Below are 57,671 nucleotides of genomic sequence, written 5' to 3'. Positions count from 1 at the left end.
ACTCAGGAAACGCTTTTTAATGACGCAATCCATTAAAAGACCAATCCAAGTAAATTGGAAGAGCATAACGACTGCGAGTGAAGCGGGTAAATAATTTAAAGATTCCCCGTAAACAATTCCGGTAAGGGCAGTGAAGAAGCCTGCACATATAAGTAAGACTACGCCAGATTTTGTAAGTTTCGGTAATGTTCGCTGTGTCGCGATAAATAATATGAGGGCAAGTAAAAAACCAAAAACATATTGGCTTGTAATGGCCTCAGAAGAAGTGTATCCATGTTGCATTGCTACTTTTACGATCGTCGATAAAATACCGTAACTACTAGAGGCAATGACAATCATTAGAGGGTAAATCCAAGTTGCTTTCATCTAATTCCGTCCTATTCTAATGAAGCGATTTCACCATATGATGAAACGGTTCGTCTATAATTGTCCAAGGTTCTGTGACATTAAAGCCCATACGTTCATATAAACGACGCGCATCTGCTTTTTCGAGCTCTACATTTAATGCTAATTTTTGATAACCTAGCATGCGCCCATGTTCTTCCGCGAACTGAAGAAGCTTTGTCCCAATTCCAAGACCGCGAGCTTCTTTTGACACGCAAATCGTATCAATATAATATTCATCGTCATGAGCTTCCCCATCAATCGTAAGGTGGAACCCTTTTTGCGCAAGTTGTGCTTCGAGCTGCTGATCAAGTATTGTGCCTTGTATTCCATCATATAAAACAACAATCCCTTTTACGGCATCGTTAGCGACTGCAACAAATGTATTCAAAAAGGAATGCCGGTTTGAAGTTTCTTTTACAAGCTGTTCTAAGGCAGCAATAATTTTTGGTGATTCTTGTTCACCCGTTAAGTTGTTGGCAATATCACCAATCGCATCATAAATTAAAGGAGCAACTGCTTTTGCATCCGTAATTTCAGCCTGTCTAATAAAAATGGTCATTTAAAATCCTCTCCTTGATTTAATAAATTATAACAGAAATCCGAGCTGCAAGGGAAAATGGAATAGTTCTGAATAGTATAAAGCTTTATCGAAATCATAGTTTTATGTTAAATTAAAAGGAATACAATGTCGGAGGTAGGACAACCCATGAATCAGTCAAACAAAGATTTCATTTTAGTTTATGGAGATGCTTTTGTTGATTATATAGCAAATGACCAAACGAATACGTCGTTTACAAAATATCTAGGCGGTGCAACGATTAATGTCGCGGCAGGCATTAGCCGAATTGGTGCGCCATCTGCACTAATTACCATTTCAGGGGATGATGAAACATCTCAATTTTGTCGCGAGGAAATTTTAAAAGAAGGCGTAAATTTAGATTATGCCATTTACGATCCAAGTAAACGTGTAAGTGGCGTTTATGTGCATTTAAATGAAAATGGTGAGCGTGAATTCAAAGATTATGTAGATGAAACACCAGCGCTTCAAGTAGCACAGGAGCAATTACAAGAGGCCGCTTTTAAACGCGCTTCTATTTTTAATGTGTGCTCAGGAACAATGTTCGAGCCGACTGCACTTGCTACGACGCGTGCCGCAGTTGACATGGCGAAGGACAAGGGTGCCATTTTAGCGATTGATGCGAATATCCGTCCATTACGTTGGGATTCAGAGCAGCAATGCCGCGAAACAATCGCTTCCTTTTTTGAAGATGCGGATATTTTAAAGCTTACGGATGAGGAATTATTTTTCTTAACAGAAACAGACACAATCGAGGATGGCTTAGCGAAATTAGACGAGTTATTAGTACCGATTGTGCTTATAACAGTTGGGGCAGACGGTGCTTATGCTGTGTTAAATGGGGAAGTAATGCATGTAACAGTAGATCCAGTCGTGGCAGTAGATACAACAGGTGCTGGAGATGCCTTTATGGCAGGCGTTTTACGTTACGTTCATTTTAACGGTCTGCCAACGGTTGCAGAAGATTTAATTAAGTGTGTGTCTTTCGGAAATAAGCTCGGTGCAATGGCAGCAACTAAAGCAGGTGCTTTAACGGCACTCCCAAGCTATGAAGATATTAAGCATCTAATAGAAGTATAATGGAGGAATCGCAATGAATCGTCATTATAATGAACTAGTAGCAGGTCGAATTTTCATTGGCAGTGCGGATGATACGGAACAAGCGGTGTCATCTGAGCAAATTGATACGGTATTTGATGTGCGTGTCAATGGACGTGAAGGGGAACAAGCATACAACTATATTCACGCACCGATTACAGAAGAGGCAACAGCTGAAACGATCAAAGCAGGTGCGGTAAAATTAGCACAAGCGTATGAAGCGGGCGAGAAAATTTATATTCATTGCGGTAGTGGCACGGGTCGCGCGGGGGTTATGGCTGTGGCGACACTGTTAGAAATTGGAGCCACATCGGATTTGGATGAAGCAATTTCACAGGTAAAAGGTGCACGCCCAGCAGTTAAAGTACGAGAAAATATGCAGGTAGCGTTAGAAACGCTTTATAAAAAATAAGACTATGACGAAATCGCCAATTGTGCGCGGTTTCGTTTTTTTGTTCAAAAAGAAAGTATAATGCAACCATTGGTTGACAAAAGTGCAAAAAATTAACGTACATTCGCTATTTTTTTCCATTAAATTTCTTTATAGTAAGTAATAAGAGGAGGCATGCGCATGGAGAATTTTCAATTTGCACAACTATTTACGGAGCGACGAAAGGAATTACAGGTGACGCAAGAACAAATTGCGCACTATGTCGGTGTTTCTCGTGCGGCGGTATCGAAGTGGGAGAAGGGGCTAAGTTATCCTGATATTACACTTTTGCCGAAGCTCGCGACGTATTTTAATGTATCGATAGATCTTCTATTAGGTTATGAACCGCAAATGACGAAGGAACGAATTATGTCGATCTATTCGACGTTAGCTAAAAGGTTCGGGAATGAGCCGTTCGAACAAGTGGATGAACAAATCGACGAAATGATAGCAGAATACTATTCATGCTTTCCATTCTTATTGAAAATCGCGCAGTTGTATATGAATTATTATCTGAAAGCTGCCAATCCAGATGAAATATTAGAAAAATGTTTTACGTTATGTGAGCGTATCAAAACGCAAAGCCATCATCGTCAGCTATCATACGAAGCGACCGTTTTAGAAGCATTTATTTCCATTATGCAGGGGAAACCAAAGCAAGTTCTTGAACTATTAGGAGAGGAAGCAGCCGTGCAATATGGGACTGAGCATTTGATTGCAACGGCGCATACGATGCTCGGTAATCAAGAAAAGGCGAAGGAAGTTTTACAAGTAAGCATATACCAGCAAACGGTTGCGTTAATCTCAAATGCAACGGAAACATTATTGCTTGAAGTTGATCATACCGCTCATTTTGACGAAACGATAAAACGCATTCAGCTATTGCTTGAAACTTTCCAAATTACGAATTTAAATCCTAACGTAGCGCTTGTTTTTTATATTAAAGCAGCAAGTGGTTATATGATGCGAAATCAAACGGAGCAGGCACTTCAAATGATTGAGCAGTACACACAAATTTGTAGCGCATTAAAGTTTCCATTGGAGCTGAGTGGTGATGGTTATTTTTATAAGCTTGGTCAATGGATTGATCAGCAGGAGCGGGTCGACAAACAAGCGCCAAGAGATAATTTATCGATTAAAAAGGATCTTGTAGCAAGCGTTGCAAATAATCCAATATTTAGCGCACTACAAGATAATACGCAATTTAAAATGATGATGACGAATTTACAACATCATTTACAACTAGAGGGGGAGTTATAGTGGAAGAGTTAGCGAATATAAACTGGGCGCTTATTGCCCCATTAATTATTTTGCATTTTATTTTAGCGCTCGTTGTGATTGTGGATATAAGTCGTAACGGCGCAACAAATGGACCGAAATGGCTATGGATTATCGTAGCATTATTTGTATCAACAATTGGACCGATTTTATACTTTATTTTCGGACGTAAAAGCCAATGACATGTATACAAGTAGCGCAATTAACAAAACAATTCGGTGAACAAAAAGTTGTCGATCACGTGTCGTTTACATTGGAAGAACATACAGCTACTGCGCTCATTGGTCCAAATGGTGCGGGGAAAACAACGACATTATCGATGCTAACAGGCTTATTACAACCAACAAATGGCCAAATTATTATGCCAGGTGTTAAAGATATTCGAAGTGCAATCGGTTTTTTACCGCAGTATCCACAATATTTTTCATGGTTAACAGCATTCGAATATTTGGAGATGACCGCGAATTTAAGTGGTATGGAAAAACGCAAAGTCAAAAAAGAAGCACAAAAAATATTAGAATTCGTTGGTCTTGGTGTAGCGATGCATAAAAAAGTATCAACGTTTTCAGGTGGGATGAAGCAGCGTTTAGGTATCGCACAAGCTATTATTCATCAACCGAAATTATTATTGCTAGATGAGCCAGTATCAGCGCTGGACCCTGTTGGACGTAGAGAAATTATGAACTTGCTGAAAGAAATCCAACAGCAAACAACTATTTTGTATTCAACACATATTTTAAATGATGCAGAGGAAATGACCGATCAAGTGCTCTTTTTACGAAAAGGTCAACTTGTCGAGCAAGGGTCTCTTCATCAAGTGCGTACAAAGTTTGATGAGCCGCGCTATAAAATTCAATTTGCATCAAGTGAAGAAGCGAGGCAATTTGCGAGTCAATCAGAGCTTGTAGCAAAAGCTGAACAAAATATCGTTTATGTGGATATTCGAGAAGAAAAGCCATCGATGCAACAGCTACTTCAGCTTTTAGCGAGCGCACCTTATCATGTTGTGAAAGTGGAACGAGAAACAGCAAGTTTGGAAGAAATCTTCATGAAGGTGGCGGGATCTGATGGGACAATTTAACACATTGCTACTAAAAGAATGGCGTGAAAGCTGGCGTAGTTTTAAATTTATTTGGATTCCGATTGTCTTTATATTGCTTGGTATTACGGATCCAATCCTCAATTATTTCATGGAGGATATTTTAAATGCAGTTGGTAATATGCCAGAAGGATTTGCGACGATGATGCCGGAACTCCATGCAATCGATTTACTTGCCGCTTCAACGGGGCAGTTTCAATCTATTGGATTAATTGTATTAATTGCATCTTATACTGGTACGTTTAGTAAGGAACGTCAAAATGGCAAAGCCACACTTTTATATGTACGTCCGATTTCTTTTACTGCGATGTTTTTAAGCAAATGGATTGTGGCGAGCAGTGTGGCGATTGTTAGTGCAATAGCTGGCTATGCGGGAAGTATGTATTATACGGTGCTATTATATGGAAAAGTAGACCCTGCTCGCTTTATGGCGATGCTTGGTACGTATTGCATATGGCTGCTTTTTGTCATGGCTGTTACAGTGGCGATGAGTGCCGCATTTAAAACACCGATTGCGACGACGATAACGATTGTTTTAATCTTAATTGGCTCAGTTGTAGATTCCATAATTGGAGGTTTTTGGACGGTTACTCCATATAAACTGTCGACATATGGATTGCGTCTTGTCGATGAATCCGTCACGATGTCAATATTTTGGAGTACGTTTATACTGACGCTTTCATTGATATTTGTCTTTGTTATTGTAGGAATTTACTTTAGTAAAAAAAGAGCGAGCACGGTGAAGGTTTAGCGTTTATATAAAACCGAGGCCGCGAAGCCAATTATAAAATAGTTGTAATATTTCATTTATATGGTATTGTAAAGTCATAATTTAATAAACTATTAAATAAGTGCTTATATTTTGAGATTAATAGGGAAATTAGTGAAAATCTAATGCAGCCCCCGCTACTGTAATAACTGATGAAATCACGAATATCACTGTCTGAGGATGGGAAGATGTGAGAGTAAAGTGAAGTTTAAGCCAGGAAACCTGCTTATTTAATTCGATTACTTACTTTTCGGTGGGAGAAGTGTAGATGAGAACTCAAATATGGCAGGTCGTAGTAGATTCTATTTTTTTAAAATGCGATTTTTTGTATAAATTTTCAGATACCCAAACTTCTTTTGTAAAAGAAGTTTGGGTATCTTTTTTTTACTTGCTTCAGCAAAAGTCCTCTACTTATTAGAGTATGACGATGAATGACAACTATGTACTTAAATCAGGTGTGGTTTAAACCCAAGCTGAAAAAGGTAAAAGCCCCGGCGGATGTCACAGATTTTTTATGAGGAGTTTTTCGAGCAAGCTCGAAAAAAATCTGGACGCAATTACGCCGAGGCGAAATTGATTAGGAGGGAATGTCTTGAGTAAAGGAAAGATTTTTGTAGTTGGGTTTGGTCCTGGAGATCGAGAACATATTACAAAAAGAGCCGTAGATGCATTACAGCAAAGTAATCATATTATGGGTTATAAAACTTATGTAGATTTAATTCGCCATTTAGTAACAGCGCAAACAATTGTTAGTACGGGTATGACCGAAGAAGTATCACGAGCGCAAGATGCTGTTAAACAGGCAGAGGCAGGAAATATCGTTGCGGTCATTTCAAGTGGTGATGCGGGCGTATATGGCATGGCAGGTTTAGTGTATGAGGTTTTAATTGAAAAAGGTTGGACTGAAGCAACAGGTATTGAGGTAGAAGTTGTGCCAGGAATTTCAGCGATTAACTCTTGTGCGAGCTTACTTGGTGCGCCGGTTATGCATGACTCTTGTACGATTAGTTTAAGTGACCACTTAACACCGTGGACAGTCATTGAAAAGCGTATTGAAGCGGCAGCAATGGCGGACTTTGTCATCGCATTTTACAATCCGAAATCAGGACGAAGAACACGTCAAATCGCAGAAGCACAGCGTATTTTGCTGAAGTATCGTTCACCTGATACACCTGTAGGATTAGTGAAAAGTGCATACCGAGAAAGTCAGAACATCGTTTTAACAAATTTAGCGGAAATGTTAGATCACGATATTGGTATGTTAACGACCGTTGTAGTTGGGAATTCATCTACATTCTTTTACGATAATAAAATTATTACACCACGTGGCTATCAAAGAAAATATACGCTTGGTGATGAAAAACAAGTTTGGAAACCGCATCAACGTTTGAAAAAAGAAGCAGAACCGTGGGCGCTTGATCAAGAAACAGGAGAAGCGCAATCCGGCTATGAAAAAATTGAGGCAATTAAAGCAGGACCAAACCCTAAAATAGAGCCTTTGAAAGAAGTGAGCGTAACTACTGTAGAACCAGTGCCAGTAGTGCCAACAAAACTTCAAAAACTTCCGGAGAAAAAGTCAGCACTTGAGATGGCTAGAATGGCATTAGCTTGTATATCAAACGAACCTGTGAAAACAGATTTTTTAGTACAGCAAGCAATCGAATCGATTTTTGAATTTGCCGTTTCGCCAGGTGTCGCAAATAAAATAATTACACCACAGCAAATGAAGGTACTTGCGGATGTGGTAGGGGAAAATGGAACGTTAGAATATACACCAGATCATCGTTTTCATGTAAAAATTCCTACTGAAGCGCCAGAAAAAATTGTTGAAATATTGCGTGAAACAGGATTGTACGTATTGCCTATGGGGGATGTTTTAAATATAAAGGCATGTGATTTTTGTTATGGAGAGAAAGCAGAATCGATTCCATATGCTGAGGAAATTATGGATACGCTTGGCGGTTTGAAGCTACCAAAGGAACTTCATGTTGGCTTTAATGGTTGTGGAATGGCTTGCTATCGCGCGGTTTTTGATGATATTGGCATTGTATATCGTAAAAAGAAATTTGATCTATTTATTGGAGCCAAGCCAGTTGGTCGAACAGCACATGCAGCCCAACCCGTTGCAGAAGGATTAGAGCCAGATGAACTGATCCCATTATTAACGAAAATTGTTGAAGAATATAAAGAACATGCACATCCAAATGAGCGCTTCTTTAAATACTTTAAGCGCGTGAAGAAAATTGCTCATTTCACATATCAAGACATGAGCTGCAAAATTAAAGTAGAAGAAGCACCATGTGGCGATTAGGAGGAGTGGCATGATTTTATTTTTAGCAGGGACGAGCGATGCACGTGAACTTGCCATTGAGCTACAAAAAAAAGGGCATTCATTATTAGCAACAGTCGTGACAGATTCCGCAGCAAATAGCTTGGAAGAGGCGGGTATTGCCCATCATGTAGGGCGTCTTTCAACCGAGGAAATGGCTACGATTATTAATGAAAAGGGTGTCACTACGGTCATTGATGCAAGCCATCCTTATGCAGAAGAAGCATCAAAAACTGCAATGGCCGCAGCAGAGCAATGTAAGTTAACTTATATTCGTTACGAACGCCCGCAACAACAGTATGTGAATCCGTTAATAGCTGAAGTAGAAACATATGAAGAGGCGGCACTTATTGCACGTGAGCATAAAGGAACCGTGATGTTGACGACAGGTAGTAAAACACTTGCGACATTTACGAAGTACTTGCTAAATGACTCCATCCGTTTAGTTTGTCGCATGCTACCAAACAAAGAAAATATGGAGAAGTGCGATTTATTAGGCGTGAAGCAACGCGACATTATCGCGATTCAAGGTCCATTTTCAAAAGAGTTAAATACAGCGCTGTATCTTCAATATGAGACAACGCTTGTTATTACAAAGGAAAGTGGAAAAGTCGGTTCTGTTGATGAAAAGATGGATGCCGCATTGGAATTAAATATTCCTGTAATTTTAATTAAACGACCAAAAATCACTTATATCAATCAATGTTCAACATTTGAGGAAGTTATTCAGAAACTAGGGGGAATTTAAAATGGCAAATATGAACTTTAATATGGATTTCGTACCTTTAACGGTAGATCCAGATAAAATTTACGATTACAGCTTTGCAATTATTAAAGAAGAGATGGGCGAGCACAATTTTACAGATGAACAGTGGCTAGTAGTAAGACGTGTCATTCACGCATCAGCAGACTTTGAATTAGGGCGCAGCATGATTTTTACAGAGGGTGCGATCGAGGCAGGGATTCAATCGATTTTAGCAGGTCGTCATGTAGTTGCAGATGTACAAATGATTGAAAGTGGCTCTGGGCGTAAACGATTCCAAAAACATGGTGGAGATTTACACTGTTACATCGCCGATGAGGATGTTTCAAAAGAAGCGAAATCAATTGGAACGACGCGCGCGATTATTTCCATGCAAAAAGCAACGAAATTACAAGAAGGTGGTATTTATGCCATTGGTAACGCACCGACTGCACTTCTAGAGTTAATTCGTTTAATTAAAGAAGGATTAGCGAAACCGGATTTAATTATCGGTATGCCAGTAGGTTTTGTATCGGCAGCGGAATCAAAAGCAGAGTTAGCGATATTAGAAGGTATTCCATTTATTACAAATGTAGGACGTAAAGGTGGCAGTACAGTGACTGTAGCAGCACTAAACGCTATCTCAATTATGGCTGATGAACGAGCAAACGAAGCGAAATAAAAAAGACCCGTCACAAATGCGGTATGGTTACACAACAGGTTCGTGTGCTACAGCAATGACCAAAGCAGCCTTACAAGCAGTTGTGACTGGTCAAGTTCCTAATGAGGTCACGATTTTTTTACCGGTGGGGCAATTTGCGACATTTAAAGTAGAGACAAGTGAAATTCAAGGCGATGCCATCATGTGTGAAACGATTAAAGATGCTGGGGATGATCCAGATGCAACACATAAAGCGCGTATACAAAGTACTGTGCGTTTAACGGACGTCCCAGGGATCCATTTAGATGGTGGTATAGGTGTCGGGCGTGTAACAAAAGCTGGTTTACCAGTACCAGTAGGGCTGGCGGCGATCAATCCTGTACCACGTAAAATGATTACAGGTGTCGTTCAAGAAGCAATTGACACATACGCGCTTGAACGGGGTGTTGAAGTAATTATTTCAGTACCAGACGGAGAAGAAATTGCTAAAAAAACATTGAATGGACGCTTAGGTATACTTGGTGGTATTTCAATATTAGGTACACGTGGTACGGTCGTTCCGTTTTCCAACTCAGCGTATATGGCGAGTATTGTTCAGGCACTGAATGTTGCGAAAGAAGCAGGGTGCGACCATGTTGTTATAACGACAGGCGGACGTAGTGAAAAATACGCGATGAAACAATATCCTGATTTACCAGAGGAATCCTTCATTGAGATGGGGGATTTCGTTGGGTTTACATTGAAGCATATTGCACGTAAGAAGTTCTCGAAAGTATCGCTCGTTGGTATGATGGGGAAATTTTCGAAAGTGGCACAAGGCGTTATGATGGTCCATTCAAAAAGTGCGCCTATTAGTTTCGAGTTTCTAGCAAATATTGCACAAAACAGTGGTGTTGAAGAACCGCTATTAAATGAGATTTTAACAGCAAATACAGCTTCTCAAGTAGGCGAAATTTTACAAGGGAATGAAGCTTTTTTTGAAGCCTTATGTAAAAATTGCTGCTACTATGCATTGGCACATATGAATACACAAATTAGTGTATCAACAAGTCTGTATGCCATGAACGGAGATTGTTTAGGAAAGGCTGAGAATATTGAAAAATTGCATGAAGATGATTGGTATAGGGGATAACGGCGTAAATGGTTTATTGCCACAATATATTGACTGGATTAATAACTGTGATGTTTTAGTGGGAGGGGAGCGCCATTTAGCGTTTTTCCCACACTTCAATAAAGAAAAGAAAATCATTAAAGGTGGTTTGTCAAAGCTTGTTGATGAATTACAGCAGGAAACGCGCAATGTTGTTATTTTAGTGTCGGGTGATCCATTATTTTTTGGACTAGGTGGTGTGTTAGCAAAAAAACTACCATTAGAAATTTACCCGTATACGAGCTCTGTGCAGCTAGCCTTTTCAAAAATGCAGGAAAGCTGGCAAGATGCCTATATCGTTAGCTTACATGGACGTTCGATAAAAGGTTTTACTCAAAAAATCGATGGACGAAAAAAGGTTGCGATTTTAACGGATGCCAACAATACGCCGCAAGCAATTGCAACGTATTTGAAACATTACGGTATGACGGAATACGAAGCGTTTGTCGCTGAAAATTTAGAGGGGGAAAATGAGTGCTGTCGTTTTATGACGTTAGATGAGATGGAACAGGCTGATTTTTCTCCTTTAAATGTTGTGGTTTTAAAACAAAGCGGGTTGGTTAAGCGTAGTGCAATTGGTATTGCTGATGAAGCATTCCATCAACGGAAGCCAGAAAAAGGCTTGATTACGAAAAAGGAGATTCGCGTACTTTGTTTGCAAGAGCTACAGCTGCAAGAAGATAGCATTATGTGGGATATCGGTACATGTACAGGTTCGGTTGCGATAGAAGCTGCAAAAATTGCCCGTGAAGGCGCGGTATTTGCCATTGAAAAAAATGAGGGCGACTTAGAAAACTGTTTACTCAATCAAGCGAAGCATCGAACAGATTTCACAGCAATTCTTGGTAAAGCACCAGAACGCTTGGATGAATTTCCAAATCCAAATGCGATTTTTATCGGTGGTAATGGCGGTAATATGGAGCATTTATTAGAAACTTGTATTACGCGTTTATTACCAGATGGTCGATTAGTAATGAACATCGCCACGATTGAAAATTTAGCAGATGCGATGAAGTATTTGAAAAACTTAGGGTGCACTGTAACGGTTTTACAAGCTCAAATTTCGAGGAGTAAACCGATTTTAAATTTAACTCGTTTTGAACCATTAAACCCAATATTTATTGTGACGGCACAGAAAGGAACGGACAAATGACATTAGGTATTTTATATGGATTAGGCGTTGGCCCTGGAGATCCAGAATTAATTACAGTAAAAGCTTTCCGAAAATTACAGGAGTGTCCTGTTATTGCCTACCCGAAAAAATTAAAAGGGAGCAAATCGTATGCACATCGTATTGTCGAAGAATACATTAATCCAGCAGAAAAAAATATGCTTGGTCTTGTATTTCCAATGACAAAAGACGAAGAAACATTAAACACTGAGTGGGCAAAGTCAGTAGAGGCGATCTATACATATTTAGAACAAGGGCAGGATGTTGCATTCGTTACAGAGGGTGACCCGATGTTGTTCAGTACATTTATTCATTTAATGAAGCTGATGAAGGAAAAATATCCAGCTGTTCAAATGGAAACAGTAGCAGGTATTTCATCATTCAACGGCTCAGCAAATCGTCTAGGTATCCCACTTGCAGATGGTAACGACCGTGTGGCAATGATTCCAGCAACAGAGGACATGGATGAAATGCGTAGCGTATTAGAAACACATGATGCAGTCGTGTTTATTAAAGTGGCGAAAGTCTTAGAGGATATGCTCGATCTATTAGAGGATATGAATTTACTATATGGCACGCACGTCGTTACAAAAGTAACATCTGATGAAGAAATTATTTGGGATGTAGAAGAGTTACGTGGTGCAGAGCTCAATTATTTATCTTGTATGGTGGTGCGAAAATAATGAAAAAAATATGGATTATTGGTGCAGGTCCTGGTGACCCAGATTTAATTACGGTAAAAGGATTGAAATTGTTACAAACAGCAGATGTCGTTATGTATACAGATTCATTAGTAAGTGAAAAGTTAGTAGCTGAGGCGCATCCAGATGCTGAGGTTATTCGTACGGCGGGCATGCATTTAGAAGAAATGGTGAACTGCATTGTTGAACGCGTTAATGCTGGTAAAGAAGTAGTTCGTTTACATACGGGAGATCCAGCGATGTACGGTGCAACGATGGAACAAGTGGCATTATTAAAACAACAAGGTATTGGCTATGAAGTTGTGCCAGGTGTCAGTTCAGTATTTGCAGCAGCAGCAGCGGTTGGCGCGGAGCTAACGGTACCAGACTTAACACAAACATTAATTTTAACACGTGCAGAAGGACGAACACCTGTACCTGAACGTGAAAAATTACAAGCACTTGCAAGTCATCATAGTACAATTGCGATGTTTTTAAGTGCAACGTTAACGAAAAAAATAATGAAAGAATTTCAAGCTGCGGGTTGGGCGGATGATACACCAATTGCGGTTGTACAACGTGCTTCTTGGCCGGACCAAAAAATTGTTCGTACAACATTATCTCAACTGGATGAAGCTATGCGTACAAACGGCATTCGCAAACATGCGATGATTTTAGCTGGTTGGGCACTTGATCCTAATATTCATGAAAAAGATTATCGTTCGAAATTATACGATAAAACATTTACACATGGTTTCCGTAAAGGTGTGAAGGAAGATGATTAGTTTACAAGAAGGCGTCATCCCGATAGTGGATAAACGCAAGCCATATGCCCTTGTATCCATTACAAAACATGGCGTGGAAAATGCGCGTAGCTATGCTGAAAAATTCCCTTATGTAGACGTTTATTATATGAAAAAGTTTGAGCGTGGGGACGAATCGATGCGTCATATTCAATTGTTTGATGGGACGGTTCGTTTATTATTACCAGCACTCTTTCAACAGTATAAAGCGGTTATTTGTATTATTTCACTTGGTGCGGTCGTACGAATGATCGCCCCCCTTCTCGTAGATAAAAAGCAAGATCCAGCTGTGCTAACGGTGGATGATAAAGGAGAGTATGTCGTGAGCGTACTTTCTGGACATATCGGCGGCGCAAATGCATTAACGCATGAATTTGCTAAAGCAATTGGTGCGCAACCTGTTATTACAACTGCTTCAGACGTTCAAAAAACAATTCCTGTTGATTTATTTGGTGCAAAATTTGGTTGGATTTGGGATGCAGAAGATAAGCTCACTCCAGTAAGTGCTTCCGTTGTCAATGAAGAGCATGTGGCAATCGTGCAGGAAACAGGGGAAAAAAACTGGTGGATGCACGATACACCGATGCCCGAAACGTTAAAGTTATATCCTTCAACGGAAGAAGCGCTCGCAGTAAATCCACATGCGACATTACTCATTACCGATCGCCTTATTGAATCACATGAAGAAGCGCTACTACAAAACGGTGTCATTTACCGACCTAAGTCACTTGTATTAGGGATGGGCTGTAATAGAGGTACATCAGCAGAGGAAATTGAGGCACTCATTGAGGAAACGTTAGTCGAGCTAAAGCTAAGTAAAAAAAGCGTGAAAGCTATTGCAACAATCGACCTTAAAAAGGATGAAGAAGGCTTTTTACAAGTGGCAGCTAAAAACAATTGGGCGTTTATTACGTATACGCCGGAACAATTAAATGAAATGCCCTTAAAAAATCCATCTGAAAAAGTGTTTAAGTATACAGGTGCTTACGGTGTATGTGAGCCTGCAGCGCTGCGGTATGCGAAGGCGAACGAGTGGTTGCTAGAGAAAAAGAAAGGTAGCAATGCAACAATTTCAGTTGCGCGTATTTCTTTTGATGAGGAGGATATACAATGAATCGATTTGTTCTAGCGGGTACAGGTAGTGGCGTGGGTAAAACAACATTCACAATCGGTATTATGCGTGCGCTCATGAAAAGAGGGCTATCTGTGCAAGGGTTTAAATGCGGACCAGATTATATTGACCCGACTTATCATACAGCGGTAACAAAAAGACCTTCTCGAAATATCGATAGTTTTATGATGGCACATGATGTTGTTCGCGATATTGTTGCCCGCGCTAGCTGTGATACGGATGTCAGTATTATTGAAGGCGTTATGGGCTTTTATGATGGAAAATCGCCACTATCTAATGAAGGCTCAGCGGCGCATATTAGCGAGTTAACAGATAGCCCAGTTATTTTAATTGTGAACGCTGCAAGTATGGCACGTAGTGTAGCAGCGATTGTAAAAGGATTTCAAATGCTCGATGAAAACGCCAATATTGTTGGAGTCATCGTCAATCAACTAGGCAGCAAAAATCATTATGATATCGTCAAAACTGCGATTGAAGCGGAGTGTCATATACCGGTAATTGGCTATTTACTAAAAGGGGCAGTTCCAACGATGCCAAGTCGTCATTTAGGGCTTGTACCCGCCATTGAACGTGGTGATTTAGATGACTATTTCGAAGAGTTAGCGAATGCGATAGAAGCAACAGTTGATCTTGATTTATTGCTTAAAATAACGAAGGCTCCAGTCATTACGGTGGAAACTACTATTTTTGAACAGCAGCCGAATCGACAGCTTGTACATATTGCCGTAGCAAAAGATGCGGCTTTTAATTTTTATTACGAGGAAAATTTAGCACTTTTACGAGCGTATGGTGCTGAGTTACATTTCTTTTCACCACTAAATAATGAGCGAGTGCCATCGCAAGCACAAGGTGTATATATTGGTGGGGGTTTCCCAGAGGAATTTGCAGAAAAGCTAAGTGAAAACACAACTTCAAAAAAATCGATTCGTGCAGCAATTAATCAAGGATTGCCGACTTTAGCGGAATGTGGTGGCTACATGTATTTAACAGAAAGCATTACAAATCGTGCAGGTGAAACGTATGAAATGCTCGGTGTTATTGAAGGGCACGTTAAAATGCAAGAGAAGTTAGCTGCACTAGGTTACCGTGAAATTACAGGTGTTAAAGGCAACTTCTTAATTCATGAAGATGAGCAAGCAAAAGGGCATGAGTTCCATTATTCGACGTATGAAGGTGAGCATGAAACACCTGCATATTTTAGTAAAGGGCGTTTTAGAGCACAGCAAGAAGGCTATTTAAGCGGGAATTTAGTTGCAGGTTATACACACTTCCATTTTGCATCAAACCCAAAGCTTGTACAAAATTGGTTGGATAAATGTTTGGAGGTCAATGGATGAGTTATTTTCCTTTATTGTTAAATATTGAATATAAAACAGTTGTTGTCGTCGGTGGTGGGCATGTTGCGCGTCAAAAAGTAGAAGCATTATTTCCTGCAAAAGCGAACATTATTGTAGTGAGTCCTACGATGACGGAAGAACTTTTAGCTTATGTCGAGCGCAAAGAGATTACATGGAAGCAAAAAGAGTTTGAACCAGCAGATTTGGATGATGCGGCTTTAGTTTTTGCAGTGACGAATAATCAAGAAGTGAATGATGCAGTTGAAGAAGCGACGCAGCACTGGCAATTACTTAGTCGTGCTGATGCAAAAGGACGTGTGGATTTTATTAATCCAGCAGTCGTACGACGTGGTGATTTTATCGTAACCGTATCGACTTCTGGTGCAAGTCCACGTTTAACGCGTCAAGTTAAGGCGCAATTAGCTGATCAATACGGTGATTTTTACGAACAGTACGTCGCATTTTTAGGACAAGCTCGTCAGCGCATTTTAACAACTTTTGATGGCGATGAAAAAGCACAATTATTAACACAATTATTAGAGCCACAGTTATTAGAATGGGTAAAGGAAGGCCGCCTAGATAAATGTGAGGAGTGGCTACAACAACGATTAGGAGATTCACAATGAGCGCAAAAGTATTTATTGTTGGAGCTGGACCAGGAGACCCAAAACTATTAACAATTCGAGGCCTAGAATGTATACAGCAGGCCGATGTCATTTTATATGACCGTTTAGTAAATCCTGTATTACTTGAACATGCAAAAGAAACAGTAGAATTAATTTATTGCGGTAAAGAACCAGGAAAGCACGGCTTAATCCAAGATGAGATTCATCGTGTATTAGTTGAAAAAGCATTGGCAGGGCATACGGTTTTACGTCTAAAAGGTGGAGATCCATTTGTCTTTGGGCGCGGTGCAGAGGAAGCAGCTGTATTACGCGAGGCAAATATTGATTATGAAGTTGTACCTGGTATTACAGCAGGTATCGCAGCACCGGCCTATGCAGGAATTCCCGTAACGCACCGCGACTATGCGACAAGTTTTGCTATTGTAACAGGTCATGGACGAGCAGAAAAAGGGAATGATTTTTTAAATTGGGGCGCACTTAGCCATATTGATACGGTCGCTTTTTATATGAGCGTTGGCAATATTGAACATATTACAGCACGTTTAATCGAACATGGGAAACGAAGCGAAACACCAGTTGCAGTGATTGAATGGGGCACTACAGATAAACAAAGAACAATTATCGGCACTTTAGCAACCATTTCCAAACAAATTGAGCAGGAAGTGATTCAAAATCCGGCGATGATTTTAGTTGGGGATGTTGTCAATGTGCGTGAAGATATAAAGTGGTTCATTGAAAAGGAGCATCAAACATGTTAAATGCACTAAAAAAACGTCGAGCAATTCGTCAATTTGAAGCACGCGAAGTTGAAAGAGAAAAAATTGAGCAACTATTGGAAGCTGCTACATATGCACCGAATGACCGCATGCGTGAGCCGTGGCATTTTTATGTTATGCAAGGCGCTAGTTTAAAAGGTTATGAGCAAGTCGCACTTAATTTTCTAGAAAAACGTTTCCCAACAAAGCCTCATTTAGTTGAAAGTTCGATGGAAGCCATTACAAAAACGCCATTAATTATAGCGGTTACTTCAGCCATTGTAGAAGGGGATGAAGGGGCCACGAAAGATAATATATTTGCGGTAAGTAGTGCAATTATGTCGATGTGGCTAATGGCAGAACAATTAGGGCTAGGTATGGTTTGGCGTACGAGAGGTGTTGGTCTAGTACATGATACTGCGCTTCATGCTTATATCGGTGCAAGTGAGCAAGAACAGCTAGTAGGTACATTGTGTATCGGTTATCCAGCTGAATCGATAACGTCAGAGAAAAAGCGTACAGCATTTGCTGAAAAAACAACTTGGTTATAAAAGGATAAGGGGGGATTGACGATGGCGAGACAAGGGATGTTACTCGTTTATACAGGCGATGGCAAAGGAAAAACAACAGCCTCACTTGGTGTAACGTTGCGTGCAATTGGACGTGGCATGAAGGTAAAGTATTTCCAGTTTATTAAATCTCCTGAACGCACGTACGGTGAACAAATTGCTTTACGCAAATTAGGCGTAGAAACGGTTCAACTTGGGATTGGTTTTACTTGGACAAAAACACCTGAAGAGCACCGAGAAGCTTTAAAGTTAGCATGGGCACAAGTAAAAGAAGTGCTACAAGATGATTCGATTGATTTATTAGTACTTGATGAACTGAATAATGCATTGGCAATTACACGTTTTCCAGTTGAGGATGTTTTACCACTTGAAGAGGTATTAGCAGCGATTCAAAACCGTCCTAAGACGATGCATTTAGTTGTGACAGGTCGTTCCGCTCACCCATCACTTATTGCAATGGCAGATTTAGTTTCGACAATTGATGCGACAAAACATTATTACGAGGAGCAAGACGTCAAAGCAATGAAAGGTCTTGAATTTTAATGAAAGCAATTATGATTCAAGGGACGTCCTCAGATGTTGGGAAAAGTGTCATTTGTACAGCACTTTGTCGGATTTTTGCGAACGATGGGTTTAAAGTGGCACCATTTAAATCACAAAATATGGCGTTGAATTCATACATTACGAAAAGTGGCGGTGAAATTGGTCGTGCCCAAGGTGTACAAGCAGAAGCTGCTAAAATCGACGCGACAACAGATATGAATCCAATCCTCCTAAAACCAAAAGGGGATATGATATCTGAAGTGATTTTACATGGGAAGCATTTAGCGAATATGGATGCTATTTCATACCGAGAATCATTTGTAGAGAATGTTATGCCAGAAATACGTAAATCACTCGGGCGTCTAAGTGAACAGTATGAAATTTTAGTTTTAGAAGGTGCAGGGAGTCCAGCGGAGATTAATTTGAAAGCACGTGATATTGCCAATATGCGTATGGCACATGAAACCGATGCGAGCGTAATTTTAGTTGCAGATATCGAACGTGGCGGTGTGTTTGCCTCAATCGTTGGCACGTTAGCACTTTTAGATGATGAGGAACGTGCTCGAGTTAAAGGTGTGATTATTAATAAATTCCGAGGGATGAAGGAATTGCTTGATAGTGGTGTTGAATGGCTTGAAAACTATACAGGAATTCCTGTTTTAGGTGTTATTCCATATGTGGATGTACAAATTGAAGCGGAGGATTCGATGGCGCTATCGAGCTTACGATTAAAAAAACCACAGCAGCAAGAGTTTGCAATAGATGTTGCGATTATTCGTTTACCTTGTATTTCAAATTTTACAGATGTTGATCCATTATTTGAGGAGCCAGGAGTAGGACCGCGCTTTGTGTCTTCGTTAAAAGATTTAAAGCATCCGGATGTCATTATTTTGCCAGGTACTAAAAATACGGTGGAAGACTTTTTATGGCTACAAGAAAATGGTTTAGCACAAGGTATTTTACAGCATGCACAAAAAGGTGGGAAAGTCGTAGGAATTTGTGGCGGCTATCAAATGCTTGGCGAAGTCATTCGCGATGAGTCTGCGATTGAAGGAAGTGGTGGCACGTATTTATCACTTGGACTTTTACCAATTGAGACGCATTTCGTTACAGATAAGCAAACCGTTCAAGTGCAGGGGAAAACCGTAACAGGTCATGATGTGAAAGGCTATGAAATTCATTTAGGTCGCAGTGTAGCAACGAAAGAAATTACGCCGTTTATTGCTTTTGATGATGGTCGCCAAGACGGTGTTTATACGGAACAAATTATTGGTACATATGTACATGGTATTTTCCAAAATCGTCATTTTACACGCGATTATTTCAATCGGATACGCAATGAAAAAGATCTGGAATTAGTTGCAGAGGATGTTGTATCAGATGAGGATCGTCGTGAGCAGGCTTATGAACTGTTAGATGAACATGTGCGTCAGCATTTAAATATGAAGAAAGTATACAACTTAATACATTTATCAGTGTAGCAATACGTAAAGGGAAGAGTGATGAAAAGTCACCACGGTACCCGCCACTGTGAAGCGGAGAGTTGTAGCGATACCACTGCAAAGTGTTTGCGGGAAGGGCTATAAACTTTAGGATGTGAAGTCAGGATACCTGCTGATAAAAGGATTATTGTTCTTACGGGAGTATAAGAGCCACTATGCAATACATAATGGCTTTTTGACGTATAAATGATTTGATTTATACGTTTTTTCATTTTATAAGAAAGGAGATTCTTGAAATGAAAGGGTCACCCTTACACATTGATTTTGAGAAGTTATGGAAAGAAGGCATGCATAATTGGCACGGTGAAATGCCTGAACGAATGATTGATGATGCATTAGAAGAAGCATTTTGGTCGCAATCTATGCAAAAAAAATCTTATCGTCAAACGGATGCCCATACGAAGCCGATTTATGAAAAAATGCGGAAACATATACCTGATAATGCGACGTGTTTAGAAATTGGTCCAGGGTGGGGAAATTACACCTTTCCACTACGAGAAGATGTTGAAAAGCTCACATTGGTAGATGGTTCAGAAAGTGTTCTCCAATATTTACAACAATATTTTGTAGGGGATGAAGGGGTACAGTACATCCGTGCAAAATGGGAAGATGCTGAAGTAGAACAGCATGATGTTGTTATGGGCGTCAATTGTTATTACCGAATCTACGAAATGAATGAAGCTTTATTGAAGATGAATGACTTAGCGAAAAAGCGTGTCATTATCGGTTTAACAACAGGACCAATTCAACCTCATTATGTAGTACTCGATCAACACTACGGTTATCAAATTAAATATCCAAGGCGTGATTATATTGGAATTGTCAATATGCTTTATCAGCTGGGCATTTATGCAGACTGCGAAATGCTCCCACTAGAACGTACATATCGCTATGACACATATGAAGCATTATATACCGCGCAAAGTAAGAAGATTTTAAATGACACATTTCAGATAGAGGATGTAAAGGCAGCACTTGCAAACTTTATAACAGAAGAAAACGGGGAAATTGTCTATCGTCATAAGTTTTACGCGGCGATTATTAGTTGGGAGCCTGTAAAGTTATGAAAAACAGGAATTTTTACGTTTGGCTAGTGATGCTTTTTATTATTTTACTATGTTCGGCAGTCGGTGGAATCATGGTTGGTTCTGTAGGGATTACACCAGCACTCATTATAGAGGTGCTCTTGTATAAGCTTGGGATTATATCGTCTACAGACGCATCGAATGCCCAGCAAATCATTATTATGGAGTTGCGTGTACCGCGTGTACTCCTCGCGATGATTGTAGGTGCATCACTTGCAATTTGTGGTGCAGCTATTCAAGCGTTAGTGAAAAACTCCATTGCAGACCCATATATTTTAGGTGTTTCATCTGGTGCTTCTGTTGGTGCCACATCGGTTATTTTACTCGGTGCATTTAGCTTTCTTGGTGTCTATGCGCTATCATTTGCAGCCTTTTTAGGAGCAATTGTTGCTGTTAGTATTGTCTTTTTACTTGCCCACATTGGTGGACGAACATCGATGATTCGCTTACTTCTTTCAGGTGTCGCTATTTCAATGGTGCTAAGTGCGCTAACGAACTTTATGTTGATGATGTCAAAGGAGCAAGGGGGCATTCAAGCTGTCATGCATTGGATGCTAGGTAGTCTAGGCGGAGCAAAATGGAATAATATCGGAATTCCCGCAGTTGTATTCGTCATCGTATTTACATTACTAACATTAAGCTATCGCCAACTGAATGCATTATTACTCGGTACGGAAACGGCCGCAACACTAGGGATAAATATCGAGCGTTTTCGAATATTTATCATTATTATCGTGTCGTTATTAACAGGAGTTGTCGTAGCGGTTAGTGGGAGTATTGGCTTTGTTGGATTAATCGTACCTCATATCGCCAGAATGCTAGTTGGCTCAAATTATAAAGTTGTCCTACCGTTAAGTGCATTATTAGGTGCGATTTTTATCGTGTGGGCGGATATGGGCGCACGTATTGCGATTGCACCAGAAGAAATGCCAATTGGAATTATTACAGCACTTTGTGGTAGTCCATTCTTTATTTGGATGCTACGTCGTCAGCGCTACGCATTTGGAGAAGGGGAATAAAATGATACAACTTCAAGAACTAGAATTTTCTATAGCAGAAAAAGCGATTTTGCGTAATTTGTCTATCACCATTGAAGAAGGGAAATTCATCGGCATCATTGGACCAAATGGCAGTGGTAAAACGACGATGTTAAAAATGATTTACCGTCATTTAAAGCAAACATCAGGCAGTGTGACACTGCATGAAAAGGAGATTTGGGACATCTCTCCAAAAAAGCTGGCACAACAAATGGCTGTTGTCAGTCAAGAATCCCCGGTGCTTTTTGATTTTACGGTAAAGGATTTAGTCATGATGGGACGTACACCATATAAAAAATGGTTGAGCTCAGACAATGTAGAAGACTTTAAAATTGTCGAGGAATGTATGGCACTTTCCAATGTCGAGCATTTAGCAAATCGTACATTCGTCCATTTATCTGGTGGTGAGAAGAAGCGTGTCATGCTAGCTCGTGCATTAGCGCAAAAGGCGAAAATTTTAGTATTAGATGAACCGACCAATCATTTAGATATTGAGCATCAACTACATTTAATGGATTTAGTGAAGGATCTACCTATCACGATTATTACGGCGTTACATGATTTAAATTTAGCTGCAGCTTATTGCGATGAAGTGGTTGTGATGAAAGATGGCACTTTATATGAACAAGGTACACCAACGCAGGTTTTTACAGAACAAATCATGTGGGATGTTTTCCGCGTCCATGTTGGTGTTTCAAAGAATCCATTTACAAACAAGCTCCACTTATTTTTTTATACACAACAATCAAATAGCTAGTCGAAGGAGAATATCATGAAAAAACAAAAATTTTGGTGGGCATCTTTAGCCTTAACTGCATTGCTAATTTTAACAGCGTGTAACAATACAGAGCCCGAAACGAAAAAAGAACCGGCAAGTGTTGGGGCAACAGCTGAGGCACTTACAATTGAAAACGAAGGCATGACGCTAGAGTATACAGAAGTACCAAAACGCGCGATTACAATTAATCAGCATGTAACAGAAATTATGCTTGCGTTAGGCTTAGAAGATTCAATGATTGGAACATCTTATTTGGATGATGAAATTTATGAACCATTACAGGAGGCGTATGCAGAAGTACCTGTACTAGCTGAGCGCAATCCGTCAAAGGAGCAAATTATTGCAAGTGAGGCTGATTTTATTTACGGCGGTTGGGCAAGTGCCTTTAACCCTAAAAATGTAATGTCACGTGAAGAGTTAAAAGAACTTGGTATTAATAGTTATTTACAATCTTCATCCATCAAAGTGGGTCCGACAGTAGAGGATATTTATACCGATATTCGAAATATCTCTTCTATTTTCCGAGTGGAAGAACGTGGTGAAGCTTTAATTGAAGAAATGAATAAGGAAATTGAAGCCATTACTGAAAAACTACCTGCAAATGAAGAGCCGATTGATGTACTTGTTTTCGATAGTGGAGATACAGAAGTGTTTACAGCAACGCAAAACTTTATGAATACATTAGTGACAATGGCTGGTGGGAAAAATGTATTTGGTGATATCGAAAAAAACTGGGCAACTGTATCGAAAGAGGATGCTGTTGAACGTGCACCAGAAGCGATTGTCGTAATTGACTACGGTTCAACAACGGCTGAAGAAAAAATAGCGTTCTTAAAAGCAGATCCTGCATTAAGCCAAACACCAGCTGTTCAAAATGAGCATTTTGTGGTTCTCCCACTATCTGCAGCTTCTGAAGGTGTACGTGTAGCGGAGGCGTTAGGAATTTTAGCAGAAGGATTATATCCGGATTCATATTAAAGATTTAAAAATTAGTAATAGTGAAGGTGGTACAAACATGGAGCAATACGTACGTCAAAATTTTAAGCGGGCAATGCAATTACCGATGCCTACTAAAACATTTGCAACGTTAAAAGCAGCAGAGCCCTTTATCGCATTAACGGTTAGACCGGGTATTATTAATAAACATTTAACGGGTGCTCAACTGAATGTATTAGCAAAACTAGCGGATGAAGGTGCTGTGAAATATTCAGCTGGTCATAGCTTTATCGTATCGGTACATGAAGAAATGCTTGATAAAGTAATGCAACTATTAACCGATGTAGAGCTCTATGTAGTGCCACCTACTCCAAGTGCCATTATGAAATGTTGTGACTTTTGTGATGGAGATGAATTAGCGGCGTTACCAATTGCAAAAGAGTTATTGCGAGAAATTGAACAAATGCCACTAAAAAAGCGAGTAAGGATTGGATTTAATGCATGTACACTCGCCTGCTATAATGCTGTCCAGGATGATTTAGCGATAATTTATCATAAGGGGAAATTTGATATTTACGGCGGTGCGATACCAATGGGAAGACTTGCAAGCTCTGGGGAACTATTAGCTAAAAATATACCAGAGCAATACATAATTGAATGTGTGAAAAAGCTATTAGTTCATTACAATACATCCAAGGTGGAGAAGTTTTTCCGTTTCATTAAGAAGGAAAAGGAAAGCATTCAACAACAATTAAAGGGGGATTGGTCATGACAACTTGGAATTTAACGCCGATGCAACGTCACATTTTAATTTGTAATGGGGCGACTTGTATGGGGGCTGGTGCAGAAGAAGTAACGCAGCAAATCCGCGATGAAATTAAGGGAAATAAGCTAGATGACGTAATTCATACTTCTCGCACACGTTGTAACGGGCGCTGTAAAGATAAATGCGTAGTCATAGATTATCCGAAAGGCACATGGTATTCCGTTCAAGAGGAAAAAACTGCTCGTGCAATCGTGCATGAAAATGTATCACAAGAAAATATTATTTACTCATTGCAAGATGGAGAGCGTCTTCGTGGCGAATCGCGTATTAAAGGTCTTGATAAATACCGAAAACGTAAAGGGATGAAACATAAGGCTGTTTTATTTGTGGGACATGGTAGTCGTTTAGAAGAAGGAAATGAGGAAGTTCGTCAATTTGTTAGCCGAATGGAACCGAAAATTGACCCACAATATATCGTGCAATCATGCTTTTTAGAATTTGCCTCTCCAAACATTGATGATGGGATTCAAGCATGTATTGAGGCGGGTGCAGATGAAATTCATGTGATTCCAATCATCTTATTACATGCAGGACACTCAAAGCTTCATATTCCAGCGGAAATTGAGGAAGCAAGAGTACAATTCCCAGACATTCGTTTTACATATGGACAAACAATTGGCATTCATGATGAAATTTTTGAGATTTTAAAATCACGCCTGCAAGAAGTTGGATTCGACACAGCTGCTAAACATGAAGATACAGCTATTTTATTAATTGCGCGCGGTAGTAGCGATCTTGAGGCAAAAGAGGAATTCTATAAAATTTCACATAGATTAGCCGGGCAAATTGATGTACCGATTTTCGAAACGGCATTTATGGGCGTCACAACACCAACTGTAGAACAAGGTATTGAGACGTGCATGGAGCGCGGTGCTAAAAGGATCATTATGTTACCTTACTTTTTATTCACAGGTATTTTAATGAAACGCATGTCACATATGGCAACGGAATTTTCTAAACAATACCCGGACATTGACATTACGATTGCGAATTATTTTGGTTATCATCCAAAATTGCAAAACGTCCTATTAGAAAGATTACAACAAACGATTGATGGCACATCTACAGGTATGCAAGACTTAGAAAACTTCCGCAAATATGTTGAAGAAAATGGGTATGAACACCATCATTAATAAAATGTACCGAAGCGAATATTCAAAGTTGCTTCGGTATTTATAATTTGCGAGCAAATTAAAGGGGGGAATCCATTATTTTATATTTTATTTGCATAATAGCGGTGCTAATGGATTTGATTTTAGGGGAGCCGAAAAAAATTACCCATCCCGTAATTTATATAGGACGCTTCATTTCTTTTTTAGAGAAGGTATTGAACAATGGGAGCTACTTACGGTTTAAAGGTTTGATGACAGTTTTATTAACGGTAGGCATGACAACTTTTATAACTTTCTTCATCATTTTTATCGCTTTTAAAATTCATTTTCTTCTGTGGGTAGTTGTAGAAATAGCGTTAATTAGTTTAGCGCTCGCTCAAAAATCATTAAAGGAAGCGGCAATGATTGTTTACGATGCACTGAACAATAACGATATCGTTCAAGCTCGTGAAAAATTAGGATGGATTGTGGGACGTGATACTGCCCATTTAGATGAACCCGAAATTGTTCGAGGGGTTGTTGAAACTGTTTCTGAAAATACGAGTGATGGTGTAACCGCACCACTTTTATATGCGCTTTGTTTTGGTGCTACGGGTGCATGGTGTTACAAGGCAATTAATACGTTAGATTCAATGATAGGCTATAAAAATGAACGATATGGACAATTTGGATATGTAGCAGCAAAGTTAGACGATCTCGCAAATCTTATTCCAAGTCGTATGACGGGCTTTATTTTACTAATAACTACGAAAAAATATATGAATAAATCATTAATATTCCGATTGAAAAATTGGTTAAAAGATGCGAAGAAACACCCCAGTCCGAACAGTGGCTACTTAGAAGCAGCAACTGCCTGGCAATTAGGCATTCGTTTAGGTGGGTACAATCGCTATGGTGGGGTCGAAGCATTTCGTGCGTATATGGGTGAATCTCATTTTACGATGCAAAAACAGCATATTAACTTAGTAATTAAACACATGTATGTTTGTACGTGGTGGCTGTTATTAATAGGGGGGATACTATATGTTATTGCCTTCACATGGGGCGAATGCATCGGCGTTGTATAAAGCAACGGGTATTACAATGCCGCAAGAAGTAATCGATGTAAGTGAAAACGTTAATGTGGATGGGTTTCCTGAGAAGATTAAAGAACATTGGCCCAGTTTACTCACTAAATTAGCAACTTATCCTAATGAACAAGCAGAACCTTTTTATACGGATATCGCGGATTTTCACGAAGTTCAAAAATCACATGTTGTTGTAACAAATGGCGCGGCAGAAGGGTTAGTGACATTAGCGCAATTTTTTAGAGGGAAAGATATTGCGTTATTAGAACCTTCTTTCTCAGAGTACAAAAGAACATTGCAACAGCAAAGTTGTACGATTCATTCAATCATTTCGAATGATATTAGCCATTACCGTTTTAATGAACAGGTACTAAATGAATTATTATTGCGTGTGTCAGCTATTTACATATGCAATCCCAATAATCCAACGGGTGTTTTATTAAAAAAGGAATGGATTGAGGATTTAATACAAAAGTATCCGCATTGTGACTTTGTTATAGATGAAGCTTTTATCGATTGGACAGATGAAGCGGAAAGTGTTGTTGCATTAACAAATACATATACGAACTTATTTGTGTTGCGGTCGATGACAAAAATGTTTGGGCTTGCAGGAGTTCGACTAGGTTATGTGATTGGGAAGCAAGCAGACAAATTACGATGTTTCTTACCGCATTGGAATGTGAGTAATATTGCGATTGAACTCGGCTCGATTTGTTTACAAGAGCAACAATTTGTAAAGAAATCTAGGGAGAAAAGTGGGCGTTTAAGAGAGGGCATGAGTGTAGTATTAAAAGGTTTAGGGTGTACGATTTCGGATAGCTCGGCAAACTTCTTCTTATTTAAATTACCAAATAGGCTTAATCCCGATGCGTTTTTTTCACATTTGTTGAATCGTGGCATTGTGTTACGTCACACGAAAAATTATGTTGGGTTAGATGGAGAGTGGTTCCGAATTGCCGTAAAAAGTGAAGAGATATGGGCAAAGTGTAAGGAAGAGATAATCAATTATGTCGAAAATCATTAAGTATTACCGTCACGCTGAAACAAAATGGAATAAAGAAGGACGATTACAAGGGTGGTTGGATTCAGAGCTAACGGAGCAAGGGATTCAACAGGCAAAACAAGTGCAATGGGAACCGGAAATTGTATTTTGTAGTGATTTGAATCGAGCGTTTCAAACCGCTCGATATATGTTCCCGAACAGCGCCATTCATACAAGTGAGCACTTGCGTGAAATTAATCTAGGACATTGGCAAGGTTGTCTAATAAGTAATCTGCAAAATGATGGCCAATATAATTGTTATACGAATTCACCGCAGTTGTTTCAACAAACTACGCAAGAATCGTTTCAACAAGTGACGTCTCGCATGCTTGCGTTTCATGAAAGTTTAGATTATTTACCATATAGGAAAATTGCCGTCGTTTCGCATGGAGTAGCGCTTGCCTGTTTTTTTATAGCGCTTAAAAACCAAGGTTACGAAAATTTGTGGAAATATTTATTGACTGGTGCTACTTGTGAGACGGTTACATTTTAAAGGGTAAATTTTTGCTAAACAATAGGAAAAGGCACATCTCACAATTACGTGGAATGTGTCCTTTTTAGCTGAACGACATCATTGGAATCTATTCAAATATTCAGAAAATCATATATAATTAAAGTTAGTCGAAAGTTGTTGAAAAATGTGAGGAGGAGATCACGTGAAAAATTCAGATCGGTTTTTAACGGCATTCAATCGCATTGATCATTCAATGAGGGAGATTGCTGAAGCAAAGGATTTTATCGCATTTTATCGTTTAATTGACTTGGCAAAAAAGAAAAGCCCTCTTGTTCGAAAATACGAAGACGATTTACGTTCCTATGCGGATTTACGAAATGCGATTGTACATAATCGAACGTCGATGGAATATGTTATTGCCGAACCACATATAGAAGTTGTTGAGAAAATCGAACATATTGATGAAGTGTTAACGAAACCTAAGCTTGTCGGTCAATTATTTAAAAAGCGCGTGTTCACATTTCAAACGACCCATTCGCTGCAGCATATTTTAAAGGCGATTCGGAAACAAAAATATACGCAATTTCCGGTTTATGAAAATCATGCATTTAAAGGGTTAGTCACGACAGTTGGTGTCACGAATTGGCTAGCAACGTCGATGGCTGGGGCACGTTTACCACAGCACACACCGACACTAGAAGATATTTTGAAATATGAAAATAATAACCGAAACTATAAATTTATTAGCCGCTTTATGACAATTTATGAGGCGGAGGAAATTTTTAAACAAGGGGTTGAGCGAGGCCGACGTTTTGAAGCTTTACTTATTACAGAACACGGAAAGCCCCATCAAAAGTTATTAGGTATTGTAACACCGATTGACATTATGAAGGTGGACTAGCATTTTTAATACTAGTGTACAGGGAGCCGTTTTCTAAAATTTGCGCATAATAAACATCTTCAACAGAATGAATATTTTTTTTCGATAATTTTTTTAGCAACCAGTCTTCTGTCAAATTAAGCTCATTTAAGTTTTTTACAATAATTTTACCATCGGAAACGAGTTCGGTTGGCATATATTGAGGTGCGGGTGAGGCGATTTTTAAATCTTCTTTTGTTACCTCACGCATTAGGGGTTTTTTTAGAACAGTTAATTCCCCGTTTGTTTCGAAAATAGCATGATGTACTTCATCGAGTGAAAAAATGCTTTGTTCGCGTAAAAGCATCGTTACTTCATCCATATGCAAGCGTGCCTTTTCTAAATTGTCGTTTAAAATAACGCCACTTTGTATAACGATCATTGGCCGATCATCAAATAAAACGCGTGCCTTACTTGATTTAAATGTTAAATAAGTAACAAAAATAGTTAATACAGTCCACCATATTAAAGAAACCAATCCATCTAAAAAAGGGGTTTCCGCTTGTGCGGATATTTCTGCAGCAATTGAGCCAAACGTAATCCCTGTTACGTAGTGGAAGAAGGTCAGCTGACTAATTTGTTTTTTGCCAATAATTCGTGCAAGCAGTAAAATAGCAAAAAAAGCAAAAGTTGTACGGATGAGCATTTCAAATAAATTAAGCTCCATTTCATCACTCCTTTAAACGATATGATGGTCGGATCGATATGAAACTATACCAATTTATCTCCATTCACTACAATTCTAAATAGGGATGCAATTGAGCCGAGATGTAATTGAAAAATTGAAAGGATATGAAAGAAATGTCTACTACAACCGCAAAGCAATCCAATCCGGTTTATCCTGTCATGGTAGCGATAGGTGTCTGTCATTTAATTAACGATACGATGCAATCAGTCATTCCGGCGATGTTTCCGCTACTAGAGAGAGATTTAGGGTTAACCTTTACACAGCTAGGGATGATTACCTTTGTGTTAAATATATTTGCGAGTCTATTGCAACCAGCAGTCGGCTTTATGACCGATAAAAAACCGTTTCCTTATGCGTTGCCGTTAGGGATGGTCAGTTCATTTATCGGGTTGTCGCTGTTAATTGTCGTCGATAAATATTGGATGATTTTAATGTCTGTCATTTTTTTAGGCATTGGTTCAGCGATCTTCCATCCAGAAGGTTCCCGCGTATCATTCATGGCGGCGGGGAATAAACGCGGGCTCGCACAGTCAATTTATCAAGTAGGTGGTAATACTGGGCAAGCATTAGCGCCATTATTAAGTGCGTTTATCATTTTGCCGTTTGGAATGAATGGCGTATCGCTTGTTTTAATATTTACTGCGATCGGAATTTTTATGTTATCAAAAATTGCAGCATGGTATAAACGTCAGCTTGAAGAAGAAAAACTATCGAAAGTGAAGAAAGTACTTGTGTCTTCGTTGCCAAAATTAACGAAAAAGCAAGTCGGTATTGCGCTAAGCTTATTGCTCGTTGTTATTTTTGCACGTTCATTTTATGTTACGAATATCACGAGTTTCTATGTGTTTTATTTAATTGAACAATACGGGATTAAAGTGGAATTTGGGCAATTATTAATTTTCCTATTTATGGCGTTCGGAGTGGTTGGGACGTTTTTTGGTGGACCATTATCCGATCGAATCGGTCGAAAAAACGCGATTTTAATTTCCGTTGTCGGACCAATTCCATTGTGCTTAGCATTGCCATATTTACCGATTTCACTTGTCGTTGTTAGTTTAATTGCGATTGGGTCACTTATTATGATTAGCTTCACGGTGACGGTTGTATATGCACAGGAGCTTGTCCCATCTAAAATCGGAACAATGGCAGGCTTAACAGTTGGGGTAGCGTTTGGGATGGGCGCAATTGGCTCTGTGGTCATTGGGAGTTTTATGGACCAATTCGGCATTCGTCCTACGATGATTGCGGTATCCATATTGCCGTTATTGTTACTTGTTGCGTTTTTACTGCCAAAAGATAAAGTAGCTCACTAAAAAATACCGAGTGCCAAGGGAAATCTTGATACTCGGTGTTTTTAGGTTTAACGTTTAATAACGGTAGGGCACTATACATCCTCCACAATAATATACATCATGCGCACAGGTCCATGTACGCCAACAACTAAATTCATTTCAATGTCAGCTGAATTACTCGGACCCGTAATAAAGCTAACGCAAGAAGCAACATGGCTTTGTTTGCGTAAAAATTGGGCGGCTTGTGTCATGCGTGGTACGATGCTGCTTTTCGGTATAATGGCAATCGAGTTTTCTGGTAAAAACGATAATGTCCGTCCGCGTTGTGCAGAGGATTGTAGCATAATCGTTGCGGATTCGGCTAACGTGATATCGCTAATAACGACCCCAATATTAGCACGCTCGGCAATTTCGATGTTCATGTCACCTTGTGTAGGATCCCATTTGAAACTTTGCTGTGCAGCGATAAAGGATTCGATTTGAAGCTGCTCAAAACGGGCATCATCACTATAGATAATTTGTCCGTTATTATATGTAGCAAATGCTTCTTCAAGTGTCTGTTTCAAGGTCGATTGTGTACAAATTTTAACGGTCGTATGAATATTAGCGCAATGCTCTACCAATATTTCAACAAGTTCATCCGCAGAAGCACCCTTCAGTACTTCATGCTGAGGTAGGTGTTTCCAATTACGTTCAGGCTTCGTGAGGGAAGGCGTAGAACGGCCTAACTGTGTTGCAATCGTTTGTAAAAAGGCTTCACGGTTTTTAATCATTTATGATCGCCCTCCTTTACTATGCGTGTCAAACCAATCACGAAAACGTTCTTTCTTCGGTGACGGTAAATCGCGAATATCCGTCCAATTTTTGAGTAAACCAGGACCACTTGAAATTTTATCATCGGATGTAAAAGGCTTCATAGCAGTAGACGCAAGCTTAGAGCCAAAACGATAGATGGATTGAGAAGATGTACCCATACCAAATGCCTGCATTAATAAGCTTTCGCTAATAGGTGCACGTCCTTCGCGTTCAACGATTACTTCCCGATGCTTATGCAGTAGCTGATGCAGCGGAATTTTAACTGGACAAACGTCGGTACAGGCACCACAAAGTGTGGATGCATAAGGTAATTCCTTATAATCATCATAGCCACCAAGTAAGGGAGAGAGCACAGCACCAATGGGACCAGAGTAAATGGAGCCATACGTGTGCCCGCCAACGTGACGGTACACGGGACATACATTGACACAGGCCGCACAACGAATGCATTGCAAAATAGATTGGAATTCGCCGCCTAAAATGGATGAGCGTCCGTTATCAACAATAACTAAATGAAATTCTTCTGGTCCATCGACATCAAGCTCTTCTTGAATGCCCGTTAGCACAGTAATATAACTCGTCAGCTTTTGCCCAACAGCACTGCGGGTCAGCATGCTAACTAACACTTCCATTTCTTCAAAAGTTGGTACGATTCGCTCCAAGCCCATCACTGAAATGAGCGTTTTTGGAAGCGCCGCGACAAGATCCGCATTGCCTTCATTTGTAACTAAACAAACCGAACCCGTTTCGGCAACGGCAAAATTACAACCTGTAATGCCTATATCTGCTGTTAAATAATCTTGGCGTAATATTTGCCGTGCATGCTGTGCTAACTCTTCTGGTTGAGAAGAAGCGGTATAGCCAATCTTTTCAGTAAAAATATCTCGGATTTGTTCTTTATTTTTATGGAGAGCGGGGGTCACGATATGAGACGGGGGGTCATGGTCATCAAGCTGTAAAATATATTCCCCTAAATCCGTTTCAATCACTTCGCAACCGAGTTGTTCTAAATGCGTATTTAAGTTAATTTCTTCTGTGACCATTGATTTAGATTTGACGATTTTTTTTGCTTGTTTTTCTTTTGCAATGTTCGTAATGTAGTTCGTTGCTTCTTCTGCTGTCTTTGCGAAAAAGACATGCCCGCCACGCGCTGCAACATTTTCACTTAATTCATATAGATAATAGTCTAAATGCTCGAGAACATGCTGCCGAATTTCTTCTCCGTGATTGCGCCATTGTTCCCAATCAAGTGATTCAATAGCAGTGCTACGTCTCGTTTGAAAGCGGTGCTGGGCAGAGGAGACGGCACTACGCATAAAATCATTGTCTAAATTCGTGGAAAGCCGGTCGTTGAATTTGTTTTTACTAATTTTCATTGCCATATGATCGCCCCCTTTATCTACTATTTAATACTTCTGCAATGTGCATTGTTTTCACTTCGAGGTTTTGCCGTTCGATTCGACCACCGATGTTTAATAGGCAACCACCATCTGCCCCGATTAAATAATGTGCATTTGTTTGTTGAACAGAGGCAACCTTTTCATCGACCATCTGCTCAGAAATGCGCCCCATTTTAACGGAAAATGTCCCACCAAACCCACAACAATTTTCTTTTAACGGAAGTTCAATAATCTCTAGACCATCGACGTTTTTAAGCAAGGTCATAGGTGCTTGCTGTACTTTAAGAAGGCGCGTCATATGACAAGATGGATGGTAGGTTGCGGTGCCGCTTAATTTTGCCCCGACGTTTTCAATTCCGAGTACTTCCACAATAAATTGCGTGAGCTCGTACGTTTTGTCGGCAATCCGTTGCGCGCGTTCTTGCCAAATAGGTTCATCTTTAAAAATATGCACATATTCTTTTAACATATATGCACAAGAACCAGATGGGCAGACGATTACTTCGGCATTTTCAAAAACACGAATCGTATTTTTCATCGTATCTTTCGAGGCTTTCACATAGCCGCTATTATATGCTGGCTGACCACAGCATGTCTGTCCTTTTGGAAAGCTTACTGTACAGCTGAGTCTCTCCAAAAGCTCAACAGTACTTTTTCCGACATTACTTTGAAACATATCCACGATACAAGTTGCAAACAAAGAAACATTCAATACAATCCCCCCTGTAATTTAAATTTACAATGTTCAGAATAAATAGTCAACCGGTCATCTGATGAGTCTAAAAATAAAGAACTATCGAGTGTTTACTTGATTCGAAGAGGTAATTACATACTTTTAATGTTTGGGCATCCACTTCAGCTAATCGAGGTCGCTATAAAACGGGTGCGGATGCACTTTTTTCATTAAAAAAGTAAACTTTCTACAGTGCGTAAATGGCGCTCCATCGCTTTCCGTGCAGAAATAGGCTCACCAAGTTTTACTGCCTCATAAATCGCAACATGTTCATCATGTAATTGCATTAACGCTTTTGTATTGGATTGAACAAGTAGATCGCGTGTATGTTTAATTTGTGTTGCGATCGGTATGGATACATTTTGTAACATGGATACAAGCAAAGGGTTATTCGCTGAATCTGCAATTGTTGCATGAAATTGCATGTCGGCAAAACTACTAGCTTCTGTATCGAGTAAACCTTTTTGCATCTGCTCAATTGCTTGCTGCATTTGTTGGAGTTGAGCTTCCGTTCGACGAGTGGCTGCGTTTTCGATGACACCGAGTTCTAAAATTTTACGCACTTCAAATATGTGCTTTAAATCTTGTTCAGAAAATGTGGCATAATGCGGTACATTTAATGTAATATCTTCAGCAGTGATTTTGCGTACATATGTCCCTTCACCTTGTCGAATTTCAATGATGCCTCGTGCTTGAAGGGATGTTAATGCTTCACGAATAGCTGAACGTCCCACTTCAAAATTTTTCGCAAGTTGTTCAACAGAATCTAATTTATCTCCAGGTAAAAGCTCTTTGCCTATAATCTTTTGTTCGATTGTATTGGCAACTTGCTCGTATAATTTTTGCGGTTTTATCTTTTTATAGTGCATTATTAGCATTCCTTTCTAGGTGATAAAATGAAAAAACGTGTAAATTTCAATAACTTTATCATAACTGTGCTATGGATATTTGCCAATTGGATTTATGGATGTAAAAAACCACTTTAAGATCAAAGTCTTAAAGTGGGGAATCGAATATTCATATTATTTTTTTGCACTTTGAAGGAAGGCTGTCTAGCCATTCACCGGGCGACAAGCAAGTGGGATACGTTCTGGATTTGTGACGATTCCTTCAGTAATATTAACTTCGTGCATTTTTTGATCATACGCAAATTTAAAAATTCCGTTGTCGAAGTCAGTGCCAATCTCTTTGAAGAAAATCCCTTCAATAGCGATAATCTTAGGACAAGTGAAAGCTACTTTAAACGCCTCGTCATCTTCTACTAGGTAAGTACGTACACCTTTTTCAAAAATATCGATTAATTCATCCTCAGAAGGGCGCTTAACCGAAACGATATGAAAATCAACAAATGGCACTTCTTTTAATAAGACGTTTAAGAAAGAGCCTTTCGTAATTTCCTCCCATCGACTTTGGGCACTTTGTCCAACAATAATTTGTGTAATGTTGCAGTTTCTCGCTACTTCAGAAATCACCTTTTGAATCGGTCGGCGCTCATTGTCCTTAACGATAAATTCTTCAATTTCTAAGTCTTTCGCCAATTGCCCCCACTGTTCGATGTAGTTTGATTTTTCTGCATCGAAAGCATCGAGTTGTTGTGGATCGACCGTTAAAACATAAAGTGGACAATCTAGTAATGTAGCTAGTTTATGCCCTCTGCGTATTAAACGCTCTCCATTTTGTCCATAATATACACAAACTAAAATACTTTCGTCTATCCGGCCTCTAATGTGTTTCATTTTAGCCCGCACCTCTTTTTCTTATCCTATAATAATAATTCAAAATGGAGAAATTAAGTATAAATGAGATAAAACTAACGCTATTACAGTGCAAGGAGCGCATTGTTATTGTATACTTAAAACTGTAATGTTTATTTTTGTTTAGTAAATAGTCCATAATAAAAATTATCTTAAAGGTATGTTTCTTAATTAATTCATTTTGATGTTAGAAAGATATACTCTCTATATGACACATTATTATGAAGTGAGTTATGTGGATAGTCAAGTAAGAGTCCATTTTTTCACGCTTACTACAAATTTGATACATTGACTTTAATTGCTAGGAGGTCTTTGCTTTTGATTGTTGCTTTTTCTATTATGCTCCCATTCATCGCTGCAGCACTAATTCCATTTATATATAGGCGATTCAAGAATATTCATCTCGGATGGTTTGTTTTGGTAGTTCCTGCGGTTTTATTTACACTGTTAGCTTCATATATCCCTCGAATTGCAAATGGTGAAACGTTTGTGAAAACATACGAGTGGATCCCCACATTTGGTATTAATATAACGACTTACTTAGATGGTCTGAGTATGATATTCAGCTTACTCATTACTGGTGTAGGTAGTTTGGTTATATTATATTCTATTTTTTATTTATCAACAAAAGAATCTCTACATCATTTCTATTGCTATCTATTGCTCTTCATGGGCGCTATGCTTGGCGTCGTCCTTTCAGATAACTTAATGGTGCTTTATGTTTTTTGGGAATTAACAAGTGTTTCTTCGTTTTTACTCATTGCATTTTGGCATCACCGTAAAGCTTCACGGGCGGGTGCACGTAAGGCGATGATTATTACCGTAAGTGGTGGCGTCGCAATGCTTGCAGGTTTTTTAATGTTATATGTTGCTTCGGGTACCTTTAGCATTCGTGAAATTATTGCCAATTTAGAAGTTGTACAAGCAAGTGCATTATTTGTTCCTGCGATGCTTCTTGTATTGCTTGGTGCATTTACGAAATCCGCACAATTTCCGTTTCACATTTGGTTACCGGATGCGATGGAAGCACCAACACCTGTATCAGCCTACTTGCATTCCGCTACAATGGTAAAAGCAGGAATTTACTTAGTGGCACGAACAACACCGATTTTTGGTGGACATGAAGTGTGGTTTTGGACAGTGAGTGGCGTCGGGATTTTGACGTTATTCTGGGGTTCATTCAATGCAGTTAAGCAATTTGACTTAAAGGCCTTGCTTGCTTATTCAACAATCAGTCAGCTCGGTTTGATTATGAGTTTATTTGGACTTGGTTCGGCCGCATTGCACTTAGGTTATGCGTCAGATACGGTCATTTACACACAGGCAACATTTGCTGCACTATTCCATTTAATTAATCATTCAACGTTTAAAGGCGCGCTATTTATGATGGTCGGTATTGTCGATCATGAAGTAGGAACGCGGGATATTCGCCGTTTAGGTGGATTAATGGCGCTCATGCCATTTACGTTTACAATTGCCGTTATTGGTAGTTTTTCAATGGCAGGTTTACCACCATTTAATGGTTTCTTAAGTAAAGAAATGTTTTTTGCAGCTACTGTGAATATTATGCAATTAAATATTTTTTCACTTGATAATTTCGGTTTAATTTTCCCGGTTGTCGCATGGATTGCTAGTATTTTTACGTTTGTTTATTGCGCGATTATTGTGATGCGTACATTCTTTGGCAAAATCCAGCCAGACCGTTTGGAAAAGCCGCCACATGAAGCACCGATTGGGATGTTAATTTCTCCTTATATTTTAATTACGTTTGTTGTTGGTATTTTCATCTTCCCGAATGTATTAGGCCATTATATTTTACAGCCTGCGATGGCTAGTATTTATCCGATGTTTCCTTCGAGTGAAGAGCTTACACCGCATATTGCAGCGTGGCATGGCTATATTAATACAGAATTATGGATGACATTTGGTGTCATTGTGTTTGGAATTTTACTGTATCGTACGCTTAAAAAATGGCGCCCGATGTATCAAATCTTCCCGCAAAAATATACATTTAATGCGATATATGAACGAATTATTGGCTCTGGTGAAAGTTATTCGAGCCGTATTACAAATCGTTATATGAACGGACATCTCTCGTATTATTTCATCTATATTTATGTATTTTTTATCGCTGTTTTAGCGGGATATGCACTCTATGCGGATGTGCTAAGTTGGGATCCATCAAAGGATTCAGCAATTGAACCGTATGAGTTAATTTTGGTATTTGTTATGGTCTTTGCTGCTGGTGCCATTTTATTCGCCAAGCAACGGATTACAGTTGTTTTACTAAACGGTGTACTTGGTTATTCAGTTGCATTTTTCTTTGTTGTGTTTAGAGCACCAGATTTGGCATTAACACAGCTTGTTGTAGAGTCTATTACGACAGCGCTATTTTTATTAGCGTTTAAATATTTACCGAAAATCCAGCCTGAAAAGGTGTCCAATTCAATCAAAATAACAAAAGCGATGATTTCAATTGCAGTAGGTGCAACGGTTACGCTCATTGGCTTAGCGGTGATGAATTATGATAAGTTCGAACCGATTTCAGCTTATTTTGAGGATGCTTATAATTTAGCGGGCGGGAAAAACATCGTTAATACAATTTTAGGTGATTTCCGTGCGTTTGATACGATGCTAGAAGTGGTCGTGTTATTTATTGCAGGACTTGGCGTCTATACACTCATTAAGCTTAAGGCGAAAAAGGGGGATACAGACGTTGAAAGTAAATGATGTGATTTTAAAAACCGTTGTTCGAATGGTTGTCTTTATTGTTTTAACGTTTGGTATGTACTTATTTTTCGCGGGACATAATGCGCCAGGCGGAGGATTCATTGGTGGGCTTGTACTAGGCTCAGCCATTGTTTTACTGTACTTAACGTATGACATTGAAACGGTACATAAAGGCATGCCGTTCGACTTTAAGAAGGTTGCTGCACTTGGTGTTTTACTCGCAACAGGGACAGCAATTGGTTCGTTATTTTTTGATGCGCCTTTTCTAACACAAACAGATGGCTACTTTACTATTCCAATCTTGGGAGAAAAGCATCTGTCTACGGTTGTATTGTTTGAGGCGGGCGTTGCTTTAACGGTCATCGGTACACTTGTAACGATTATTTTAAGTATAAGTGAGGATGAATAGTATGGAATCTTTAATGATAATACTTGTAGGCATACTTGTAGCAATTGCTACGTATTTAATCCTCTCTCGAAGTGTTTTTCGTGTCATTATGGGCACTGCGATTTTGTCGCATGCCGTCCATTTATTACTCTTAACGGTAGGTGGCTTGAAAAAGGGGGACGTGCCGATTATTGGGCAAGCAGATGAAGCTTTTACAGATGCGTTGCCACAGGCGCTTATTTTAACGGCAATCGTTATTAGCTTTGCCGTTACAGCGTTTTTACTTGTTCTTGCTTACCGTATGTATTTAACAAACGGCACAGATGATTTCTCGCAGCTAGGAGGTAAATCAGATGAATAATATCATTGTTTTACCAATGATTGTGCCGATAATTACGGCAATATTTTTAGTTTTTTTACGTGATTCGATTAAGTTGCAGCGCATTGTCAGCCTTATAACAATGGTATTTGTTGCAGTTGTATCGATTGTCTTATTGCAATTAATTCAAACAGAGGGTATTTTACGACTTGATTTTAGTGGTTGGGCTCCACCGTTTGGTATTTTGTTTGTAGCGGATTCCTTTGCTGTTTTATTAGTACTAACGGCAAGCATTGTGACAGCCATTTGTTTAATTTATGCCTTTTCAACGATTGGACCTCGTCATGAACGGATGTTTTTCTATCCTTTTGTTCTATTATTAGTGGCAGGTGTAAATGGCTCGTTTTTGACAGGGGATATTTTTAACTTATTTGTTTGTTTTGAAGTAATGCTACTTGCTTCCTTTGCATTAATAGCACTTGGCGGTGAAAAGTTTCAGCTACGTGAAGCACTAAAATATGTGTTAATCAATATCGTCGCTTCATGGATGTTTTTACTCGCGCTTGCGTACTTATATGGCACGTTAAAAACATTGAATATGGCGCATATTTCACAGCGTGTGGCAGAAGTAGGACAAGAGCCAATACTGACACTTGTCTCACTTGTTTTCCTGATTGTGTTTGCTTTAAAAGCAGGATTGCTTCTATTCTTCTGGTTACCAGGTTCTTATAGCGTTCCACCTACTGTTGTGCAAGCATTATTTGCGGCGTTATTAACAAAGGTAGGGATTTATGCGTTATTCCGCACGTTTACATTAATGTTCCCATTCGATCCAGAGGTGACACATACGTTAATTGGTATAATGGCTGGCTTGACGATAATTGCAGGTTGTATGGGGGCGCTCTCGGGTCATGATGTGCGAACAATTGCTACATATAATGTTGTCATTGGTGTCGGCTTTATATTATTAGCGCTCGCAATTGGAACGGAAGAAGCAATGGCAGGGGCTGTTTATTATTTAATTCACGATATGATTGCCAAAGCACTACTGTTTTTAATTATTGGAACGATGGTGTTTTTAACTGGAGAGATTGTCGTGAAAAATATGAGTGGATTGATTCGAAATTATCCACTCTTTGGTTGGCTTTATTTTATTGTGATGTGTGCGCTTGTTGGGATTCCGCCATTGAGTGGTTTTATCGGCAAAGTTTTGATCGGGCAAGGTGCTGTTGAAACAGGTTCCTATGTGTTGCTTGCATTAGGCTTTGGCTCAAGTGTCATCGTTTTATATTCGCTTCTTCGTATTTTCCTTGCTTCCTTTTTTGGAGAAACGTCAATTAGTGAAGATGACAAAAAGCCAATTCCTCGAGGTGCGATGGTTTCATTTATGCTATTTGCACTGTGCATAGTCGGCTTAGGTGTTGGCGCAGAAGGAATTGCCGTTTATGTAAACGACGCAGCATATACATTAGTAAATCCTTCTGTTTATGTGGATGCTATTTTAAATGCCAATGAATAGAGGAGGGTGAGCTAATGTTTGGACAATTTATTTTAAATTTATTTATTGCAGCATTATGGTTTTTACTTAAAGACGATCCCAATGCTAGTTTTTCAACATTCGTGGCAGGGTTCTTTATCGGTATCTTCATTTTATATGCAATGCACCGATTTTTCGGTATACAGTTTTACTTACGTCGTGTGTTAAAAGTAATCAAGCTCATTTTGTTACTTATTCAAGAGCTAATTCTTTCGAGCCTATCTGTTTTAAAGCAAGTATTACAACCGCAGCTGAATATTACACCAGGGATTTTCACATATGAAACACGACTACGTGGTGACTGGGAAATTACCGTATTAGCGCTGTTGCTTACATTAACGCCAGGTTCAGTAGTAATGGAAGTATCTGAAGACGGTAGTGTTTTCTATATTCATGCAATGGATATTGAAGAATCGAAGGAAACGGTACTCAAGTCAATCGGTAAATTTGAGCAAGCTATTTTGGAGGTGACAGAATGATAAATACGATTTTGAACATGTCACTCTTCTTATTTATGATAGCCATTGCCATTTCTTTATTCCGTGTGATTAAAGGACCATCGCTTCCAGATCGTGCGATAGCTCTTGATACAATAGGAGTCAATTTGATTTCGGCGATTGCCATTGTCTCCATTGTTTTAAAAACGAAAGCATTTTTAGAAGCGATTTTAATTTTGGGGATTTTATCATTTATCGGGACGATTGCGTTTTCGAAATACATTGAAAGAGGTGTAATCGTTGAGCGTAAATCAGCTGATTGAGTTATTGGCGGCGTTACTGATTTTGTTTGGCGCGGTTATTAGTGTCATTAGTGCATTCGGCATGATTCGTCTTCCGGATGTTTATACACGCTCCCATGCTGCAACAAAAAGTGCGACATTATCTGTATTAAGCTGTCTATTAGGCTCATTTATTTATTTTTGGATACATGATGGCTTTGTAAGTATTCGTTTAATATTAGGAATTGTTTTCGTCTTCATTACAGCACCTGTTGCGGGGCATTTAGTTTGTCGGGCTGCCTATCGTTCGCGCGTTCCATTGGCAGAAGGCTCGGGTGAAGATGCGTTAAAGCCCGTGCTATTTGGAAATGATGAATCAGAAAACGACATGAAATAAGACATGTCTTGCAAGTACATCGCAAATAATCTTTCAAAAGGCAGACATGTTGTTCATTCAACATGTCTGCCTTTTTTAAGTAGAAATTAGATAGTAAATTCCTTCTTTCAGCAAACTAATCCACAATTTAAATGTATTATTTTCAAAAAAATGAAGTATTGTGGATAAGTTTTTTGTCAATTGTTGAAAATTTCAGATAAAATGTGTACAACTAAGAGAAAAGTGGATAACTTTGTGGATAACTAGCGTTTGTGGATAAGTTTTCGGAGAAATTTTAGTAACTTGTGCCGATTTAACGTGAAAATAGATTGTCTTCTTAATTGGAAATCAACTTCTCTCTTTTTTAAATAAAATATCTAAAAGTTGTATTCTTTAGTTAAACAAATTGGTATAATTTATAATAGTTCACGTGTAAACCAGCGTTTTGCTATATATAGTAAAGCTAGTTCACATAATTGACACATTAAAATGAATAGGTTATTATGGTTACATAAAGTAACTGAAAAAAAGTTGCTTGTTTACATTAATGTAATGTCGTTGAAAACGGCATTATAGGCCTTATAGGAAAATTTATAAAATCCAATGTCATTATTGGGTACACAAAAAAATATGTTTTTTATAGAGGAGAACTTATCATGAAAAAACTTGATGGAAAAGTAGCAATTATTACAGGTGGCGCAGGCGGTATCGGTATGGGTATGGCAACTGCCTTTGTAAAAGAAGGAGCTAAAGTAGTAATTGTTGACTTAAATGCTGAAGTAGGAACTGTAGCAATTAAAAAATTACAAGAATACCAACCAGAATCAATGTTTATTCAAGCAAACCTTATGGAACATGACAAGCTTGGAAATATCGTGACACAAGTTGTTGAGCGTTATGGCAAACTAGATATTTTAGTAAACAATGCACACGCATCAAGAATGAACTCGATTGAAGATACGACACAAGCTGATTTCGATTTCTCATTTAATACTGGATTCTATCCAACGTTCTACTTAATGCAAGCTGCACTACCTTACTTAAAAGAATCAAAAGGAAACATCATCAACTTTGCATCAGGTGCTGGTATTAACGGAGATGTAAACCAAGGTTCTTACGCAGTAGCAAAAGAAGCGATTCGTGGAATTACACGTGTAGCATCGAACGAATTTGGTCCATTTGGTATTAATGTAAACATCATTTCACCAATCGCTAAATCACCAGGTATGATTCAATGGGCAGAAGACAACCCAGAATACTACCAAGGAATGCTTTCTAAAATTCCTCTAAGAAGATTAGGTGAAGTTGAAGATGATATCGGTCGCGTTGCAGTATTCTTAGCAAGCGAAGATTCTTCTTACATCACTGGACAAACAATCATGGTAGATGGCGGATCAATTAAATTACGCTAATATTTTATATAAAAGGAAGTCCTTGTTGTTAAAGGGCTTCCTTTTTTTATGCAATTACATCGTATAAACGCTTCTTTCTACCTTATAAAGAAACCCTATAGTGTAAAAATATCTACAATAAGTTAATATTTGACAGTCTGTTCATTTTTACGTATAGTACATTACAACACTAATGTACTGAGTAAATTTCAAGGAAAGGAGTCTTATTATTGGATTTTAACGCACAAAGCACGACGCCGATTTATATTCAAATAGCAGAATGGCTTGAAAATGAAATATTAGCAGAGCGCTTATTACCTGAAGGCAAAGTGTATTCGCAGTATCAACTTGCTGAAATTTTTAATATTAATCCCGCAACAGCAGGAAAAGGACTAACGATTTTAGTCGAAAACGAAATTTTATTTAAAAAAAGGGGGCTTGGCATGTTCGTTGTAGTAGATGCGAAAGAACGTATTTTAGCAACACGTCGAAATCATAATTTAGCGAAAATGGCGCAGGAAATTGTGCAGGAGGCGAAAAGATTAGCCGTATCAGATGAAGAGTTGATTACATTAATTAAGCAAATTCAAAAGGAGGGGTGAGCTGTGATCCAATGTGAGAAATTAGAAAAACGTTACGGAAAGAGCAATGTATTAACAAGTGTCAGTTTTCAAATAGATGAGCCTAAAATTATTGGGTTAATCGGACGCAACGGTGTAGGGAAGTCGACACTTCTAAAATTATTAGCGGGGCATTTAAAAGAAACGGGCGGACATGTGCAAGTGCTTGGGAAAAGGCCGTTTAATGCATTACATGTTGCAGCGAATGTCATTTTAATTGAGGATAAGATGTCGTTTCCACCAATCTTTACATTGAAGGAAATTTTATTACATGCGAAACGTTTTTACCCGAATTTTGCAACGGAGCTCGCATTTGATCTACTGCGCTATGTCGGTATTTCAGAAAAAAACGAACATATGCAATTATCAAAGGGGCAAACTGCTGTATTCAATTTGATTTACGGCTTGGCAACACGCTGTGCGGTGACGCTTTTAGACGAGCCGATGAATGGTATGGATGAAGCCGTTCGCTCGGATATGTACCGTGCAATTTTGAAGGATTATATTGCATTTCCACGATTGATTATTATGTCGAGCCACTATTTACAGGAGATGGAGCATTTAATTGAAGATATTTTGTTGCTGCATGAAGGAGTGGTCGAGCTGTATGCGCCGCTAGAAGAAGTACAGCAAATGGCTCTTCGTATTGTTGGGCAAAAAGAAGAAATCGAGCCCCTTCTGGAAAAGGCACATGTGTTTTATAAGCGCGAACAATCGCCATTATTTGAAGCGATTATTGAAAATAACGGACTCGCGATACCGGCTAGTGTAAAGAGCCAATCATTAAGTGCCAGTGAAGTGTGTAAATATTTGACGAGTAGTAAGGAGGGGATAATTGATGACATCTTTAAATAATGTCAGTATTACGCAAAATATTTGGCAACAGCTACTGTGGAAATGTCGTGTGTTTAGCGCGACATTTAGTACGATAGTAATCGTGCAAGTTATTTTTACCGTATTATCCGGAAGTACTGGAAACAGGGGGAGTGGTGGTGGCTCTTTGGAATATAATGAGCATTTTTATAGTTTAGATATTTTATTAATAATTAGTATTATTTCAGCTATTATGCTCGGTTGGTTGCTCGCTACTCAATCCATTCGCAATGATAATTACTCGGTTGTGACAACGAATTTTACAGAAACGGTATCAACTTTATTATTTTTAGTTGTGCTCAGCGCATTTACAGTTTTGTCCGCATTAAGCTCATTTTATATTATTATTTTTTCGCGACTATTAATATTTGATCAAGTGAAGGTCAATATGGGGTCACTTTTTGAACTGTCTTCATTATTTCTATTTTTCTTATTAGTTTTATTAGCAGGATCAGCAAGTTTTTTTGCGAAAACATTATTTGATTTCTCGAAAATAATTACGCTGTTATTAATTATTGCCCTTATTTCCTATATGCAGTTGAAAGATACTTTAAATTGGGCATTGTTTGAGTTTTTCTTTATCCCTAGTATTGGAGGAGTACCAGGGGGAGTAATTTATATGATTCTACCACTTTGGGTGCTAACGATTGGCATTAGACAGCGTAGAGAGGTGATACGACGATGAGTGTGTTATTAATATTTCTACCGATTTTAATAATGGGTGTATTAATTATTGGTGTTAAAAAGCTTGCATCAAAAGTGAGAATTTGGACACCGAAACGAACGTCATGGGTAATGATCATTTATTTCATGCTTGGTGTCATTTCGTTTATAGGAATTTTAATTATGCCAGATAAAACGATGAAAGTGCTTTCTGAGCAACAACTTAAAGTCGCCCTAGCAGAGGAAAAGAAGTTAGATGAACTATATTGGGCTGATAAGTTTGATCAAATTCCAGCTGATTATTTTGTTTTTGCCAACAGCTATGAGGGAACAGCGGAAGATATAGAAATTACACTGGCAGATAATTCTTATAATACGCGTGTTGCGGTGACATGGAATGATTCGAAGTCTAATAATATTGTTGCTACTTATTATGAGATGCCAATTATTTATAATCGAATCGATATTTCAAAGGACTTAGAGCCGCCTACGATTGAATTTAAAGATAATCATTTTTATATTTCAGAAGTAGAGAAAAAAGTGGAGTTTTATACGATTCAAGCGAAATTAGAAATGCTAGAGCCTATAAATATGGGATATATGCAGTATGGAGAATTCGACCGTTTTATCGGAAATCGGATTTTACACTTGAATGTTCCGAAGCACTTCAATATCATTGATAACAGTGGGCGGGTTGATTAGCTCATCCAATCCATAATGAATTGAGCGACGGATAGTGAAAAAGATATTAAAATTAGTTCTTTTTGTAGCGGCAGTTTATGTGTTTTTGTATGTGAATAACAATTGGATTATGACGACAAAGCTAGTGCATGAATCGGACAAAATTCCAGCAAGCTTTAATGGATACCGGGTGACACAAATTACGGATTTGCATGATGCGACATTCGGCAAAAATCAATCGCGCTTAGTAGAAAAAGTACGTAAAACAAAGCCTGATGCGATTTTCATTACAGGTGACTTAGTGGATAGTCGACGCTATGATTTGCAAAATAGTTTGCAGGCAGTGGAACAGTTTGTTGAAATTGCGGATGTTTATTACGTGCTCGGAAATCACGAGGTAGCGCTAAATTTAATGGACGAAATTTATTTAGCACTGACGGATTTAGGGGTGCACGTTTTACCGAATGATGCAGTGGTGTTAGAGCGTGACGGGGAACGCATCGCCATTGCCGGTATAGAAGATCCGTTAATGGGACGTTCTGTTGGAGAGATGATTAATCAAGCGATGGAAGGTGTAGATGTCGAGCTTTTCACGATGCTGTTATCCCATCGACCAGAACAATTTGAAACGTATGTTGAAAAGGAAATGGATTACGTATTTACGGGGCATGCACATGGTGGCCAAATAAGAGTACCATTTATAGGTGGGCTTGTTGCACCTTCTCAAGGATTACTCCCAAAATACACAGCTGGTATTTTTGAAGAGAACAATACAACAATGGTTATTAGTCGAGGATTAGGAAATAGTATTTTTCCATATCGAATTTTTAACCTCCCTCAGATTATCACGGTAGAATTACAACAGAAATAAACCAAAAAACGTCACAGTTGTGACGTTTTTTTTAGTGGGTATAATTTAAAGGTTTATCGAAATTGTTAATTAAAGTATACAAATAAGGAGTGCAAAATTATACGAGAAAAGCCACATGCCGTGTGTGTTTTGACCAACTTAACAAACGCGAATTTTATTAGAATCTATATAAAGAGTAGATCGAGGTTTCAGTAGCTGCTTACAAGTAATCATGGAAATCGTATCTTCTATTAAAATGAAGAGTAATATATTTTTAATTCGTATTTACTTAGCTATATAATTTCTATATGATGGAAATTAATAGGGTATTTTAGAGTGTCCGTGAAAACGGATATAAAGGTGTAATAAATGGTTAAAAATGTAATTGGAGGGAAACGAATGCGACTTAAAAGTATAGGTGCAAAGCTAACATTATCAATTATTATATTATTAACGGTATCATGTGCAATTATGGCCGTATCTAGCTATTACAATAGTTACAATGCATTAGAAATACAAATTCAAGATAACCTGCAATCTAAGGCGGGAGATGTTTCACATTACATAGAAGAGTTTTTTAAACGTACGAATACAGAAGTCGAAAGCATTGCAGAACAAGCTGTTATTCAAAATATGAATTTTGATGAGCAATCCTCGTACTTAGAAAAGCGCCTTGCTGAAAGTGAAGATTATATAGGGTTTGGCATTGTGGACGCAAAAGGTGTAGCGCGTTATTTAGATGGAAGCACAGCAGATTTAGCAGATCGTTCATATATTACGGAAGCCTTTCAAGGAGAAACGGTGATGTCGGATATTATTATTAGCCGTATAACAAATGAGCCAGTTATTATGATTGCGACACCAATTGCGACAACAACAGGTGAAAAGGCATTATTACTAGCGCGAATGGATGGTTATTTTTTATCAACGGTTTTAGATGATATCGTAGTTGGTGAAACAGGTTACGCCTTTTTAGTGAACAAAGAAGGAGTAATTCAAGCACATCCAAATTCCGAATATGTAAAAGAACAAAAGAACTTTTTAGCTGAAGCAAAAGAAACAGGCGACATGACAGGTGAGGCTTTAGCAATTGAGAAAATGATAAGTGATGAAGAGGGATTTTTCGAATTTGCTCATACTGATAAGGAGAACCGCTTTTTAGGTTATTATAATTTGGGGAATAATTGGTCGATGGGTATTATAGCAGCTGAGCAAGAAATGTTTGTTAGCTTAAATCGAATGAAGATTATTTTAACGATTTCTACATTCAGTGTACTATTCGTTGGTTTATTATTTGCAGTAGTTGTTTCAAATCAAATTAGTCGACCAATTCGTGAAGTAGTAAAAGTGAGTGAATTTATTGCACAGGGTGATTTTACACATAAACCACATGAAAGGCATCAAAAACGCCAAGATGAGCTGGGGATTTTATCACGTTCGTTAACAAAAGTTGTAGAAAGTATGCGGACAATGATTACGAAAGTTCATACGAGTTCAATGAATGTCAGTGAATCATCTTGTGAGCTAATGCGCGATGTGAATCGAGTAACAGCGAACGCTAAAAAGATTGTACAATCAATCGAAGAGGTAGGGAATAGTTCGAATAGCCAAGCGCAAGCCGCAGAGGAAAGTGCAACGGCGATGGGACAAATGGCGATGGGTATTCAGCAAGTTGCAGAAGTGGCGAGCACAGTAGCTGAGCATACAGATATCATTGAAAATAAAGTACGTGATGGTTATCAAGCGGTGCATCATTCGATTACGCAAATGAAAGCCATTCAGGAAGGTACTGAGATAGAGCTAGAGATTATTCATAAATTAAAGCAAGAATCATTAGAAATTGGTTTAATTTCAAAAATGATTGCGGATATTTCAGATCAAACAAATTTACTAGCACTGAATGCATCAATTGAAGCAGCTCGAGCAGGTGATGCTGGGAAAGGTTTTGCCGTAGTTGCGGGGGAAGTTCGAAAACTATCCGAACAAACAGCAAATTCTGCAGCACAAATTAATATTTTAATTGAAAAAGTCCAACGCTATACAGAGAATGTCGTTACTGCTGCGGAATCGGGTGAAGAAAATGTAACGCTTGGTATCCAATCAATTCATCAATTGGAGCAACGTTTTGGTGAAATTGTCGCGATAGTTACTCAAATCTCGACCGAAATTGAAGAATTAAGCGGTTCCGCACAACAAATGAGTGCCAATACGGAAGAAGTTTCAGCATCGATGGAGGAAATGTCAGCTTCTGTTTCCTCAGCAGTAGGGTATGTACATGATGTAACACAATCTGCAACGGGCCAGCTGAATACAGTGGATGAAATGGCTAAACAAGCCGAGGAACTTTCAACGATGGCACAAGAATTACAAGTGGCGATTCGCCAGTTTAAATTATAAGGTGTGGGGCAGTGGTGTATATACCACTGCCCCTTGTTGATCTGTAAATAAAGGAGAAGTTAATTAGACGTGCATCTTTTTCATTTCATCTAGTAACTGCTCGGCAGTAAGGATTTTTTCACCGCCACCTTGTACAAGGGCATCATTGCCACCACCTTTACCATTAATTATAGGTAGGATAGCTGAAGAAATGTCTTTCATAGAGTGCGTAATATTCGATCCACGAGAAGCAACGAATTGTAACTTTTCATCGTTTTCTGCTACTAAAAGGGCAATGGCATCAGGATTTTCCTGTGTGATAAAGCGAGCTAATTTTTGTAGTTGTTGAATGGAGCGGTTTGAAAATACACTTGCAGCAATCGCATCCTTTGCTAGCTCGCGCGCTTCAAATACAAGTAGTGCATCTTGAGCTTCTCCAAGTGCTTTATCGTTTGTCTTAGCTGTTTGTGCAAAACTTCGTAAAGCATCGGCTGCATTCTCCTCAGGAACACTTAATTGTCGTGCAACATCGCTTAACACTTGTTTACGCATCGCTAATTGTTTTAACACGCGTTGTCCACATACAAAGTGAATGCGAATTTGCTGTTTCATTTTTTCTGTTGCGAGGATTTTTATTAATCCAACTTGTCCAGTAGAAGTAGGGTGTGTACCGCCACAGCCGTTGTAATCGTATTCTGGAATAATAACTAAACGAATATCTGCATCAACTTTAACTTCTTTTCGTAAATTATATTCAGCTAAACCTTCTTTATCTACCCATTTTGTATCGATTGGACGATTTTCTAAAATAATTTCATTGGTGCGGTTTTCTACGGCTGCTAATTGTTCGGCCGTCACATCTGTTGTGTTTAAATCAATTGTGGCAAGTTCTGTACCTAAATGGAAGCTCACTGTTGCAAAATCAAAAAGCTCTACGAAAGCAGCTGTTAAAATATGTTGCCCGGCATGCTGCTGCATATGGTCAAAGCGGCGCGTCCAATTGAGCTTACCGTGAATTTCGCCATTTAATGAAGTCACATCCGCTAATGTATAATGGCGAATTTCCTCATCCACTTTTTCGACATCTAATATTTCAATATCATTAATCCAGCCCGTATCATGCGGCTGCCCGCCACCTGTTGGATAGAAGGCAGTGTTATCGAGTACTACGTAATTTCGGTTTTCCTCGGTTCCTGTTTGTACAACATTTGCTCTAAATTCAGAGAGCATCGAATCTTGATAATAGAATAGATTTTTCAAATGTATCACTCCTTAAGTTCTAGTTTGGCATATGAAACGAGCGCTGTCACTTGGATTTCATTTGACCTAAGGGATTTTTTGTTTATGATTAAAGAGGTAGGCTTTTTGAGAGGAGCATGAATATGAATATTACACAATTTTCGATTGATACGATTTTAGATCCAACGAATATTATAGAAGGCAAGCGTTATGAGCTTTTATTAGATGTGGAAGTTGATGAAGAGGACGAGCTTTATTCAGAAGCAGGTCTTGAAATCCGTGCCATTATTGGTGTACTAGATGGAAATGTGCGCGTAATCAGCTATTTCATTATTGATAAAAAAGACAATGCTTACTTAGAGTTTGAATTAGAAGATGAAGAGCAGCAAATGATTTTAACTCTTTGTCATGAAGACTTAAAAACAGAATTAGGATTAGCATAAAAAGTGGACCGAGGCATTTTCAGCTCGGTCCACTTTCTTTTTTTAGTAAATAAAAGGACATCAACCGGCATGCTTGCAGTTGATGTCCTTTTCAATAGGATTATTTTGGGTACGTAATAAATTTCATTGTGTAGTGGTTTCCAGTAATACCGACACCTGCTTGTTTGAAAGCTTTTTCATAAATGTTTTCGCGGTGTGCTTGAGAGTTTAGTAATGCATTATGAGCTTCGAAAATTGTAGGGAAATTGACACCTAAGTTTTCGCCGGCAGCAATGAATTTTAAACCCGCATTTTGAATACGATCGAATGGCGATAAACCTTTAGGGCTGTAATGATCAAAATAATTGTTTTTGCTCATATCCGTACTGTGGTTTTTCGCCACTTTCGCCACTTTATGGTCGTATTTTAATGGGGTAATGCCATTATTTACACGTGTTGCATTCGTTAATTCAACAAGTAAAAACTCTAAGCTTGTATATTTACGTGCAGACGTATCTTTTTTCATAGCTTCGAATTTCTTTGCAGATACTTCATCTGTCTTTTCCCAGTAAATTGAATCAATTTTATTGCCGTTTAGCTTGTCTACTAAAATATAAATCAGTTTGCCGTTCTTTGTAACTTTTGGCTCTCCTGTATAAACTTTGCCGATTTCAAAACCTTCAAATGAAGTACCTTTTTTAGTCAGGTAACCACCAATTTGGTCTTTCCCTGATAACACAGAAAGTTCAAATGCCTTATGGTTAGAGTTTGTAATGTAGTAGTTTAAATTACCACCCACTGCGTAGAGCTTTGTTACGTCTAAATTATTTGATTTTGGTGCTGGCTTTGTAGTAGCAACATTTCCTACATTCGCAGCTTCTGCAGGGGTAGTGAATATATTATAGGAAAAAAGAATCATTGTTAATAGTAAAAGTTTTTTCAATTAAAGTCACTCCTTTTACCAGAAGTATACCATTATAGTTGGGTAATTTTGAATGTTTTCTCTCGTATTTCTATAAATCATACAAATTAATCATGAAATTCAAAAGCGAATATAGTATTTAATGTTTAAAAAAGTGTCCACAAATGTTAATGATATGTATAAATAGTTTGAAATACCTACACCGTTATGAGAGTTTGTGCTTGTTAAATTTAAAGCAGTCATTAGCAAGATGAACTAAGGCATGTTTGAAAATACCTTAGTTCATTTTGCTTTAGCAGTCTGTTACCACGCTGCAATTTGGCCATCTGTGCGTGATTCAGTTCCGCCGTAGAGGACACCTGTTTTTTGGTCGCGCCAAATAATTTGACCGCGTCCGAATAAACCGCTGTCATGCGTAATATGGATATCATGCCCTTTTTGTGCAAGTGCATGAACTAAATAGGTTGGGAACTGAGGCTCCACTTCAATTCGTTTTTCCCCCATCCATTGCCAACGCGGCATGTCGAGTGCAGCTTGTGGATTTAAATGGGCATCAATTGTATGTGTGATTACTTGGAATTGTCCTTGTGGTTGCATATAACCACCCATTACCCCAAATGGACCAACTGCTTTATTATCTTTCGTTAAGAAACCTGGAATAATTGTATGATACGTACGTTTCGCAGGCTGCAAGAAATTTGGGTGATTTTCATCAAGTGAGAAATCATAGCCGCGGTTTTGCAACGAAATTCCTGTATTCGGAATAACAATCCCTGAGCCAAAGCCCATATAGTTACTTTGAATATAGGACACCATATTTCCTTCTTCATCCGCAGTGGCTAAGTAAACCGTACCGCCTTTTGGAATATCGAACGGGATTGGATCAAGTGCTGTATCTGTTATTTCAGCAAAGCGTTTTTCGCCATATTCTTTTGATAACAATGTTTCCGTATCAACAGGCATTTGGGCACGTTCTGTTACAAATGCTTTTCCGTCTGTATAGGCAAGCTTCATCGCTTCAATTTGTTGGTGAAGACTGTCCGCATCTTGCCATTTTGCATCCGCATGTTGGTAAATATTCAGTGCCATTTGCGCTACAATACCTTGCCCATTTGGCGGGATTTCCCACACATCATAGCCTTTGTAATGAACCGAAATCGGATCTACCCACTCTGGTTCATAGCTCATTAAATCTTCTTTAGAAAGGAAGCCATTGTACGTTTTCATGAAGGCATCAATTTTGTCCGCTAACTCGCCTTTATAAAATGCTGCCCCTTTTGTTTCTGCAATTAATCTTAATGTCCCCGCATGTGCAGGGGACTTCCAAATTTCACCGATTTCAGGTAGACGTCCATCAATGGAGAAAGTCTCAAACCAGCTCGTGAACTCTTCGGTTGTTAGTTTTTCTTTGTATTGTTTATAAGCGATTTTCCAATTTTGCCCGAGCGTAGCCGAAATAGGGTAGCCTTCCTCAGCGTAAGAAATAGCAGGTGCAAGCACTTCTGTTAAAGGTAATTTTCCGAAACGTTCTGAAAGGGCTACCCAAGCGGAAGGGGCACCTGGAACTGTGACAGGAATAACACCATGCATTGGAATTTTGTCAAAGCCTCTTTCACTCAAAGCTTCTTTAGAAATTGATTTTGGAGAAGGTCCTGATGCGTTTAAGCCATATAGCTCATCCTTCATCCAAACCAGCGCAAATGCATCGCTCCCGATTCCGTTAGATGTTGGTTCAACAACCGTTAATGTTGCAGCTGTTGCGATTGCAGCATCAACTGCATTGCCCCCCCTTTTTAAAATGTCTAAGCCAGCTTGTGCTGCAAGTGGCTGAGACGTTGCGACCATTCCGCGATTGGCAATGACCGTATTTCGCTTACTTGGAAAAGGATAGTGTAAAAAATTCATTTCAAATTTCCCCCTTTGTTACATTTATAAATAGTGTATTTTTATATGGAACCGTAAAAAAACGGGTACCTAAAGATTAGGTGAAACGCAGCATTACTTTTCTGAAATCAATGTATCAATCCAGCGCTGTATTTTAAGTCCTTCTTCAAACGTGACAAGGAAGGCATCTTCATTATGAAGTGCTTCATGACATGCTTGAAGTAATGTTTGCGGTGTAACAGTCGGAATCACTTCTTGCTCTGCCTCATACGGCGCATTTATTAACACTTGTGACCAATTGCGGAGCGTTACGACTTTTTTTGTACCAAAAATTATAAAATCAATGCGCTCTTCTTGGTCAACTGTAGAGGATCCATTAATAATTACTGGAATGTCACTTGTTGTTTTCGCAAGCGCGGTAATCCCTGTTTCGCATAAAGTAATATCTTCTGGGTATGTTATTTCATGTGCAATGATTGATAAATCACCAAATAAATGATGTGTTAACTGGAAATAATGTGGGAAAATCTCGCGAATAAAGCCACCTTGCTCACGCGAAGCTATCCATGGATTTTGTTGCCATTTACGTGGCCATTCAGGGAAATATGTATGTAACTCAATGCTTGTAATAGTGCCCATTTCTTCATCATTTATCTCCTGCTTCAATTGATAAATAGCTGGACTGTACATGAGTGGGAAATGCATCGCCGTTTTTACATTATTTTGTTGTGCAACCTGAACCATTAGTTCACCATCTGTTGCATCATGTGCTAACGGTTTTTCCGATAAAATATGGAAGCCATGTTTTGCAATTTCCTGTGCAAGCGGTGCATGACTGATTGGTGGTGTTCCAATATATACCCAGTCAGATTTGAGCTGAAGTAATTCTTGTAAACTAGCTACAGTCGGAACGTTGTATTTTGCCGAAAGTTCCTCAAGACGCGCTTTATTTTCATCATAAATAGCTGTGATTTCTATGTTTGGGTTATCGAGGGCTTGATTGATGATACGTTCACCGACAATACCTGTTCCGATGATTGCAATTGATGTTTTAATCATATGTACATAGCTCCTTTAAAAGTTAGACTTTTCTGATATTAATTTTAGCATATTTTGGGTGGCGGTTATATGGATATTTAGCAAAATATATAATGGATGATAAAAAAATCCTAGGCATAATAAAATGCACCTAGGGATTTTCAAAGTTTAATATTTATCTACAACTAGTCCTAATGAAGAAGCATTAATAAATGGTAAATTGCGCAGTACAGATTATTTGAATGCTAAATGATGTATCTTTTACTTAATTGTAAGTAGACTCATGTATATAACAAATGAAATTGAAAAAAGTATACAAGAAAGTGAAAAATTTTTTCTAAGGAAAAGGGAACAATAAGCTTTTGAGAGAAACCATATAGGAAACGAAATAATTAAATTTTTTAATGGAACATGCGGATAAGGAGTTGGGAAGATGAAAGTAGTTATTATTGGCGGAGATGCGGCGGGTATGAGCGCGGCAATGGAGATTTACAGAAATGATAAGACAGCTGAAATTCTTGTGCTAGAGCGCAGTGATATTTATTCGTATGGTCAATGTGGATTGCCTTATGTAATTAATGGGAAAGTAGCACATACGGATGAGTTAATTGCTAGAGATGTGGAAACGTATCGCGGAAAGTATGGCATGGATGCACGCATTTTCCATGAAGTCACAGCAATTAATACACAGATTCAAATTGTGCATGCTACGGATGTGAATAGCGGTGAAGCATTTGAATTTTCTTATGATAGGCTGTTAATCGCGACAGGTGCTTCACCAACGATGCAAGATTGGGAAAATCGGGATTTACAAGGCATTCATTATGTTAAAACAATTCCAGAGATGGCTGTACTTATGCAAGATTTAGCTGGTACCGAGCATGTTACAGTTATTGGGGCGGGATTTATTGGGCTAGAAGTGGCGGAAACGATTCGTGCGCGTGGCTTAAAAGTGCGTATCATTCAACGTAGCGCTCAACTGATGTCGAACCTTGATCCAGAGTTAGCCAAAATGGTGTTAGAAGAAGCCGTTAAAAATGGGATTGAAGTATTGTTTGAAGAAGAGATTACAGGCTTTGAAGGGCAGCAAAATATACAAAGTGTGCGTACCAAAAAAGGAAGCTATGCAACAGATTTAGTCATTGTCGCAACGGGTATCAAACCGAATACGCAATTCGCTACCGGTTTTGCCAAGTTAGCTAATGGTGCGTTAATTGTGAATGAAAAAATGGAAACATCCATACCAAATGTTTATGCAGCTGGAGATTGTGCATCCCATTATCACCGGGTGAAACAAAAGGATGATTATTTACCACTTGGCACAACAGCCAATAAGCAAGGACGTATAGCAGGTCTAAATATTGCAGGGGTTGAGCAATCATTTAAAGGGATTGTAGGCACATCCATTTTAAAGTTCTTTCATTTACAAATAGGGATGACAGGCTTAACGAATGAAGCGGCGGATGACCTTAATGATGTTGTAGAAGTGTATCATTACGAGGCGAATGATGTAGCAAGTTATTATCCACCTGTAAAACCAATGAAAATCCGCATGTTAGTGGAGCAACAAAGCCGCCAATTGCTAGGTATGCAGGCGGTAGGTGAAAGTGGTGTAGATAAGCGTATCGACGTGTTTGCTACGGCCTTATTTAATGCTATGTCATTTGAAGATTTATTGGATTTAGATTTAGCGTATGCACCACCATTTAACGGAGTATGGGACCCTATACAACAAGCACCGAAACGATACGGCAAGAAATAAACCTTTTGAAATCATCAAAAAGCAGTTGGAAAGAGGGGAGTTACCCGATTTCCAACTGCTATAAATAAATCTTACTTCTTAACTTTAAATTCCTTTATTGAGCCATCAGAAAAATGAATATCTGCTTCAAACTCATGGTAGTTTTCATCTAATTTAAAAGCTGCTAATACTTCGGTGATGATCTCTTGATCTGTAGAGGCGGATGTGAACATAAAGGATTTGAAAATGGGCGCCAGCTGTGAATAAGCGTCATTTCCTTCAAATTTAGTATTAGCCCGATCCTCAATCGAAGCTTCAACAACGTTATTTTCGACTTCATAATCGACCTCAAAGCTATCATTAATTCCGTAATCGACATCTAATGAAAAACTGTTAAAACTAAATGCACCATCTTTAGCAGTATTATTCGTATTCGCTCCCGTTTGCATATCCGTATTTTCCTGCTTCGTAGTTGTTACTTCTGTTACTTTGTCATCATTACACGCCACAAGCAATAAAAGGCTTAATGGCAGTGCGAACAGTAAATTTACTTTCATTTGTTCATCCGACTCCTTTTTTCAATATAGTATTGATATACCCAATTTTTAAAATTCGATGCAAAATTTGATGTATTAATAGTGCGTATATATGCAAATTTTTGATTATCGGCATTCCTATTTAACATGCCGCATACAATATTACCGTGCTTAATGGGGGAATAAATTTTTACTGTCCATTTCGACATTTGCTTAATTATAAACGCTTGAAATCCCTAATTGCTCCAGGTAAGATGCCTTCTTTATAAGAAGGAAGTAGAAATAATCTTCATTTGTCATAAATCAATCTAATATTCTGAACTTAAAAATTGTATAATGGAGATTAGGAAGGCTTTCCCAATTAAGGAGAAAGTATAAGATTTTTAGCGAATGATCTAACTAATTAAACCGAATTTTTTTGATTTTCTATCGTTTCAACACACTATACTTGATTCAGAAATGAGGGTTTCATATGTCGAATGAGCAATTTTCAACAATCGAGCAACAGACAGATCAGTCTACAATAGAACAAGAAAACGTGCAGGAGCCAACTGTAGAAGCTGTAGAAACATTATTTGTTAATGAATTTACAGATGGGGTTCTCAATCCATATGCAGCAATGTTAGGACCATTAAAGGATGGAGGGACGATTATTGCCAACACAGCGCCAGGTTGCTGGGGGCCAATGATTACGCCAGCGATTCGTGGTGGGCATGAAGTAACAAAGCCTGTTTATGTAGAAGGTGCAGAGGTTGGGGATGCGCTAATTATTCAAATTAAATCGATTCAA

Annotated in this window: 61 protein-coding genes and 2 riboswitches (2 of these 63 cut by a window edge); of the genes, 48 read left to right on the top strand and 13 right to left on the bottom strand. The window is 38.7% G+C overall.

Annotation, left to right across the window (positions count from 1 at the left end; translation table 11 throughout):
- Together ACQKIH_RS08210 and ACQKIH_RS08205 are read right to left on the bottom strand one after the other, a co-directional pair.
- Nucleotides 1–366 carry the start of an EamA family transporter gene (locus ACQKIH_RS08210; RefSeq protein WP_427764916.1) on the bottom strand. Its footprint begins 543 nt before the window's first position, so the window shows 366 of its 909 coding nt (coding positions 1–366); it begins with the start codon at nt 364–366; its stop codon lies off the left edge, out of view.
- A gap of 16 nt (nt 367–382) precedes the next feature.
- Entirely contained in the window at nt 383–946 is a 564-nt protein-coding gene (locus tag ACQKIH_RS08205; RefSeq protein ID WP_057985365.1) for a GNAT family N-acetyltransferase, read from the bottom strand.
- A gap of 147 nt (nt 947–1,093) precedes the next feature.
- On the opposite strand from ACQKIH_RS08205, the gene ACQKIH_RS08200 reads away from it, so the two are divergent.
- The 30 genes from ACQKIH_RS08200 to ACQKIH_RS08055 all read left to right on the top strand — a co-directional run bounded on the left by ACQKIH_RS08200 (nt 1,094) and on the right by ACQKIH_RS08055 (nt 28,876).
- On the top strand, nt 1,094–2,044 hold the full coding sequence (locus ACQKIH_RS08200) for a carbohydrate kinase family protein (protein ID WP_427764912.1): 951 nt from the start codon (nt 1,094–1,096) through the stop codon (nt 2,042–2,044).
- 13 nt (nt 2,045–2,057) lie between these two features.
- Nucleotides 2,058–2,474 carry a protein-tyrosine phosphatase family protein gene (locus ACQKIH_RS08195; protein WP_057985369.1) on the top strand — a complete coding sequence of 139 codons (417 nt, stop codon included), beginning with the start codon at nt 2,058–2,060 and terminating at the stop codon, nt 2,472–2,474.
- 159 nt (nt 2,475–2,633) lie between these two features.
- Complete coding sequence (locus ACQKIH_RS08190) at nt 2,634–3,752, top strand: helix-turn-helix domain-containing protein (protein WP_427764909.1); 1,119 nt, start codon at nt 2,634–2,636, stop codon at nt 3,750–3,752.
- Nucleotides 3,752–3,952, top strand: a complete 201-nt coding sequence (locus ACQKIH_RS08185) for a PLDc N-terminal domain-containing protein (RefSeq protein ID WP_427764907.1) — start codon at nt 3,752–3,754, stop codon at nt 3,950–3,952. The genes ACQKIH_RS08190 and ACQKIH_RS08185 overlap by 1 nt, the downstream gene beginning before the upstream one ends.
- Nucleotides 3,949–4,851 carry an ABC transporter ATP-binding protein gene (locus tag ACQKIH_RS08180; RefSeq protein ID WP_427764904.1) on the top strand — a complete coding sequence of 301 codons (903 nt, stop codon included), beginning with the start codon at nt 3,949–3,951 and terminating at the stop codon, nt 4,849–4,851. The genes ACQKIH_RS08185 and ACQKIH_RS08180 overlap by 4 nt, the downstream gene beginning before the upstream one ends.
- Nucleotides 4,838–5,620: an ABC transporter permease gene (locus ACQKIH_RS08175; RefSeq protein WP_427764901.1), complete on the top strand. Its 783-nt coding sequence runs from the start codon at nt 4,838–4,840 to the stop codon at nt 5,618–5,620. The genes ACQKIH_RS08180 and ACQKIH_RS08175 overlap by 14 nt, the downstream gene beginning before the upstream one ends.
- Nucleotides 5,621–5,701: 81 nt before the next feature.
- A riboswitch (cobalamin riboswitch) is annotated at nt 5,702–5,882 on the top strand.
- A gap of 348 nt (nt 5,883–6,230) precedes the next feature.
- Complete coding sequence (cobJ, locus tag ACQKIH_RS08170; RefSeq protein ID WP_427764898.1) at nt 6,231–7,949, top strand: precorrin-3B C(17)-methyltransferase; 1,719 nt, start codon at nt 6,231–6,233, stop codon at nt 7,947–7,949.
- A gap of 10 nt (nt 7,950–7,959) precedes the next feature.
- The gene (cobK, locus tag ACQKIH_RS08165; RefSeq protein ID WP_427764895.1) at nt 7,960–8,715 is read left to right on the top strand and encodes a precorrin-6A reductase; all 756 of its coding nucleotides are present in this window, start codon (nt 7,960–7,962) and stop codon (nt 8,713–8,715) included.
- A 1-nt stretch (nt 8,716) separates the two neighbouring features.
- Complete coding sequence (locus ACQKIH_RS08160; protein WP_057985381.1) at nt 8,717–9,391, top strand: precorrin-8X methylmutase; 675 nt, start codon at nt 8,717–8,719, stop codon at nt 9,389–9,391.
- The gene (locus tag ACQKIH_RS08155; protein ID WP_427764892.1) at nt 9,366–10,502 is read left to right on the top strand and encodes a cobalt-precorrin-5B (C(1))-methyltransferase; all 1,137 of its coding nucleotides are present in this window, start codon (nt 9,366–9,368) and stop codon (nt 10,500–10,502) included. The genes ACQKIH_RS08160 and ACQKIH_RS08155 overlap by 26 nt, the downstream gene beginning before the upstream one ends.
- Entirely contained in the window at nt 10,477–11,673 is a 1,197-nt protein-coding gene (locus ACQKIH_RS08150; RefSeq protein WP_057985558.1) for a bifunctional cobalt-precorrin-7 (C(5))-methyltransferase/cobalt-precorrin-6B (C(15))-methyltransferase, read from the top strand. Before ACQKIH_RS08155 ends, ACQKIH_RS08150 begins: the two co-directional genes overlap by 26 nt.
- Nucleotides 11,670–12,374, top strand: a complete 705-nt coding sequence (gene cobI / locus ACQKIH_RS08145) for a precorrin-2 C(20)-methyltransferase (protein WP_057985386.1) — start codon at nt 11,670–11,672, stop codon at nt 12,372–12,374. The genes ACQKIH_RS08150 and cobI overlap by 4 nt, the downstream gene beginning before the upstream one ends.
- Nucleotides 12,374–13,156 carry a precorrin-4 C(11)-methyltransferase gene (gene cobM, locus ACQKIH_RS08140; RefSeq protein ID WP_057985388.1) on the top strand — a complete coding sequence of 261 codons (783 nt, stop codon included), beginning with the start codon at nt 12,374–12,376 and terminating at the stop codon, nt 13,154–13,156. Before cobI ends, cobM begins: the two co-directional genes overlap by 1 nt.
- A complete protein-coding gene (locus ACQKIH_RS08135) occupies nt 13,149–14,288 on the top strand; it encodes a cobalt-precorrin 5A hydrolase (protein ID WP_057985390.1) in 1,140 nt (379 codons plus the stop codon). The genes cobM and ACQKIH_RS08135 overlap by 8 nt, the downstream gene beginning before the upstream one ends.
- Nucleotides 14,285–15,643: a cobyrinic acid a,c-diamide synthase CobB gene (locus tag ACQKIH_RS08130; protein ID WP_427764889.1), complete on the top strand. Its 1,359-nt coding sequence runs from the start codon at nt 14,285–14,287 to the stop codon at nt 15,641–15,643. The genes ACQKIH_RS08135 and ACQKIH_RS08130 overlap by 4 nt, the downstream gene beginning before the upstream one ends.
- Nucleotides 15,640–16,269 (top strand): precorrin-2 dehydrogenase/sirohydrochlorin ferrochelatase family protein, encoded by a 630-nt coding sequence (locus ACQKIH_RS08125; protein WP_427764886.1) that lies wholly within the window; start codon nt 15,640–15,642, stop codon nt 16,267–16,269. Before ACQKIH_RS08130 ends, ACQKIH_RS08125 begins: the two co-directional genes overlap by 4 nt.
- Entirely contained in the window at nt 16,266–17,027 is a 762-nt protein-coding gene (gene cobA / locus ACQKIH_RS08120; RefSeq protein WP_057985396.1) for a uroporphyrinogen-III C-methyltransferase, read from the top strand. The genes ACQKIH_RS08125 and cobA overlap by 4 nt, the downstream gene beginning before the upstream one ends.
- Nucleotides 17,021–17,575 (top strand): nitroreductase family protein, encoded by a 555-nt coding sequence (locus ACQKIH_RS08115; RefSeq protein WP_057985398.1) that lies wholly within the window; start codon nt 17,021–17,023, stop codon nt 17,573–17,575. Before cobA ends, ACQKIH_RS08115 begins: the two co-directional genes overlap by 7 nt.
- A 21-nt stretch (nt 17,576–17,596) precedes the next feature.
- Nucleotides 17,597–18,136 (top strand): cob(I)yrinic acid a,c-diamide adenosyltransferase, encoded by a 540-nt coding sequence (locus tag ACQKIH_RS08110; protein ID WP_057985400.1) that lies wholly within the window; start codon nt 17,597–17,599, stop codon nt 18,134–18,136.
- Nucleotides 18,136–19,617, top strand: coding sequence for a cobyric acid synthase (locus ACQKIH_RS08105; protein ID WP_427764883.1), 1,482 nt, complete (start codon nt 18,136–18,138; stop codon nt 19,615–19,617). Before ACQKIH_RS08110 ends, ACQKIH_RS08105 begins: the two co-directional genes overlap by 1 nt.
- Nucleotides 19,593–19,769: riboswitch (cobalamin riboswitch) on the top strand. (Overlaps the previous gene by 25 nt.)
- A 105-nt stretch (nt 19,770–19,874) precedes the next feature.
- A complete protein-coding gene (locus ACQKIH_RS08100; protein WP_057985405.1) occupies nt 19,875–20,705 on the top strand; it encodes a methyltransferase domain-containing protein in 831 nt (276 codons plus the stop codon).
- A 29-nt stretch (nt 20,706–20,734) separates the two neighbouring features.
- Nucleotides 20,735–21,742: a FecCD family ABC transporter permease gene (locus ACQKIH_RS08095; RefSeq protein WP_427765009.1), complete on the top strand. Its 1,008-nt coding sequence runs from the start codon at nt 20,735–20,737 to the stop codon at nt 21,740–21,742.
- A gap of 1 nt (nt 21,743) precedes the next feature.
- A complete protein-coding gene (locus ACQKIH_RS08090; RefSeq protein WP_057985409.1) occupies nt 21,744–22,517 on the top strand; it encodes an ABC transporter ATP-binding protein in 774 nt (257 codons plus the stop codon).
- 15 nt (nt 22,518–22,532) lie between these two features.
- On the top strand, nt 22,533–23,516 hold the full coding sequence (locus ACQKIH_RS08085) for an ABC transporter substrate-binding protein (RefSeq protein ID WP_427764878.1): 984 nt from the start codon (nt 22,533–22,535) through the stop codon (nt 23,514–23,516).
- Between the two features lie 37 nt (nt 23,517–23,553).
- Nucleotides 23,554–24,246, top strand: a complete 693-nt coding sequence (locus ACQKIH_RS08080) for a sulfite reductase (protein WP_427764875.1) — start codon at nt 23,554–23,556, stop codon at nt 24,244–24,246.
- Nucleotides 24,243–25,433: a CbiX/SirB N-terminal domain-containing protein gene (locus tag ACQKIH_RS08075; RefSeq protein ID WP_427764872.1), complete on the top strand. Its 1,191-nt coding sequence runs from the start codon at nt 24,243–24,245 to the stop codon at nt 25,431–25,433. The genes ACQKIH_RS08080 and ACQKIH_RS08075 overlap by 4 nt, the downstream gene beginning before the upstream one ends.
- A 74-nt stretch (nt 25,434–25,507) precedes the next feature.
- Nucleotides 25,508–26,479 (top strand): adenosylcobinamide-phosphate synthase CbiB, encoded by a 972-nt coding sequence (gene cbiB, locus ACQKIH_RS08070; RefSeq protein ID WP_427765007.1) that lies wholly within the window; start codon nt 25,508–25,510, stop codon nt 26,477–26,479.
- The gene (locus ACQKIH_RS08065; RefSeq protein WP_427764870.1) at nt 26,436–27,503 is read left to right on the top strand and encodes a pyridoxal phosphate-dependent aminotransferase; all 1,068 of its coding nucleotides are present in this window, start codon (nt 26,436–26,438) and stop codon (nt 27,501–27,503) included. Before cbiB ends, ACQKIH_RS08065 begins: the two co-directional genes overlap by 44 nt.
- Nucleotides 27,487–28,014: a histidine phosphatase family protein gene (locus tag ACQKIH_RS08060; RefSeq protein ID WP_057985419.1), complete on the top strand. Its 528-nt coding sequence runs from the start codon at nt 27,487–27,489 to the stop codon at nt 28,012–28,014. The genes ACQKIH_RS08065 and ACQKIH_RS08060 overlap by 17 nt, the downstream gene beginning before the upstream one ends.
- Nucleotides 28,015–28,177: 163 nt before the next feature.
- The gene (locus ACQKIH_RS08055) at nt 28,178–28,876 is read left to right on the top strand and encodes a CBS domain-containing protein (RefSeq protein ID WP_427764868.1); all 699 of its coding nucleotides are present in this window, start codon (nt 28,178–28,180) and stop codon (nt 28,874–28,876) included.
- Here ACQKIH_RS08055 and ACQKIH_RS08050 read toward each other — a convergent pair.
- A complete protein-coding gene (locus tag ACQKIH_RS08050) occupies nt 28,860–29,561 on the bottom strand; it encodes a YetF domain-containing protein (RefSeq protein ID WP_427764865.1) in 702 nt (233 codons plus the stop codon). The two genes, ACQKIH_RS08055 and ACQKIH_RS08050, sit on opposite strands and share 17 nt — an antisense overlap.
- Before the next feature lie 134 nt (nt 29,562–29,695).
- On the opposite strand from ACQKIH_RS08050, the gene ACQKIH_RS08045 reads away from it, so the two are divergent.
- The gene (locus tag ACQKIH_RS08045) at nt 29,696–30,895 is read left to right on the top strand and encodes an MFS transporter (RefSeq protein ID WP_427764863.1); all 1,200 of its coding nucleotides are present in this window, start codon (nt 29,696–29,698) and stop codon (nt 30,893–30,895) included.
- 71 nt (nt 30,896–30,966) lie between these two features.
- On the opposite strand, the gene ACQKIH_RS08040 is transcribed toward ACQKIH_RS08045, so the two are convergent.
- The 5 genes from ACQKIH_RS08040 to ACQKIH_RS08020 all read right to left on the bottom strand — a co-directional run bounded on the left by ACQKIH_RS08040 (nt 30,967) and on the right by ACQKIH_RS08020 (nt 35,559).
- Entirely contained in the window at nt 30,967–31,647 is a 681-nt protein-coding gene (locus ACQKIH_RS08040) for a LutC/YkgG family protein (protein WP_427764861.1), read from the bottom strand.
- Nucleotides 31,648–33,072 (bottom strand): LutB/LldF family L-lactate oxidation iron-sulfur protein, encoded by a 1,425-nt coding sequence (locus tag ACQKIH_RS08035; RefSeq protein ID WP_427764859.1) that lies wholly within the window; start codon nt 33,070–33,072, stop codon nt 31,648–31,650.
- 13 nt (nt 33,073–33,085) lie between these two features.
- Nucleotides 33,086–33,802 (bottom strand): (Fe-S)-binding protein, encoded by a 717-nt coding sequence (locus ACQKIH_RS08030; protein ID WP_427764857.1) that lies wholly within the window; start codon nt 33,800–33,802, stop codon nt 33,086–33,088.
- A gap of 191 nt (nt 33,803–33,993) precedes the next feature.
- On the bottom strand, nt 33,994–34,692 hold the full coding sequence (locus ACQKIH_RS08025; protein WP_427764855.1) for a FadR/GntR family transcriptional regulator: 699 nt from the start codon (nt 34,690–34,692) through the stop codon (nt 33,994–33,996).
- A 183-nt stretch (nt 34,693–34,875) separates the two neighbouring features.
- Nucleotides 34,876–35,559, bottom strand: a complete 684-nt coding sequence (locus ACQKIH_RS08020) for a universal stress protein (protein WP_057985431.1) — start codon at nt 35,557–35,559, stop codon at nt 34,876–34,878.
- A gap of 336 nt (nt 35,560–35,895) precedes the next feature.
- On the opposite strand from ACQKIH_RS08020, the gene ACQKIH_RS08015 reads away from it, so the two are divergent.
- From ACQKIH_RS08015 to ACQKIH_RS07950, 14 genes are all read left to right on the top strand, one after another.
- The gene (locus tag ACQKIH_RS08015) at nt 35,896–38,307 is read left to right on the top strand and encodes a Na+/H+ antiporter subunit A (protein WP_427764852.1); all 2,412 of its coding nucleotides are present in this window, start codon (nt 35,896–35,898) and stop codon (nt 38,305–38,307) included.
- Nucleotides 38,294–38,716: a Na(+)/H(+) antiporter subunit B gene (locus ACQKIH_RS08010; RefSeq protein WP_057985435.1), complete on the top strand. Its 423-nt coding sequence runs from the start codon at nt 38,294–38,296 to the stop codon at nt 38,714–38,716. Before ACQKIH_RS08015 ends, ACQKIH_RS08010 begins: the two co-directional genes overlap by 14 nt.
- 1 nt (nt 38,717) lies before the next feature.
- Nucleotides 38,718–39,056, top strand: a complete 339-nt coding sequence (locus ACQKIH_RS08005; protein WP_057985437.1) for a Na(+)/H(+) antiporter subunit C — start codon at nt 38,718–38,720, stop codon at nt 39,054–39,056.
- Nucleotides 39,049–40,533: a Na+/H+ antiporter subunit D gene (locus ACQKIH_RS08000; protein WP_427764849.1), complete on the top strand. Its 1,485-nt coding sequence runs from the start codon at nt 39,049–39,051 to the stop codon at nt 40,531–40,533. The genes ACQKIH_RS08005 and ACQKIH_RS08000 overlap by 8 nt, the downstream gene beginning before the upstream one ends.
- A 14-nt stretch (nt 40,534–40,547) precedes the next feature.
- The gene (locus ACQKIH_RS07995) at nt 40,548–41,030 is read left to right on the top strand and encodes a Na+/H+ antiporter subunit E (RefSeq protein ID WP_057985440.1); all 483 of its coding nucleotides are present in this window, start codon (nt 40,548–40,550) and stop codon (nt 41,028–41,030) included.
- Nucleotides 41,027–41,311, top strand: coding sequence for a Na(+)/H(+) antiporter subunit F1 (locus tag ACQKIH_RS07990; RefSeq protein ID WP_057985443.1), 285 nt, complete (start codon nt 41,027–41,029; stop codon nt 41,309–41,311). The genes ACQKIH_RS07995 and ACQKIH_RS07990 overlap by 4 nt, the downstream gene beginning before the upstream one ends.
- Entirely contained in the window at nt 41,289–41,666 is a 378-nt protein-coding gene (locus tag ACQKIH_RS07985) for a Na+/H+ antiporter subunit G (protein WP_427764846.1), read from the top strand. The genes ACQKIH_RS07990 and ACQKIH_RS07985 overlap by 23 nt, the downstream gene beginning before the upstream one ends.
- Nucleotides 41,667–42,301: 635 nt before the next feature.
- Nucleotides 42,302–43,057 carry an SDR family NAD(P)-dependent oxidoreductase gene (locus ACQKIH_RS07980; RefSeq protein ID WP_057985446.1) on the top strand — a complete coding sequence of 252 codons (756 nt, stop codon included), beginning with the start codon at nt 42,302–42,304 and terminating at the stop codon, nt 43,055–43,057.
- Between the two features lie 209 nt (nt 43,058–43,266).
- Nucleotides 43,267–43,638 (top strand): GntR family transcriptional regulator, encoded by a 372-nt coding sequence (locus tag ACQKIH_RS07975; protein WP_427764843.1) that lies wholly within the window; start codon nt 43,267–43,269, stop codon nt 43,636–43,638.
- A 3-nt stretch (nt 43,639–43,641) separates the two neighbouring features.
- On the top strand, nt 43,642–44,511 hold the full coding sequence (locus ACQKIH_RS07970) for an ATP-binding cassette domain-containing protein (RefSeq protein WP_427764841.1): 870 nt from the start codon (nt 43,642–43,644) through the stop codon (nt 44,509–44,511).
- Entirely contained in the window at nt 44,495–45,214 is a 720-nt protein-coding gene (locus ACQKIH_RS07965; RefSeq protein WP_427764838.1) for a hypothetical protein, read from the top strand. Before ACQKIH_RS07970 ends, ACQKIH_RS07965 begins: the two co-directional genes overlap by 17 nt.
- Nucleotides 45,211–45,894, top strand: a complete 684-nt coding sequence (locus ACQKIH_RS07960) for a hypothetical protein (RefSeq protein WP_427764835.1) — start codon at nt 45,211–45,213, stop codon at nt 45,892–45,894. The genes ACQKIH_RS07965 and ACQKIH_RS07960 overlap by 4 nt, the downstream gene beginning before the upstream one ends.
- A gap of 34 nt (nt 45,895–45,928) precedes the next feature.
- Nucleotides 45,929–46,744, top strand: a complete 816-nt coding sequence (locus ACQKIH_RS07955; RefSeq protein WP_427764832.1) for a metallophosphoesterase — start codon at nt 45,929–45,931, stop codon at nt 46,742–46,744.
- 378 nt (nt 46,745–47,122) lie between these two features.
- Nucleotides 47,123–49,120, top strand: a complete 1,998-nt coding sequence (locus ACQKIH_RS07950) for a methyl-accepting chemotaxis protein (protein ID WP_427764830.1) — start codon at nt 47,123–47,125, stop codon at nt 49,118–49,120.
- A 63-nt stretch (nt 49,121–49,183) separates the two neighbouring features.
- Here ACQKIH_RS07950 and ACQKIH_RS07945 read toward each other — a convergent pair whose 3' ends face one another.
- Complete coding sequence (locus ACQKIH_RS07945; RefSeq protein ID WP_427764828.1) at nt 49,184–50,359, bottom strand: alanyl-tRNA editing protein; 1,176 nt, start codon at nt 50,357–50,359, stop codon at nt 49,184–49,186.
- Between the two features lie 122 nt (nt 50,360–50,481).
- On the opposite strand from ACQKIH_RS07945, the gene ACQKIH_RS07940 reads away from it, so the two are divergent.
- Complete coding sequence (locus ACQKIH_RS07940) at nt 50,482–50,781, top strand: DUF6509 family protein (RefSeq protein ID WP_057985462.1); 300 nt, start codon at nt 50,482–50,484, stop codon at nt 50,779–50,781.
- A 100-nt stretch (nt 50,782–50,881) separates the two neighbouring features.
- Here the strand turns inward: ACQKIH_RS07940 and ACQKIH_RS07935 are convergent, their stop codons facing one another.
- The 3 genes from ACQKIH_RS07935 to ACQKIH_RS07925 form a co-directional block, all read right to left on the bottom strand.
- Nucleotides 50,882–51,703, bottom strand: coding sequence for a CAP domain-containing protein (locus tag ACQKIH_RS07935; RefSeq protein ID WP_427764825.1), 822 nt, complete (start codon nt 51,701–51,703; stop codon nt 50,882–50,884).
- 282 nt (nt 51,704–51,985) lie between these two features.
- Nucleotides 51,986–53,587 (bottom strand): gamma-glutamyltransferase family protein, encoded by a 1,602-nt coding sequence (locus ACQKIH_RS07930; protein WP_427764823.1) that lies wholly within the window; start codon nt 53,585–53,587, stop codon nt 51,986–51,988.
- 93 nt (nt 53,588–53,680) lie between these two features.
- Complete coding sequence (locus tag ACQKIH_RS07925; protein WP_427764821.1) at nt 53,681–54,625, bottom strand: Gfo/Idh/MocA family protein; 945 nt, start codon at nt 54,623–54,625, stop codon at nt 53,681–53,683.
- A 412-nt stretch (nt 54,626–55,037) separates the two neighbouring features.
- On the opposite strand from ACQKIH_RS07925, the gene ACQKIH_RS07920 reads away from it, so the two are divergent.
- The gene (locus tag ACQKIH_RS07920; RefSeq protein ID WP_427764819.1) at nt 55,038–56,366 is read left to right on the top strand and encodes an FAD-dependent oxidoreductase; all 1,329 of its coding nucleotides are present in this window, start codon (nt 55,038–55,040) and stop codon (nt 56,364–56,366) included.
- 71 nt (nt 56,367–56,437) lie between these two features.
- On the opposite strand, the gene ACQKIH_RS07915 is transcribed toward ACQKIH_RS07920, so the two are convergent.
- On the bottom strand, nt 56,438–56,902 hold the full coding sequence (locus ACQKIH_RS07915) for a YusW family protein (RefSeq protein WP_057985467.1): 465 nt from the start codon (nt 56,900–56,902) through the stop codon (nt 56,438–56,440).
- Between the two features lie 451 nt (nt 56,903–57,353).
- On the opposite strand from ACQKIH_RS07915, the gene ACQKIH_RS07910 reads away from it, so the two are divergent.
- Nucleotides 57,354–57,671 carry the 5' end (the start) of an acetamidase/formamidase family protein gene (locus ACQKIH_RS07910; RefSeq protein ID WP_427764817.1) on the top strand. The gene runs 1,062 nt beyond the window's last position, so 318 of the gene's 1,380 nt are visible here — the first part of the coding sequence; it begins with the start codon at nt 57,354–57,356; the stop codon falls past the right edge of the window.

Source organism: Solibacillus cecembensis, assembly GCF_050272495.1.
GTDB classification, from domain to species: Bacteria; Bacillota; Bacilli; order Bacillales_A; family Planococcaceae; genus Solibacillus; species Solibacillus cecembensis.
Note: the sequence above shows the minus strand (reverse complement) of the source record. Positions and strands in the feature narration are given on the sequence as shown.

Bases quoted from the DNA above. Each gene is read 5' to 3' on its own strand.
- ACQKIH_RS08200 (WP_427764912.1), top strand. From the start codon at position 1,094: ATGAATCAGTCAAACAAAGATTTCATTTTAGTTTATGGAGATGCTTTT.
- ACQKIH_RS08060 (WP_057985419.1), top strand. From the start codon at position 27,487: ATGTCGAAAATCATTAAGTATTACCGTCACGCTGAAACAAAATGGAAT.
- ACQKIH_RS08135 (WP_057985390.1), top strand. From the start codon at position 13,149: ATGATTAGTTTACAAGAAGGCGTCATCCCGATAGTGGATAAACGCAAG.
- ACQKIH_RS07925 (WP_427764821.1), bottom strand. From the start codon at position 54,625: ATGATTAAAACATCAATTGCAATCATCGGAACAGGTATTGTCGGTGAA.
- ACQKIH_RS08175 (WP_427764901.1), top strand. From the start codon at position 4,838: ATGGGACAATTTAACACATTGCTACTAAAAGAATGGCGTGAAAGCTGG.
- ACQKIH_RS07990 (WP_057985443.1), top strand. From the start codon at position 41,027: ATGATAAATACGATTTTGAACATGTCACTCTTCTTATTTATGATAGCC.
- ACQKIH_RS08105 (WP_427764883.1), top strand. From the start codon at position 18,136: ATGAAAGCAATTATGATTCAAGGGACGTCCTCAGATGTTGGGAAAAGT.
- ACQKIH_RS08160 (WP_057985381.1), top strand. From the start codon at position 8,717: ATGGCAAATATGAACTTTAATATGGATTTCGTACCTTTAACGGTAGAT.
- ACQKIH_RS08085 (WP_427764878.1), top strand. From the start codon at position 22,533: ATGAAAAAACAAAAATTTTGGTGGGCATCTTTAGCCTTAACTGCATTG.
- ACQKIH_RS07940 (WP_057985462.1), top strand. From the start codon at position 50,482: ATGAATATTACACAATTTTCGATTGATACGATTTTAGATCCAACGAAT.
- ACQKIH_RS08035 (WP_427764859.1), bottom strand. From the start codon at position 33,072: ATGGCAATGAAAATTAGTAAAAACAAATTCAACGACCGGCTTTCCACG.
- ACQKIH_RS08100 (WP_057985405.1), top strand. From the start codon at position 19,875: ATGAAAGGGTCACCCTTACACATTGATTTTGAGAAGTTATGGAAAGAA.
- ACQKIH_RS08130 (WP_427764889.1), top strand. From the start codon at position 14,285: ATGAATCGATTTGTTCTAGCGGGTACAGGTAGTGGCGTGGGTAAAACA.
- ACQKIH_RS07950 (WP_427764830.1), top strand. From the start codon at position 47,123: ATGCGACTTAAAAGTATAGGTGCAAAGCTAACATTATCAATTATTATA.
- ACQKIH_RS07930 (WP_427764823.1), bottom strand. From the start codon at position 53,587: ATGAATTTTTTACACTATCCTTTTCCAAGTAAGCGAAATACGGTCATT.
- ACQKIH_RS08005 (WP_057985437.1), top strand. From the start codon at position 38,718: ATGGAATCTTTAATGATAATACTTGTAGGCATACTTGTAGCAATTGCT.
- ACQKIH_RS08125 (WP_427764886.1), top strand. From the start codon at position 15,640: ATGAGTTATTTTCCTTTATTGTTAAATATTGAATATAAAACAGTTGTT.
- ACQKIH_RS08090 (WP_057985409.1), top strand. From the start codon at position 21,744: ATGATACAACTTCAAGAACTAGAATTTTCTATAGCAGAAAAAGCGATT.
- ACQKIH_RS07995 (WP_057985440.1), top strand. From the start codon at position 40,548: ATGTTTGGACAATTTATTTTAAATTTATTTATTGCAGCATTATGGTTT.
- ACQKIH_RS08050 (WP_427764865.1), bottom strand. From the start codon at position 29,561: ATGGAGCTTAATTTATTTGAAATGCTCATCCGTACAACTTTTGCTTTT.
- ACQKIH_RS07920 (WP_427764819.1), top strand. From the start codon at position 55,038: ATGAAAGTAGTTATTATTGGCGGAGATGCGGCGGGTATGAGCGCGGCA.
- ACQKIH_RS08000 (WP_427764849.1), top strand. From the start codon at position 39,049: ATGAATAATATCATTGTTTTACCAATGATTGTGCCGATAATTACGGCA.
- cobK (WP_427764895.1), top strand. From the start codon at position 7,960: ATGATTTTATTTTTAGCAGGGACGAGCGATGCACGTGAACTTGCCATT.
- ACQKIH_RS07965 (WP_427764838.1), top strand. From the start codon at position 44,495: ATGACATCTTTAAATAATGTCAGTATTACGCAAAATATTTGGCAACAG.
- ACQKIH_RS08205 (WP_057985365.1), bottom strand. From the start codon at position 946: ATGACCATTTTTATTAGACAGGCTGAAATTACGGATGCAAAAGCAGTT.
- ACQKIH_RS07960 (WP_427764835.1), top strand. From the start codon at position 45,211: ATGAGTGTGTTATTAATATTTCTACCGATTTTAATAATGGGTGTATTA.
- ACQKIH_RS08045 (WP_427764863.1), top strand. From the start codon at position 29,696: ATGTCTACTACAACCGCAAAGCAATCCAATCCGGTTTATCCTGTCATG.
- ACQKIH_RS08150 (WP_057985558.1), top strand. From the start codon at position 10,477: ATGAAGATGATTGGTATAGGGGATAACGGCGTAAATGGTTTATTGCCA.
- ACQKIH_RS08190 (WP_427764909.1), top strand. From the start codon at position 2,634: ATGGAGAATTTTCAATTTGCACAACTATTTACGGAGCGACGAAAGGAA.
- cobM (WP_057985388.1), top strand. From the start codon at position 12,374: ATGAAAAAAATATGGATTATTGGTGCAGGTCCTGGTGACCCAGATTTA.
- ACQKIH_RS08110 (WP_057985400.1), top strand. From the start codon at position 17,597: ATGGCGAGACAAGGGATGTTACTCGTTTATACAGGCGATGGCAAAGGA.
- ACQKIH_RS08025 (WP_427764855.1), bottom strand. From the start codon at position 34,692: ATGCACTATAAAAAGATAAAACCGCAAAAATTATACGAGCAAGTTGCC.
- ACQKIH_RS08040 (WP_427764861.1), bottom strand. From the start codon at position 31,647: ATGATTAAAAACCGTGAAGCCTTTTTACAAACGATTGCAACACAGTTA.
- ACQKIH_RS08155 (WP_427764892.1), top strand. From the start codon at position 9,366: ATGAACGAGCAAACGAAGCGAAATAAAAAAGACCCGTCACAAATGCGG.
- cobA (WP_057985396.1), top strand. From the start codon at position 16,266: ATGAGCGCAAAAGTATTTATTGTTGGAGCTGGACCAGGAGACCCAAAA.
- ACQKIH_RS08180 (WP_427764904.1), top strand. From the start codon at position 3,949: ATGACATGTATACAAGTAGCGCAATTAACAAAACAATTCGGTGAACAA.
- ACQKIH_RS07980 (WP_057985446.1), top strand. From the start codon at position 42,302: ATGAAAAAACTTGATGGAAAAGTAGCAATTATTACAGGTGGCGCAGGC.
- ACQKIH_RS08095 (WP_427765009.1), top strand. From the start codon at position 20,735: ATGCTTTTTATTATTTTACTATGTTCGGCAGTCGGTGGAATCATGGTT.
- ACQKIH_RS08115 (WP_057985398.1), top strand. From the start codon at position 17,021: ATGTTAAATGCACTAAAAAAACGTCGAGCAATTCGTCAATTTGAAGCA.
- ACQKIH_RS08020 (WP_057985431.1), bottom strand. From the start codon at position 35,559: ATGAAACACATTAGAGGCCGGATAGACGAAAGTATTTTAGTTTGTGTA.
- ACQKIH_RS08065 (WP_427764870.1), top strand. From the start codon at position 26,436: ATGTTATTGCCTTCACATGGGGCGAATGCATCGGCGTTGTATAAAGCA.
- ACQKIH_RS07915 (WP_057985467.1), bottom strand. From the start codon at position 56,902: ATGAAAGTAAATTTACTGTTCGCACTGCCATTAAGCCTTTTATTGCTT.
- cobI (WP_057985386.1), top strand. From the start codon at position 11,670: ATGACATTAGGTATTTTATATGGATTAGGCGTTGGCCCTGGAGATCCA.
- ACQKIH_RS08075 (WP_427764872.1), top strand. From the start codon at position 24,243: ATGACAACTTGGAATTTAACGCCGATGCAACGTCACATTTTAATTTGT.
- ACQKIH_RS08195 (WP_057985369.1), top strand. From the start codon at position 2,058: ATGAATCGTCATTATAATGAACTAGTAGCAGGTCGAATTTTCATTGGC.
- ACQKIH_RS08080 (WP_427764875.1), top strand. From the start codon at position 23,554: ATGGAGCAATACGTACGTCAAAATTTTAAGCGGGCAATGCAATTACCG.